The 47200-nt window shown below is 39.3% G+C and carries 32 protein-coding genes (1 of these 32 only partly in view); 14 read left to right on the forward strand and 18 right to left on the reverse strand.

The genetic code is table 11. The features are described 5' to 3' along the window. A protein-coding gene (lolA, locus tag AC2SLL_RS01355) for an outer membrane lipoprotein periplasmic chaperone LolA (protein ID WP_486529868.1) crosses the window boundary here: on the forward strand, positions 1-80 show its final stretch. Its footprint begins 643 nt before the window's first position; 80 of the gene's 723 nt are visible here — the last part of the coding sequence; its start codon lies beyond the left edge, outside the window; it ends in the stop codon at positions 78-80. Positions 81-519: 439 nt separating this feature from the next. Here lolA and queE read toward each other — a convergent pair whose 3' ends face one another. The 3 genes from queE to AC2SLL_RS01370 form a co-directional block, all read right to left on the reverse strand. Next, positions 520-1269 (reverse strand): 7-carboxy-7-deazaguanine synthase QueE, encoded by a 750-nt coding sequence (gene queE, locus AC2SLL_RS01360; RefSeq protein WP_486529869.1) that lies wholly within the window; start codon positions 1267-1269, stop codon positions 520-522. 184 nt (positions 1270-1453) lie between these two features. Further along, a complete protein-coding gene (gene dapD / locus AC2SLL_RS01365) occupies positions 1454-2275 on the reverse strand; it encodes a 2,3,4,5-tetrahydropyridine-2,6-dicarboxylate N-succinyltransferase (protein WP_486529870.1) in 822 nt (273 codons plus the stop codon). A gap of 218 nt (positions 2276-2493) precedes the next feature. Beyond that, positions 2494-3423 (reverse strand): alpha/beta fold hydrolase, encoded by a 930-nt coding sequence (locus AC2SLL_RS01370; RefSeq protein ID WP_486529871.1) that lies wholly within the window; start codon positions 3421-3423, stop codon positions 2494-2496. A gap of 392 nt (positions 3424-3815) precedes the next feature. Here AC2SLL_RS01370 and AC2SLL_RS01375 point away from each other — a divergent pair, with 392 nt between their 5' ends. From AC2SLL_RS01375 to AC2SLL_RS01385, 3 genes are read left to right on the forward strand one after another with little or no spacing between them, the layout of a single operon-like run. After that, positions 3816-4781 (forward strand): TAXI family TRAP transporter solute-binding subunit, encoded by a 966-nt coding sequence (locus AC2SLL_RS01375; RefSeq protein ID WP_486529914.1) that lies wholly within the window; start codon positions 3816-3818, stop codon positions 4779-4781. A gap of 15 nt (positions 4782-4796) precedes the next feature. Next, a complete protein-coding gene (locus AC2SLL_RS01380; protein ID WP_486529872.1) occupies positions 4797-5342 on the forward strand; it encodes a DUF1850 domain-containing protein in 546 nt (181 codons plus the stop codon). A 22-nt stretch (positions 5343-5364) separates the two neighbouring features. Then, complete coding sequence (locus tag AC2SLL_RS01385) at positions 5365-7374, forward strand: TRAP transporter permease (RefSeq protein WP_486529915.1); 2010 nt, start codon at positions 5365-5367, stop codon at positions 7372-7374. Positions 7375-7764: 390 nt separating this feature from the next. On the opposite strand, the gene lipA is transcribed toward AC2SLL_RS01385, so the two are convergent. After that, the gene (gene lipA, locus AC2SLL_RS01390; RefSeq protein ID WP_486529873.1) at positions 7765-8808 is read right to left on the reverse strand and encodes a lipoyl synthase; all 1044 of its coding nucleotides are present in this window, start codon (positions 8806-8808) and stop codon (positions 7765-7767) included. Between the two features lie 257 nt (positions 8809-9065). Further along, positions 9066-9464, reverse strand: a complete 399-nt coding sequence (locus tag AC2SLL_RS01395) for a carboxymuconolactone decarboxylase family protein (RefSeq protein WP_486529874.1) — start codon at positions 9462-9464, stop codon at positions 9066-9068. A gap of 419 nt (positions 9465-9883) precedes the next feature. On the opposite strand from AC2SLL_RS01395, the gene acnB reads away from it, so the two are divergent. Beyond that, positions 9884-12487 carry a bifunctional aconitate hydratase 2/2-methylisocitrate dehydratase gene (gene acnB, locus AC2SLL_RS01400; RefSeq protein ID WP_486529875.1) on the forward strand — a complete coding sequence of 868 codons (2604 nt, stop codon included), beginning with the start codon at positions 9884-9886 and terminating at the stop codon, positions 12485-12487. 260 nt (positions 12488-12747) lie between these two features. Here the strand turns inward: acnB and AC2SLL_RS01405 are convergent, their stop codons facing one another. Together AC2SLL_RS01405 and dnaB are read right to left on the reverse strand one after the other, a co-directional pair. Next, positions 12748-13554 (reverse strand): enoyl-CoA hydratase/isomerase family protein, encoded by an 807-nt coding sequence (locus AC2SLL_RS01405; RefSeq protein ID WP_486529876.1) that lies wholly within the window; start codon positions 13552-13554, stop codon positions 12748-12750. A 201-nt stretch (positions 13555-13755) separates the two neighbouring features. After that, a complete protein-coding gene (gene dnaB, locus AC2SLL_RS01410; RefSeq protein WP_486529877.1) occupies positions 13756-15192 on the reverse strand; it encodes a replicative DNA helicase in 1437 nt (478 codons plus the stop codon). A 743-nt stretch (positions 15193-15935) separates the two neighbouring features. Here dnaB and pdxA point away from each other — a divergent pair. From pdxA to AC2SLL_RS01425, 3 genes are all read left to right on the forward strand, one after another. After that, positions 15936-17078: a 4-hydroxythreonine-4-phosphate dehydrogenase PdxA gene (pdxA, locus tag AC2SLL_RS01415; protein ID WP_486529878.1), complete on the forward strand. Its 1143-nt coding sequence runs from the start codon at positions 15936-15938 to the stop codon at positions 17076-17078. Positions 17079-17410: 332 nt separating this feature from the next. Next, positions 17411-18265 carry a 16S rRNA (adenine(1518)-N(6)/adenine(1519)-N(6))-dimethyltransferase RsmA gene (gene rsmA, locus AC2SLL_RS01420; protein ID WP_486529879.1) on the forward strand — a complete coding sequence of 285 codons (855 nt, stop codon included), beginning with the start codon at positions 17411-17413 and terminating at the stop codon, positions 18263-18265. A 174-nt stretch (positions 18266-18439) separates the two neighbouring features. Beyond that, positions 18440-19276 (forward strand): symmetrical bis(5'-nucleosyl)-tetraphosphatase, encoded by an 837-nt coding sequence (locus AC2SLL_RS01425; protein WP_486529880.1) that lies wholly within the window; start codon positions 18440-18442, stop codon positions 19274-19276. Between the two features lie 92 nt (positions 19277-19368). On the opposite strand, the gene AC2SLL_RS01430 is transcribed toward AC2SLL_RS01425, so the two are convergent. From AC2SLL_RS01430 to ahcY, 6 genes are all read right to left on the reverse strand, one after another. Beyond that, on the reverse strand, positions 19369-21915 hold the full coding sequence (locus tag AC2SLL_RS01430) for a site-specific recombinase (protein ID WP_486529881.1): 2547 nt from the start codon (positions 21913-21915) through the stop codon (positions 19369-19371). Positions 21916-22216: 301 nt separating this feature from the next. Next, the gene (locus tag AC2SLL_RS01435) at positions 22217-24001 is read right to left on the reverse strand and encodes an acyl-CoA dehydrogenase C-terminal domain-containing protein (protein ID WP_486529882.1); all 1785 of its coding nucleotides are present in this window, start codon (positions 23999-24001) and stop codon (positions 22217-22219) included. A gap of 239 nt (positions 24002-24240) precedes the next feature. Further along, positions 24241-26034: an acyl-CoA dehydrogenase C-terminal domain-containing protein gene (locus AC2SLL_RS01440; protein ID WP_486529883.1), complete on the reverse strand. Its 1794-nt coding sequence runs from the start codon at positions 26032-26034 to the stop codon at positions 24241-24243. A gap of 735 nt (positions 26035-26769) precedes the next feature. Next, positions 26770-27699, reverse strand: a complete 930-nt coding sequence (locus AC2SLL_RS01445) for a 16S rRNA (uracil(1498)-N(3))-methyltransferase (protein ID WP_486529884.1) — start codon at positions 27697-27699, stop codon at positions 26770-26772. 4 nt (positions 27700-27703) lie between these two features. Next, positions 27704-28567, reverse strand: a complete 864-nt coding sequence (gene metF / locus AC2SLL_RS01450) for a methylenetetrahydrofolate reductase [NAD(P)H] (RefSeq protein ID WP_486529885.1) — start codon at positions 28565-28567, stop codon at positions 27704-27706. A gap of 210 nt (positions 28568-28777) precedes the next feature. Further along, positions 28778-30196, reverse strand: a complete 1419-nt coding sequence (gene ahcY / locus AC2SLL_RS01455) for an adenosylhomocysteinase (protein ID WP_486529886.1) — start codon at positions 30194-30196, stop codon at positions 28778-28780. 901 nt (positions 30197-31097) lie between these two features. Between ahcY and AC2SLL_RS01460 the strand changes: the two genes are divergently transcribed. After that, positions 31098-31925: a hypothetical protein gene (locus tag AC2SLL_RS01460; RefSeq protein ID WP_486529887.1), complete on the forward strand. Its 828-nt coding sequence runs from the start codon at positions 31098-31100 to the stop codon at positions 31923-31925. 192 nt (positions 31926-32117) lie between these two features. On the opposite strand, the gene AC2SLL_RS01465 is transcribed toward AC2SLL_RS01460, so the two are convergent. The 3 genes from AC2SLL_RS01465 to AC2SLL_RS01475 form a co-directional block, all read right to left on the reverse strand. Then, the gene (locus AC2SLL_RS01465; RefSeq protein WP_486529888.1) at positions 32118-32918 is read right to left on the reverse strand and encodes a 4'-phosphopantetheinyl transferase family protein; all 801 of its coding nucleotides are present in this window, start codon (positions 32916-32918) and stop codon (positions 32118-32120) included. A gap of 175 nt (positions 32919-33093) precedes the next feature. Continuing rightward, entirely contained in the window at positions 33094-33621 is a 528-nt protein-coding gene (gene pal / locus AC2SLL_RS01470) for a peptidoglycan-associated lipoprotein Pal (RefSeq protein ID WP_486529889.1), read from the reverse strand. A 224-nt stretch (positions 33622-33845) separates the two neighbouring features. Beyond that, complete coding sequence (locus AC2SLL_RS01475) at positions 33846-34493, reverse strand: DUF6231 family protein (RefSeq protein ID WP_486529890.1); 648 nt, start codon at positions 34491-34493, stop codon at positions 33846-33848. Between the two features lie 110 nt (positions 34494-34603). Here AC2SLL_RS01475 and pepN point away from each other — a divergent pair, with 110 nt between their 5' ends. Continuing rightward, on the forward strand, positions 34604-37204 hold the full coding sequence (pepN, locus tag AC2SLL_RS01480) for an aminopeptidase N (RefSeq protein ID WP_486529891.1): 2601 nt from the start codon (positions 34604-34606) through the stop codon (positions 37202-37204). Positions 37205-37439: 235 nt separating this feature from the next. Here pepN and AC2SLL_RS01485 read toward each other — a convergent pair whose 3' ends face one another. After that, entirely contained in the window at positions 37440-38525 is a 1086-nt protein-coding gene (locus AC2SLL_RS01485) for a 3-deoxy-7-phosphoheptulonate synthase (RefSeq protein ID WP_486529892.1), read from the reverse strand. A 430-nt stretch (positions 38526-38955) separates the two neighbouring features. On the opposite strand from AC2SLL_RS01485, the gene lpxB reads away from it, so the two are divergent. Continuing rightward, complete coding sequence (lpxB, locus tag AC2SLL_RS01490; RefSeq protein ID WP_486529893.1) at positions 38956-40215, forward strand: lipid-A-disaccharide synthase; 1260 nt, start codon at positions 38956-38958, stop codon at positions 40213-40215. A gap of 222 nt (positions 40216-40437) precedes the next feature. Next, positions 40438-41403 carry a ribonuclease HII gene (locus tag AC2SLL_RS01495; RefSeq protein WP_486529894.1) on the forward strand — a complete coding sequence of 322 codons (966 nt, stop codon included), beginning with the start codon at positions 40438-40440 and terminating at the stop codon, positions 41401-41403. Positions 41404-41550: 147 nt separating this feature from the next. Here the strand turns inward: AC2SLL_RS01495 and AC2SLL_RS01500 are convergent, their stop codons facing one another. Further along, a complete protein-coding gene (locus AC2SLL_RS01500; RefSeq protein ID WP_486529895.1) occupies positions 41551-43995 on the reverse strand; it encodes an esterase/lipase family protein in 2445 nt (814 codons plus the stop codon). A gap of 834 nt (positions 43996-44829) precedes the next feature. Between AC2SLL_RS01500 and AC2SLL_RS01505 the strand changes: the two genes are divergently transcribed. Both AC2SLL_RS01505 and AC2SLL_RS01510 read left to right on the forward strand, forming a co-directional pair. After that, entirely contained in the window at positions 44830-45777 is a 948-nt protein-coding gene (locus AC2SLL_RS01505) for an OmpA family protein (protein ID WP_486529896.1), read from the forward strand. A 58-nt stretch (positions 45778-45835) separates the two neighbouring features. Next, on the forward strand, positions 45836-47200 hold a 1365-nt coding region (locus AC2SLL_RS01510), incomplete at its 3' end, for an Ig-like domain-containing protein (protein WP_486529897.1).

Here is a 47200-nt window from a genome sequence, read left to right on the forward strand (position 1 = left end):
ATGTAAAGATGAACCCTTCAATTGCAAACAGTCAGTTCAACTTTAAAGCGCCAGCAGGTGTCGACGTGATTAACCAGTAATTGGCAACTATTGATTAGTCACTTAAATATTGGATTAGTAGGCTAAAATAACTAAAATAAAAAAGGGTATTACCCAACAATAGTGACCGTTACATTATTTGTTTTAAAATATAGTCAGCGAACTACTAAACGGTTACGGCGTTAACCTCGTTAAGCCTACTCCAGTAGTACTTGCACTCGGTTGCCTTGTAACCATTTTAGACTTCTTTGACTATAACTGTGCCGTCCTAAAAGAGATATTAAAAACGCCGAAGTAATTGCTTCGGCGTTTTTGATGGTTGTAATAATGAATGAATGGTTGTAATAATGATAAAGAAATAACGAGCAGGTAAAACACTAACAAGCAAAAGAACGAGTATAAGCATTACAATGACAAATTCTAGATAGTCTGAGATCAGCACCAATAAAACGTGCTGCTAATTTATTTTTTGCTAAGGTCTTATTTACCTTTGGCATCTGCCCAAATAATTTTGTGCAACTGTAGTTGTAATCTGACAGGCAATGCATCTTCTAAAATCCATTCAGCCAATTCCCGTGCTAACGTTGGTACTACCATATTAGACTTGAGATTCTCTACACTGTCAGTGCTATTGTCATAAACATTAAACATGGGTGAAAACCAAACTGTACCTACTTTTTTATCCAGTTCATACTCATTTAGTTTGCGCTTTGCCCAGTTATAGTCACTACGGTTCATAATCACAAATTTTAGTTGATCATGTTGAGTTAAGTAGTCTAGATTTGCCCATAAGTTTTTGCCCTGTTCACCGCTACTCGGCGTCTTGATATCCATGACTTTGCTGACTGTATTTGGCACTTTCTCCACCGATAAAGCCCCTGCAGTTTCTAGTGATATCTCATAACCTTCGTCTAATAGCTGGTTAATAAGGGCATGACAATTAGGCTGAGCCAAAGGTTCACCGCCTGTTACACAAACGCGTTTACAGGGATATTGCGAAATGTCTGCCATGATATTATCCAATGACATGCGATTGCCCCCAGTAAAAGAGTAGGTGGTATCACAATAGACACATCTCAGTGGACAGCCTGTTAATCTAACAAACACGGTCGGTAAACCAGAGGTTAGCGCTTCTCCTTGCAGGGAGTAAAATATCTCTGTTATCCGTAATCCAGATTCTGGATTGTTTACGGGAATATACTGGCTACGAAGCGGGCTGTTATTAGTCATGGTGCTCATACTTATTGAATGATAATGAGGGGTTTTTTCTGATCATAAGAGTCTAAAGAGCATACCTTAGAGATTAAAGCCTAAAGAGAAAGGTGCTTAGAATGATCTAAGCACCTTTTTTATCATTTTAGTTGCCACATTTAGTAATTCAATAATGATATTAGGTAGTAATTCAATAATGATATTAGGCCAAACGTAGCAAGTCATTGATGCTGGTTTTTGAACGAGTTTGTGCATCTACTTTTTTAACGATAACAGCACAATATAAGCTGTGCGTGCCATCTTTAGAGGGTAAGCTACCTGATACCACAACCGAACCAGCTGGAATACGGCCATAAGTAATTTCGCCAGTTTCACGGTCTAAAATTTTCGTTGATTGACCAATATAAACCCCCATTGAAATGACTGAACCTTCTTCAACAATCACGCCTTCTACAATTTCAGAGCGTGCACCGATGAAGCAATTGTCTTCTATGATAGTTGGGTTGGCTTGTAATGGTTCTAAGACACCGCCAATGCCGACACCACCTGACAAGTGTACGTTTTTACCTATTTGAGCACATGATCCTACCGTTGCCCAAGTATCAACCATTGTGCCTTCGTCAACATAGGCACCAATATTGGTGTAGCTAGGCATTAAGACAACACCTTTAGCTATAAATGAGCCACGACGTGCCACCGCAGGGGGGACCACTCGAACGCCCGCTTTAGCAAATTGAGTATCAGTCCAGTTTGCAAATTTAGTAGGAACTTTGTCATAAAACTGTAGGTGTTCGCCAGTTTGCATTGGGTAATTATCATTTAAACGGAATGACAGTAATACTGCTTTTTTAGCCCACTGATTAACAATCCATTCACCGTCTTTTTTCTCTGCGACACGAAGGCTACCATTATCAAGTTGTTCCAATACGCTGTTTACTGCATCTTTAACATCTTGGGGCATTGTGCTTGGGCTATATTCAGCACGTTTTTCAAAAGCTTGTTCAATAATTGTTTCTAATGACATACTGGTTTCCAAATTAATCAAATGGGTTGACTGGTAATGGTAGATGAAAGTCTGCCTATTACTGCTATATTGTCGCTAATTTAAATGGCTTTAGCAAATATTTGAACCTATTAATGCTTTAAACATCGGTATTTAACGGTATTTAACTTTTAGGTGTGGTTGAATTATTAATTAATTTTTTTAAAAATGGCTATAACAGTAGTTAAGATAAAATAGTACTACAGCGAAAAGTGACTGGTTTGCTCTATCCAGTTAAGCAGGTCATCATAAACCAATTGTTTATTTTTTTCATGGAGTGGCTCATGGCGCATCTCAGGATATAAACGCTGGTCAATGTGGGTAAATCCTTTTGTTTTTAAACGTTTTGTTAGCTTGCGAATACCTTTACCCATATTACCTAAAGGATCCTCTTCTCCACTAATAAAGAGCATAGGAAATTCAGGTTCAATCATCTCTGCCCAATCCTTTGCAAGGCCAATATTCATTAGATTAAATAATGCCCAATAACCATTGTTTGTAAAGTCAAATCCGCATAAAGCATCTGATTCATAGGCTTTTATGCTATCAACATTATGACATAACCAAGCAAATTTAGACGATGATGTCTTATCTTTGACTTTGCGGTTCATCATTTTATTAGTTGTAATGGCATAAAGCTTATTACGTTGTTTTGGCTTGATTTTATTTAAAGCTTTGGTAATGGGAAGCATCTGTTTAATCAATGGCTCAGTATCACTAGTACCCATCAGTATGGCACCTGCAAACTCACTATAATGAACCTGTAAAACATTGCGCACAATAAATGAACCCATAGAATGACCCATGATAAACTGCGGAAGGTTAGGGTATTTTTGCTTTAAGATATTGCTCATATGAACCACATCTCTTAATAACAATTGCATGGCATGTTTTTTTGCAAAATAACCCAGTTCGTCTGCATGGTTTATTGTTCGTCCATGACCCAGTTGATCATAAGTTAATACCGCAACGCCATGTTCCGCTAAAAAAGTCGCAAACTCATCATAGCGACCACTATGTTCAGCCATGCCATGAACGATCAATAATGATGCTTTTATATCATTTTTGGGCTCATAAATCGTGTGATGTAGCGTATGTAGCTCATCAGAGGAAAGAATTGTTTTAGCCATAACGATCCTATTTAAGCCATTTATTAATAATGTGAATAAACTTAGATAATAATTTTAAAGATAATTTTGACAATACTGTTTTTAATAATACTGACGCCTGTTATAACACTGTTGCTTTTAATAGTACTACCCCTTGTATTTATTGGTCAGGGTAGTTAACTGCCCTTGATAATAGTGGAGAGACAGCCTATATGGTTTGTATTGATTTTGTAAGTACTTTTAGGTATCTTGCTGTTAAGTAATATATTATTACAAAAGTGTAATAAATCATGTCATCATTATGCTGAGTACTTAATTTAACGAATTTTTGAAGGATCTTTATAATGTCTGTTAGCTTAAAATTTAACCCCTCTAGATCTAATCTAATCATCCCTATTTTGCTGAGTGCTACGATGGGTTTGAGTGCCTGTTCACAAAGTCCTGAAGAAACATCATCGGCCAGTAGTGAGGTAGATTCTCAAGCGGCAACCGCTGCTGATGCTTTAGAAACTAAGTTCGCTACATTAGCAACAGGCGGTGCGTCAGGCCCTTATAATATCATTGGAACGTCGTTAACAGAAGTATATAACCAGACTTATGGTGTGAACTCTAAAACACAAACCACAGGTGCCTCTGTCGAAAATATGAACTTGATTAATCAAGGCAAAGTAGAGATGGCTTTTGCTATGAGCGATGTGGTTAATGACGCTGTACTGGGTCAAAACAACTTCTCCGCACCCATTACAAAAGTTCAGCAAATTGCTGCGTTATATCCCAACTACGTGCAAATTGTCACTTCGAAGTCATCAGGGATTAAGAATTTTGAAGATTTAAAAGGTAAGCGTATTGCCGTGGGCGCTCAAAACTCTGGTGTTGAAGTGAATGCCCGTAACCTGTTGAAGGGTTTTGGTATGACCTACGATGACGTGAACGTTGACTATTTGGGTTATGCAGAAGCAGCGGATGCGCTTAAATCTGGTAAGCTTGATGCGGCATTTTTGACCAGTGGATTACCAAATTCATCTTTAATGGAGCTTGAACAAGGTTTTGATCTGCAACTGGTCAGTATCGATCCTGCTAAAGTAGCTGAAATCGCTAAAGATCAAACGTACTTTACTGCGAAAGAAATACCTGCTGGCACGTATGGCAATGAAGAAGCGATTCCTACTGCTGCCATTATGAATGCTTTTGTGGTTAGCTCTGATTTATCTGAAGATGATGTTTATAAATTAACCAAAACGTTTTTCGCTAGCTTGGATAAGCTCAAAACCGCGCATCAAGCAGCCGCAGGCATTAGTCTTGAAACTGCTCAGCAAGGTTTGGTAGCCCCAATTCACCCAGGTGCCAAAAAATATTATGACGAACAAGCTGCTAAATAACAGTGTCATTGCATAATGTCTAATATAAATAAAGATCAGCCAGAGCGTCAGCGCTCTACTGGTCTTTTTTTTGGTATTAGCATCGCTGTAGTGTTCATATTGATAGGGGCGGCTATTAAAGCGTTATTTTATACGCCCTATCCAGTTATTTTGGTGGAGTTTGCGCAAAAAAAATGTTTTATTGAACAAGGGTTTGATCTAAAGTGGCAACATTCGGTTGAAAAACAATGGTGGATTGAGTCTTATGAGATTGAGGGCGAACAATTGTTATTGACTGATGCTTATTTACAAACTTTTGGAGCAGGAACGCCTTCCACAGAAACGCTAAGCACGACCAGCCAAAAATATCCAAACTATGTGCACTATCGTATTAATTTACGTCTACCGCACTTAAATTGGATGATATCTCCCAGTATTAAAGCACAAATTATTACTAAAAAGCATCATCTACCTATTTACCAATGGGTAGAGGGTTATACCAATATTTATATTTCTGCAAATACGCAAAATTTTTGGACTATTTTACGACAGGATTCATGCAATGAGTACAGCCCACCCTAAGCCTAATGAGTTATCGTCGGTTATGTCAAAACCGCTAGAGACGGACATCCCCTCAGCTGAAAAACAACAGGAAATACTAGAGAAATTTGATCGTGAATCACTGACTCGAAAGTTAAAGAATAAGCATATAGGTTGGGTTATATCTGCTATTGCCATTGCGTATGCTATCTTTCATCTTTATATAACATTTAATCCCATGCCAGCTTTGTTGCAACGTGCTATTCACGTTGGGGTAGGGTTTGCACTCATATTTGTTATTTATCCCGCCACTAAAAAATCTGCTCGGTTTAAAGTAGCTTGGTACGACTGGATATGGTTTTTATTATCATTATCTGGTGTGGGTTATTTGATTTTGGAGTATCAAAACATTGTCACAGTGCGTGGCGGTATTCCTAATCAGCTCGATATTCTCTTCTCAGTTATTACAGTATTATGTGTTCTAGAAGGTACAAGGCGTATTACAGGCTTTATTCTCCCCTTATTTGCGCTTATGTTTCTTGCCTATCCTTTTGTTAGCCATTTAGGTTTTATGCCAGACAGGCTTTTGACCAGACCTTATGATATGGGTGATATCTTTGGACAATTATATCTAAAAACAGAAGGGCTATATTCAACAGCCATTGGTGCTTCCGTTACCTTTATCTTCCTATTTATTTTATTCGGCGCATTTTTATCACGCTCAGGTATGGGGCAGTTGTTCAATGATTTAGCGTTAGCTCTTGCAGGGCATAAACAGGGAGGTCCTGCTAAAGTTGCGGTTATATCTAGTGGTTTTATGGGCAGTATCAATGGGGCAGCAGTTGCTAACGTGGTTGGCACAGGTGCTTTTACCATTCCTCTTATGAAAAAAGTGGGCTATCACAAAAACTTTGCGGGAGCAGTTGAGGCAAGCGCGTCAGTAGGTGGACAGGTATTGCCGCCTATTATGGGGGCGAGTGCCTTTATCATGGCGGAAACGACAGGGGTTAAATATAGTACGATTGCTTTAGCAGCGTTACTGCCAGCGGTGCTCTATTATCTAGGTGTTATCGCCCAAGTCCATTTTAGAGCGGGTCGCCGTGATTTAAAAGGTATTGCAAAAGAGAGTCTACCTCGTTTAAAAGATGTGATGAAAGCACGTGGACACATGCTATTACCCATTGTATTTTTGGTATTTTTGTTAGCCAAATCAGTGCCAGTAGGTTTTGCAGCTGCTTATACCATTGGGTTTACTGTGGTTATGAGTATGCTTAAAAAAGAAACTCGTATGGACTTTAGAGATGTCCTTGGGGCTTTAGAGGATGGTACACGGCAGTCTTTAGCGGTTATGGCGGCTTGTGCGGTCGTCGGTATTATAATCGGGGTCGTCAGCTTAACCAGCTTTGGGACGGTAATGACATCTTCCATTGTGACCCTTGGCGCAGGGTCATTGTTCTTAACCTTGATTTTGACCATGCTGGCATCTATGGTATTGGGTATGGGTCTGCCATCTATTCCTGCTTATATTATCACGGCAACCATGGCAGCGCCTGCATTGGCTGGGTTTGATATTCCTATTTTATCGGCTCATATGTTTGTATTTTATTTTGGTATCTTTGCCAACATTACACCACCTGTGTGCTTGGCAGCGTTTGCTGGCGCAGGTATTGCGGGCGGTGATCCGATGAAAACTGGCTTTCAATCACTAAGATTGGCGCTGGCAGGCTTCATTGTGCCGTTTATGTTTATTTATAATCCAACCATGTTGATGATTGATCCAGTTGGGCTAGCGGTAACCGCAAAAGAGTTTCCATTACCACCTATAATTGAGATAGTGACGGTGGTATTTACTTCGGTAACAGGGGTAATTGGCTTAAGTGCGGCCGTAGAGGGGTATTTCAAAGGGCCTATGAATATGGTCACGAGAATTATACTGGCAGTCGGGGCTTTACTACTGATTTATCCTGAGGTAATGACGGATATTATTGGTGGTATTATTGTTGTGGGTATTGTTATCTTAAATATTAATGCCAACAAGGATAAGCGTAAACCCGTACAAGTAACGACTATATAGTCTAACCAAAACTAATAGTCTAACTAATATTAATAGTCTGAACAAAAGCAACCTAACCAAAACCTAGCTAATCCTGTATTCCCAAATCAAAAAAGAGGTCTAATTAATTTAGACCTCTTTTTTGTGGGTTACAATCTAATTTATAAGCTGTTTAAAACTTGCATTTGAACGTCAATGCTAAAAGCGGTTTAGCCTAGATTGAAGCGGATATACTTGGCAAAGAACTGAGCAGAGACGCTTGCTTTAATCCGTTCTCGCGAAGCAGGAACGGGATAATGCGTAGCGTATCGCTCAATACGTGCCAAGATAGTAGCGAAAAGCTAGATCAGCTACTAATAAAGCTTTACTAATACCTACTCATATAATCAGAAAAGCAGTTAGTTAACCAGCCTAGCACCCAAGCTTACCTTCTGCCTCTAACGCTCTTTTGCTACGAATTGGTGCAGGGCAGTCTTCGCCATAGAATTGACGGTCGGCAAAGTAGCTAGAGCGAACCATAGGCCCCGCCCAAATACTAAAGAAACCAATCTTTTTACCATAATCCATATAACGTTGGAATTCATCTGGATGTACATAGCGCTCAACAGGAGCATGGTCTTTGCTGGGCTGTAAGTACTGACCTATGGTAATCATATCGACATCGTGCGCTTTGAGGTCATCCAGTAATGTGTAGACTTCTTCTTCGGTTTCGCCAAGACCCACCATAAAGCCGCATTTAGTGGCTATATCAGGGCGACGGGCTTTATATTCTTTAAGAAGATTGAGAGAGTGCTGATAGTCTGATCCTGGGCGAAATGCTTTGTATAAACGGGCTACAGTTTCGATATTATGATTAAATACGTCTGGGGGCGTTTCGGTTAGTAAATCTAAGGCAACTTCCATACGTCCACGGAAGTCGGGAACTAAAATTTCAATTAAGCAATTGGGGCTTAGTGCTTTAGATTCATTAATCACATCAACAAAATGCTGAGCACCACCATCTTTTAAGTCATCACGATCTACTGAGGTGATAACCGCATATTTTAGACCTAAGCCTAAAATAGTTTCAGCGGTGTGACGTGGTTCGTCTTTATCGAGCTCATTGGGACGACCGTGTGCTACATCGCAAAATGGACAGCGGCGGGTGCATATATCACCCATAATCATAAAGGTGGCTGTTCCATCGCCAAAGCATTGTGGCAGGTTAGGGCAGGCCGCTTCTTCACAAACGGTATATAGTTTTTGTTTACGAAGCGTCTTTTTGATGCGGTCAACTTCAGACGGGGACGACATTTTAACCCGAATCCAATCCGGTTTCTTAGGGGCTTCTATCGTAGGGATAACCTTAATTGGGATACGTGCTACTTTGTCATAGCCACGAAGCTTCTCACCTTTAATTGCTTTTTTTGGTTTAGGCTTAGCCTCAGGCACAAAAGTTCTTACTGTAGTTGTCATAATTAGCTTCTATCCTAACCCTTGTGATAATAAGGGTTTATTGATTTATCGAATAATAAAAGTAGTGCACTTATTATATCAGATATTAGGTTAGGCGCGGATAATTCAACCTTATAAACTAAAGGCAAATAAACCCAACCTATTACTTGTTAGAAGAGCACTACCTAATGAGAGGGCTAGTACAATAAAATCGAAAAAGCACTAAGATTGAACAACGAGACTACTGAGCTAACAGCCTACTAAAATATAGCAAAAAATTACTCGCGGTCTAAATCGATACCCAACTCAGATAAGGCCTCTATTGCTGCTCGGAATGCTTCTTGTGTTGTAGGCGCTCCACAGTAAGGTAAGCTATGCATGAGCACTTCACGAATCTCTTCGACTGTGGCACCATTATTGATAGCACCTCTAATATGGCCTTTAAGCTCATTTGGGCTTTTTTGAGCAATGAGAAAGGCTAGGGTAATTAACGAGCGGTATTTGCGGGGTAATATTGAGTCATCTTGCCAAGTGCTTCCCCAAGCATGTTCAATTATCCAATCCTGTAAAGGCTGTGTAAATGAAGTCGCTGACTCTAAAGAGCGTTTTACATGAGCGTCGCCCATTACCTCAGTACGTATCTTAAGTCCATTTTGGTAGTTGGTATCATCATTCATTGGGTTATCCTAAAAAAATGTCACTAGTATGACGGGTTTAATAGTAAAAAACATCATCAGCAGTTTAATGTAAAAATATACACACAATTGCCATCATGTAAACTTAAGACCCTTAAAATACTATCTTATAAACCTATAATATATTGAATTAATTAGTATTTAATTTATAGTCAGCTTGACTCTGTAAATCTTTAATGATGTGAAAAATAGGGTCATTTTTTTAATAAATGTTGATTATGGCGATTAGAGAGCTCTCTATTACAGTTTTGTGATTAACTTTTTGTTCGTTTTAGGCTATATTACCAAAGGACTTTAAACCCATCAGCAAGGTATCGGCAGCCCCCACAGCTCTACTTATTTAAGAGTTTCCTCGTGAGTGCTACCCAACCTGTATAAAATAATTAAAGAGGACGCTTATTGTGTTAGACGCCTATCGTAAACATGTCGAAGAACGTGCCCAGCTTGGTACTGTACCCCTCCCTCTATCAGAACATCAAACTGCTGAATTAATTGCATTATTAAAAAACCCACCAGCAGGTAAAGAAGAGTTTTTAATGGATCTACTGGTTAACCGTGTTCCAGCGGGTGTTGACCAAGCCGCCTATGTAAAAGCTGCTTTTTTAGCAGCTATTGTTAAAGGAGAAGCGACATCCCCTCTAATAGGTAAGAACAAAGCAGTAGAGATTCTAGGTACGATGCAGGGGGGCTATAATGTACTGCCATTGGTAGACGCGTTAGATGATGCCGAATTGGCTGAAAACGCTGCGACAGCGCTTAAAAGAACGTTATTGGTATTCGATGCGTTTAATGACGTTACTGAAAAAGCGGAAGCGGGTAACGAGAAAGCGAAAGAAGTTATTAAATCTTGGGCAGATGCAGAATGGTTTTTAAACCGCCCAGAAGTACCGCAAAAAACGACTTATACCGCATTCAAAGTAACGGGTGAAACGAACACTGATGACTTGTCACCTGCACAAGATGCATGGAGCCGTCCTGATATCCCATTGCATTCATTAGCCATGCACAAAAACTCTCGTGACGGCATTCAAGCTGACGAAGAGGGTGTCCGTGGTCCAATGAAGCTCATTGATGAGCTAAAAGAAAAAGGATATCCTTTGGCTTATGTCGGTGATGTGGTTGGTACCGGTTCAAGTCGTAAGTCAGCCACTAACTCAGTACTTTGGTTAATGGGCGATGATATCCCTAACGTACCAAACAAACGTGCCGGTGGTCTAGTACTAGGCGGCAAAATTGCCCCTATCTTCTATAACACTATGGAAGACTCAGGCGCCTTGCCAATTGAAAATGTGCAAGTTGATAACATCAACATGGGCGATGTCTTTGACGTTTATCCCTATGAAGGCAAAATCACTAAGCATGATTCTGATGAAGTCTTATCAACCTTCAAGCTTAACTCAAACACCTTACTCGACGAAGTTCGTGCGGGTGGTCGTATTCCATTAATTGTTGGTCGTGCCTTAACCAATCGTGCCCGTGACTACTTAGGTCTTGAGCATTCAGATGTATTTGCAAAACCAGAACAACCTGCCGGCTCTGACAAAGGCTTTACTTTAGCTCAGAAAATGGTCGGTAAAGCTTGTGGTATGGAGGGCGTCCGCCCAGGTATGTACTGCGAGCCTAAGATGACTACTGTGGGTTCACAAGACACCACCGGTCCTATGACACGTGATGAGCTTAAAGACTTAGCTTGCCTTGGTTTCCAAGCAGACTTAGTCATGCAGTCTTTCTGTCACACGGCCGCTTATCCAAAGCCAGTTGACGTAGAAACTCAGCATACCCTTCCTGACTTTATCATGAACCGTGGTGGTGTTAGCTTACGTCCAGGTGACGGTATTATCCACAGTTGGTTAAACCGTATGTTACTCCCTGATACCGTTGGTACTGGTGGTGACTCACATACGCGTTTCCCAATGGGTATCTCATTCCCAGCCGGTTCAGGTTTGGTGGCATTCGCTGCCGCGACTGGCGTTATGCCACTAGATATGCCTGAATCTGTACGTGTTCGTTTCGTAGGTGAGCGTCAGCCAGGTATCACACTACGTGACCTAGTTCATGCTATTCCATTACAAGCGATTAAAGAAGGTTACTTAACCGTTGATAAAAAAGGTAAGATTAACGAATTTAACGGTCGTATCCTTGAGATTGAAGGCTTAGAAGACTTAACCGTTGAGCAAGCGTTTGAGCTATCAGATGCCTCAGCTGAGCGTAGCGCTGCTGGCTGTACTATTACCTTATCTGAAGAGTCAGTCACTGAGTATCTAAACTCAAATATTACCTTATTGAAGTGGATGATTTCTGAAGGGTATGGCGATGCGCGTACGTTAAGCCGTCGTATCGAAGCAATGCAAGAGTGGCTCAAAAACCCAAGCTTAATGCGTGCTGACGAAGATGCAGAATATGCCATTGATATGACTATTGATATGAGTCAAATCAAAGAGCCTGTACTATGCTGTCCAAACGATCCAGATGATGCCAAAACCTTATCTGACGTGGCAGGCGACAAGATTGACGAAGTATTCATCGGGTCATGTATGACGAACATTGGTCACTTCCGTGCCGCTGGTAAGTTACTTCAAGAAGTACCATCAGGTAGTCTAAAAACCCGTCTATGGATTGCACCACCGACTAAGATGGATGCACGCCAGTTGATGGAAGAAGGTTATTACAACGTCTACGCACAAGCGGGCGCTCGTACTGAGATGCCAGGCTGTTCACTGTGTATGGGTAACCAGGCTCGTATCGCGCCTAAGTCTACTGCGGTATCGACGTCTACCCGTAACTTCCCGAACCGTCTCGGTCAAGGTGCAAACGTTTATCTTGCGTCAGCAGAGCTTGCTGCGGTGGCTGCGGTACTTGGTAAACTGCCTACTAACGAAGAATATCAGCAATACGCTGGCATGCTAAACAGCATGGGCGATGAAGTATATCGCTATATGAACTTCGATAGAATGGATACTTACTCTGATGAAGCGGACAAGATTGATGTGGCACAATTATCATAAGTTGACCTGCTAAAGCTTAGCTTAAAAATAAGCCCCGTATTCGAGATACGGGGCTTTTTTATGGTAAGTCAACTTGATTTCGCAAACCAAACTCTAAGTTAGCAACCTCTAACAATTTATCAGGCAGCTATTCTCGCCTTACGCATGTATCAAAGTATGTGTATCAAAGTATGACAATAGTAGATTAAATGGAGTTAACAGCGTCACGATTTATAAGTTCGCCAACTATAAAAATAGCAGCACAGCCTTTAACCCACTAATTACTGATTATAAACAGGCTTACGTTTTTCAATAAATGAGGTAACGCCTTCAATAAAGTCATCACTTTGCGACATCCTAAACTGTTGTAGAACTTCCATATCTAACGCTTCATTCAGACCCGAATAGGCGTGTACATTAATCATGTGCTTCATTGTTTCAAGAGATTTTGCAGGTAGGGCACTCAGCCTTTCAGCCAGTGCTTGAGTCGTATGATCTAAATCGTCAACACTAACCACCTCATTGACTAAATTTAGACGACCCATATCTTGTGCGGTTAGTGTATCGCCTAACATAACCATTTCAGTAGTCTTAGCAGCGCCAACAAGTTGATTGAGTAGATAAATCCCACCCGCATCTGGAATAAGACCAATATTAACGAATGCTTGCACAAACTTTGCATTATCAGCTGCTATACGAAAGTCACAAGTCAACGCCAGATTCATCCCAGCACCGGCGACAGCGCCTTCAAGTTTAGCGATGATTGGTTTATGAATTTTACGAAGCATTAAACTGACCTCGCCCGCACCATTTACCATCGATTTAATCTTTGCCCCTAGCACCGCTTTATCTAAACCACCCTCTAACATCTCTCTAATATCACCACCACTAGAGAAGTTGCCCCCTGACCCTTGCAAAATAATGACTCGTACATCGTCATCCGCTTCAGCTTGACTCAGTGCGGATAACACACACTTTTTCATTGCTGTGTTAAAGGCATTGAGACTTTTTGGGTCATTTAGTGTCAGTCTAGCGATATGATTATCGACACTATAAATAACTAAATCTTGTGAGGAGGGCTGGCTCATATTGGTAGGTATCCTATTTGTGTTAATGTGGGTGTTAAGCGATAAGATTTATCTTCAAAGTTGATGGTTCTTTTTGTTAAGGTGTGTCATTACAGTTGTTTAGTGCACTAGCTGAGTTCAATAGCGTCGTTCGGTCACTGAATTCAATACAGAAAATAAGCAATAGTTTGCAGGGTTTATTGTATAAAGGGTATAGGCGTATCACTCATCAAACTGTCCTTCCATACTCATATACATCTCTGGGGTTAGGTTCACAAATCGAGTATATTGACCTTCAAACCCTAAGCGCACAGTACCAATTGGACCATTACGCTGTTTACCAATAATAATCTCAGCAACACCCTTATGATCAGAGTTCTCGTTGTATACCTCATCTCTATAAATAAAGGTAATTAAATCAGCATCCTGTTCAATGGCACCGGACTCACGTAAGTCAGACATAATAGGACGTTTATTTGGTCTGTTTTCTAAGCTTCGGTTCAACTGGGATAGCGCAACAACAGGACAGTTAAGCTCGCGAGCAAGGGCTTTAAGGCTTCGTGAAATTTCTGAAATCTCTTCAACTCGATTGCCACTTAAGTTAGGTACTTTCATCAACTGCAAATAATCGACAATAACCATGCCCATTTTACCATCATGATTTTTAGCAATTCTTCTACAGCGTGAGCGTAGCTCAGATGGGGGTAGAGCGGTACTGTCATCTATATACAGCTGTTTTTCCTGTAGATGGGTAATGGCACCCATCATTTTTACCCACTCATCTTCACTCATTTGACCAGAACGTAAATGGGTTTGGTTGATTTGACCCCAAGACGACAACAGTCGCATGACGATTGACTCAGCTGGCATCTCCATAGAGAAGACGACCACCGGCAGATTTTCGTGAAATAGCACACCCTCAGCAAGGTTCATAGCAAAGGTTGTTTTACCCATAGAGGGTCGAGCCGCCACGATGATTAAATCACCTGCTTGTAAACCTTGTGTTTTATTATTCAATTCGGTAAAGGGGGTTCTCAGACCAATCATGCCGTCAGGATTATGTTTTAGCTCTTCAATTTGTTCAACAACATTAACCAACACTGAATTGACGTCAACTGGTCCACGCTGCTCTGCACGGTTGTTATGTTGCTCATTAATGGCAAAAATCTTCGCCTCTACATTATCCAAAATATCGCTAACGGTTCTTTCTTTGGGGTCATAAGACAGGGCTAACATCTCGTTACCCACAGTAATCATCTGGCGTAGGGTAGAAAGCTCGCGCACACGTTGGGCATAAGCGGTTAAGTTAAAAAGAGTGCCTGGGCTTTGGGTCAAGATGTCGGCAAGGTAGCTTTCGCCACCAGCAGATTTTAGCAGTTTTTGCGTGCTCAACCAATCATGTACCATGACGGTATCATAGGGCTCACCGACTAAAGCCAAGTGAGCGATAGCAGCAAAAATATGCTGATGTCTGCCCGCATAAAAGTCATCTTTAGTGACAATGTCTGAAATCTTATCATAAGATTCTTCAATGCTCATCAAAGAGGCAATAAGGGCCTTTTCGATATCAATGTTATGGGGAGGTTGTTGACTGAGTAAATCTGCTAATCCAACATCATTATTATCTTTAGAGGTTGTTTTTTTCTTGTTATCTGCCATGGAGTTAAATTCTTGTGGGTCAGTATGTAGCTATTAAGTTTAGCCGTTAGGTTTATTTATTAAGTTTAGCTATTAAAATGGCATAATCAATTTAGATAAGAAACAAACTAAATATTGTGAAAGAGTATGACGACATAGGTAACATTTTACATGAGTTAAATAAGAGTAAAACCTTTAGATAAAATATAGTTTGTCTCAAATAAATCTGCTACGGTGTTAACTTTGTTTAATGTTCTACTTGTACTATCTTGGGTCGGTTGCCTTGTCTCGATGTTATTACGGGGTAACTATATATAGTGCGTGATATAGTGCGTGATTTTATGGTTATAAATGTTGTTACCATTCAATAATTTAAAATTAAAGTACGCCATTTTCAACTTTTATGTGTGTCAAAAAAGATAGAGTGGTTTAGCCCTGACATGAGCGGTATCCTACTGGTCTGGGCGGGCTGCGAGGACTTGGCTAGAGGGGGTGTCGAGGTAACAATAACGCATCTTGCCTTAGTCCTCGCCCCGCCTAGGCTAGTAGATACAAGCGGTTGGCAGGATTGGCTACAAACTCTAGGGGTTTTAAAGGTTAAGACTGTTATAGTAAAGTATATAATTATTTTACTTATAAGGTTTAAAAATATGAGTGATATGAATCAGTCTATCACATTGATAGAAGGGCAGAAAAGAATACAGTAGTAATACATCAATATGATGCTAATGATACGCCTATATAATTAGAAAACAGGATGCCGTATGACAGTTTCCGACGCTCAAAATAGACACGCTCAAAATAGACACGCTCAAAATAAAAAGACAGACACATTATTACCACTGGTCATAACTACTGGAGAGCCAGCAGGTATTGGTATGGATATTTTGCTACAACTCGCCGTTAGTAAGAAGCTGTCGCAGCTTAATAGAGCTGTGATTGTATTGGCTGATGAAAAGGCGTTGCACAGCCGCTATGTGCAAATATATGGTGATATGAATTCTAAAAGTCTGCTCTGGCGAAAAATAGCAGAAGCAGAGACCTTGCAAAATACAGATGACGTTATAAAAAATTTTGAGCATAATTTACAGCCTATAAACCCAGATCAACACACTGCTTTTTTACTCATTGACACCCCCTGTAGTAACCCAGTAATAGCTGGGAGTTTGGATAGCAATAATGCTCAAATGGTTATGACCCAATTAGAGCTTGCCCACAGCCTTGCTTTGAATAAAGATGTCTCTGCTATTGTGACTGGGCCACTGCAAAAGTCGGTACTTATTGAAGCGGGTTTAACGCTAACGGATGGTACGATGTTTACGGGTCATACTGAGTTTTTTATGCAGAAAAGTGGTTGTGACAAAGTAGTGATGATGCTGGCAAATCCTACGATGAAGGTGGCCTTAGTGACTACTCATTTACCCTTACGAGACGTTGCGGATGCGATTACCAAGGATAACCTTCGTAAAACGGTACAAATTGTATTGAATGATTTAAAACAGAAGTTTGGACTACCTCAGCCTAAAGTTTTAGTGTGCGGATTAAATCCTCATGCTGGAGAGGATGGACATTTGGGTATGGAGGAGATTGAGATAATAAATCCTGTTCTAAAAGAGTTTCAAGACAGTGGAGTGACTATCTCTTTGGCGATGCCCGCTGATACGTTGTTTACCAAACGCCATTTACAACACTGTGATGCGGTCATTGCCATGTATCATGACCAAGGGTTACCTGTACTGAAATCTCACGGTTTTGGTAATACGGTCAATTTTACGTTAGGGTTACCTTATATTCGTACTTCTGTAGATCATGGTACTGCTCTTGACTTAGCAGGAAGCGGCCAAGCAAATAGTAGCAGTTTATGGCAAGCTTTAAAAATGGCAGACGAAATGGCGTTGGAAGCTTAAGCCATAGACTGACAGTTTTGAATGTTTAAAGCCTAGTGTTCACTTAGTCTAAGACTTTTAGTACTGGAAGTAAGGGGATTAAGGGCAATAAGATTAAGAGCATTTGCTTTCTTGTATTGGTTTTAGAAGTACTGGTTATAGAGATTGATTATCGTAAAGCAGTTTCTAATACCCTTATTCGTCATTAAACCATTAAAAGATGCCTTCACTCCTTAGCTTAAGCGTTTAGAGCCACTAACTTGAGTAGATAGAGAAGGGTAGGGTTGAAAAATCCTTAAAATAGCTTTAATTATGCTAAACTTAACCTTCCAAAATCAAATAAAACTTCATTTATGACACGTTCTGCTAATCTTAAGTCTGTATCAAAAAAATCCTCGCATCAACCTAGAAAGCGCTTTGGCCAAAATTTTCTACATGATGACAGTATCATTGCACAAATCGTTGATTCGATTGGTTTGAATCGTGATGATAACCTCATTGAAATTGGCCCTGGTATGGGGGCATTGACTGAACCCTTGTTGGAGCAGGTAGAGGCAATGACGGCTATTGAGCTTGATCGTGATTTAGCGAGCAGTTTGAGGCTGCGCATAGGTGCAAATAGTCATCCAAGTTTTGATGTTATCTCAGCGAATGCGATGCAGTTTGATTATGCATCGCTATTTGATAGAGATAATAAGGCAAAAAAACTACGTATTGTCGGAAACCTACCCTATAACATATCAACACCGCTATTATTTAAGCTTCTTGAATACGCTAATATTATTGAAGATATGCATTTTATGCTGCAAAAAGAGGTCGTGGAGCGTATCACGGCAGATGTGGGTAGTAAAACGTACGGTCGACTGTCCGTGATTATGCAGTATTACTGTGAAGCTGATTATTTGCTTACCGTGCCTAGGGGAGCTTTTAATCCACCGCCTAAAGTAACGAGTGCTTTTTTTCGTTTGCGACCCCATGCCGTAAAACCAGTGCAAGCCGTGGATGAAGAAATGTTCTCGATTGTGGTACGTGAAACATTTAACCATAGACGTAAAACCTTACGTGCTATTTTCAAGAAGTCCTCATTAATGCCAACTCTAACAGATGAAGATTTAGCGACCATAGAAATTGAGGGTAATGCACGTCCAGAAACATTGGATGTCGCAGACTTTGTGGCATTAAGTAATTTAGTAGTCTCAAGACAATGACGCATTTAATTTATATTATGGAGCGACGTAATCCCAAATAACCTATAATTAGTCGAACCACTCTTAAAGTGTTACAGCGTTAAGCTCACTAAGCCGACAACTGTAGTACTTGCGCTCGCTTGCCTTGTACCACTTTTTTAGATGGATTAACTATAAAGAGATTAGAGTATATTTATGAGTTATCGAGCCGAATACGTTATCGGAGATTTACAAGGATGTTATGCTGCTTATGTAGATTTATTAGATGAGATTGAATTTGATCTCAATCAAGACAAATTGTGGTTTGTAGGCGACTTAGTGGCTCGGGGAGAAGACTCCTTATCTACGCTAAGACATGTAAAAATGCTTTGTGAAAAAGGGGCAGCTGCGACGGTTTTAGGCAATCATGATATTACTTTAATTGCCGCTTGGCGCGGTATTACGTCTGTTAGAAAGAAAGATAAAACAGCCCCCATCTTTGATGCGCCAGATTGTGATGACTTGTTAAATTGGTTACGCAGGCAACCGTTATTAGTGTGTCCCAGTGATGACACAGTTATGGTCCATGCTGGAATCCCACCCCACTGGAAAATTAGCGATGCAATGGCCTATGCGCGTGAAGTAGAAGTCCAATTATCAAGTAGCCTTTGGCAGTTAGATCGAATGTTACCGCACCTATATAGCAAACAGGCAGATGATTGGTCAGAGTCGTTAACTGGCTTTGCACGTCTTCGAGCGATTACTAACTACTTTACCCGTATGCGTTTGTGCAAACAGGATGGCACGCTAGAATTTAACTTCAAATCAAGTCTAGACGATGAGATGCCAGAAGGGTTTCTCCCGTGGTTTGAGTGGCCAGTACCCCGTCAACGTAAAGTTTTATTTGGCCATTGGGCTGCTTTAAAAGCTGAAATAGACTTGCCTCATGTAAGGGCGCTAGACGGCGGCTGTGTATGGGGTAATTGTTTGGTTGCTTATAGGCTGTCAGATGGCAAGACGTTTACCACATCAGCAAATTGTCCTAAAAACTGAACCAAACGCTGGCTCTAATAGCGCATCTTAATGACAATCCCTTCAAATCTCTATTATCTTTAAACCTTATGATATAAAAGTTTGCACCCAAACTACTCAGGAAGTTTGGGTGGGTTTTTAGGTTTTGGTAGTGGCGTTTTTGCATTTTTGGTTTGATCGTGTTTATTCGGCTGCATTTTATACGTTGAATCGTTAATTTGGCCTTTTTTACCTTTCACAGAGTTGTTTGGCACAGAGTTGTTTGGCACAGAGTTGTTTGGCACAGAGTTGTTTGGCACAGAGTTGTTTGGATTTCCGTCATGGTTATTTAGTATGGTAAAGTTGTCATTTGAAATCAGCTCATAATGTAAGTCGCTTAAGGACACTAACTTCTCATCTTCATATTTTTCAAAATCTGATATGTTTTGGGTAGCTACTGAGGTTGAAAGATTGTCCTCTTTAGCAGAAATATCACTGTCTTCAATGTTTACTTTATGGGCTTTACTTTCGATAGCCACGCCTTCTGGGGTCACTTTCACACCAGATAAACGGCGAACTGCAAAATGTTTGGGAAAGAGTTTGTTTTTTTGAGATTTATTCATATCTTCATAAATCATGTAGCCCTTACTGTCTATTTTTGCATATTTCATGGGTTCAGGACGAGGTAAGAAAAAATCTCTTGGCTGAGTGATCATATGAGTAAGCATAAGCTTACCTACGGTCTTCCATTCAGGTAGATGCACACCTTTCGAGCGCATGGCTACAATCATTGCCAATGAGAAACTTACTAATAAGTTAATGATACCAATCAAGGCAACGCCCAATAATGACATGAGAACAAGAGCAAGACTAAAGTCATCAGCTGCAATATTAAATAAGCCATGGGCAAAGTTAGCTGCTGAAAAGGCGATGTGGCGAATGTCTAACGGCATGCCAAATATATATCCAATAGTGGCTGTACTGCCTAGAAACACCCCAAACAAGAAGTTACTCATAATAGCGCCCAAGTTATTGTCAACGAATGTACCCAAACGTTCGACCCACGACTTAGGCATTACTTTTAATAAAAGTCTATGATTAGCAATACGCGCGCCAATATTATTGAATAGCGCTAAGTTATCGTAATAACCCGCTATTAACCCTGCTAAAAACAAATAGACACCTGCAATTGCTGCATGAAAAAGTGCTGGCGAGTGTATCGGGTCTAGATCCTGTAATAGATGCCCAGCTTTTTCAGTCGTTATCATTGCTACACCGCTATATTGAAACCAAGCAAATGAGATAGCAAGAGCCAATGGCATTGCGATAAGCACGTTGCCCATAATCGCAATAAACTGGGTACGCATTATATCTACCATGAGCTCAGATAGTTTTGCTAACTTATGTGATTTTTTACCCGAGCTATCTGATATGGTTGATGCAATGGCAGCGGCAGTCATCGCAGGTTGTTTGGTAGCGACTGTACCATGAATGATATGAATAAATACAAAGCCCAAGCCATAAATCATGCTATTAACAAAGGCTCGGCTCATGGGCGCCAAATCAAGATCATACGAAAGAATTTTCATAGTTGCCATGAAGGCAATAATAAAGCCACCGATAGCCGCTTTCTTGAACATTTTTATATAGCCCGATTTATCGGTACTAATATAGTGCTCGCCAACTCGGCCAGAGTTTTCAGTGATTTTGCGAGATAAGAGTTTGGTGTTGTTATTGATTAGGTAGCCAATGCTATAGCGTCTTTTAACACTCACAATGATTGCTTCAGCCAATTCAACCAATGCTTTGTCGCGGTTCTTCTGATTGTCAGCGAGTAATTCACTTAAAATTCGCATCCGCTTGATACTTTGCTCTAGGCGCAGCAACATATTGGTAAGGCGAATCGAAATCCCCGTTTTGTAGATGCGTTTTCGAACCGTATTTACAATACTGTCACACTGCTCTAGCATAACTAACAGGGGGGCAGGATCTATATCTTCGTGAGGTTTTACATCTCGATGTTTGTCAAGTTGATGAGCCTCTCGGTACTCATCTGCAAATAAAACGGCTTCTTGATTCTGGGCGACAAATGCTGCCGAATAATCCAGCATTTGTGGATAAGATTTCATTAAATCTGGATGAAGACCAACCCCACTAATGCGATAAGATAGTATAACCATCGCATTTAAAATATTGTTTTTAGCTGTCGCGACTAAATTTATATGGTCATCATCGACCACAAGAAGGTCAATAAGCTGATACCACAGAGTAGGGTCTATGCTATTTAGCCAATGCAAGTCATCTTTATTATCAAATAAAAAATCAACCAGATCGACAACCGCGTTATCCTCAGGTAGTAAAGGAGCAATGCGATGGCCAACAAGGCGCATCAGGCTATTAGAAAATCCTTCATCAGAGAAGATACCCGTATCGGTAAATGAGGCGATACAGTTGTGTTTATTTAGTAACGTAAAAATAAATACAGCCATTCCGTTTGCATATTCTGGATGTTTATTCAATAGCTTAATGAGTAAGCGAATATTTTCATTCGCTTTGTCAGGATTTGATCTGGATACTTGTTCAGGGACACGCAAATGCTCAATGAGATCTTTGAGAAGATGTGCCTCAGGCAGATCGCTCAATGCATTGATTTTATGTAGGATATTTTTTAGATCAGACATTTGCATTCCTCAATTAAGCAGCACAGAAATTTATATCATTTATCAATAAAACTCAATTATTATTGTGCTAATAACTTGCCTAATTTGTGCGTTACTGTAACCTTAGATATTACTTATCAGGTATTACTTATATATAAGGCTTTATTATTGATTGATATCTATTTATCTTTCTATTCATACTAGTGTTGTCAATGACAGTTATGATAATAAGGCTAAGTGGGAAAAGTAGATTAAAAAAATTAGGAATAAAAAAGACAGCTTTTAAAAGCTGTCTTTTTTTAAAAATTCTAATGAATATGATTTAACTAACATTCGCTGCGAAATAAGACAAATCAAAGTCCATTATAGGATCACTGCCTGTCTTAACCATTTCTGCGTGGGCGTGAAGACGAGGCAAAACACGGCCAACGTAATAACTGGCGAGTTTTAACTTATTAGCATAAAACTCACCTTCTTTATCATGCGCCGCTTCTACCATCATGGCGAACATGTAAGAAAAGCATAAGTAGCCCATGGCATGTAGGTAATCCACAGCACAGCCATTAATTTCACTCTTACGGTTTGCAATATTCGCAATAACAGTCTTCGTTAAAGTTTCTAAGGTATCTGCCGCATCTAGAGTCGCTTGTTTAATTTCGTGCTCAGCATGCATATTTGCAATAAAATCACGAATCTCGCCGACAAAGTTTTCAAGATATTTACCGTTGTTTCGTGCAATCTTGCGACCAAGTAAATCGAGTGCTTGAATACCATTAGTGCCTTCATAAATCTGGGCAATTCGAGTATCACGGACAATTTGCTCCATTCCCCATTCGCGAATATAACCGTGACCACCAAACACTTGCTGGCAGTCAACCGTTGCTTCAAACCCTTTATCAGTTAGGAAGGCTTTTGCAATGGGGGTCAATAGGGCAACACGAGCGGCAGCAGCTTGAGCATTGTCTGCATCAACGCTAAATTTAGATTCGTCTAATTGTTTAGCAACATACATAGCAAAGCAACGAGAAGCCTCAGAGGTTACACGAGCGTTTAAAAGCATTCGGCGTACATCGGCATGATGAATGATAGCGTCTGCTGGCTTTTCTGGGCTTTGAATTTGAGTGTCACTGCGACCTTGCCCACGCTCGTTAGCATATGCTGCTGCATTTTGATAGGCAAGCTCAGTGCCACCTAGCCCTTGTAGGCCCATAGTCACACGCTCATAGTTCATCATGATGAACATAGACGCCAAACCGGTATTTTCTTGACCGACCATCCAGCCTTTAGCATTATCAAAGTTCATAACACAAGTCGCTGAGCCTTTGATACCCATTTTGTGTTCAATTGAGCCAGCAGCTAAGGAATTTCTTTCTCCCAAGCTACCATCTTCATTGACTATAAATTTAGGGACAACAAAAAGTGAAATACCTTTTGAGCCTTCAGGCGCATTGGGTGTTTTTGCCAATACTAAGTGGATAATATTTTGTGATAAATCATGTTCACCTGCGGTTATAAAAATCTTTGTACCAGAGACTGCATAGCTGCCATCATCATTAGGAACGGCTTTGGTTTTAATAATACCCAAGTCTGTTCCAGCATGTGGCTCAGTTAAACACATGGTACCAGACCATTCGCCACTATAGAGCTTGTTTAAATAGGTTTGTTTTTGTTCCTCTGAGCCGGAAGCAAGTAAACAAAGTGTCGCACCTACGGTTAGATTCGGGTATAGAGCAAATGCTTGATTGGTAGTAAAAAGCATTTCTTCGGTTAGCATGGTTACCATTTTAGGAAAGCCTTGACCACCGTATTCGGGATCGCCACCAAGGCCAATCCAGCCTCCTTCAGCATATTGCTTATATGCGTCTTTAAAACCTTCAGGAGTAGTCACGACACCATCACCTTGATAGATCGCACCTTCTTCATCACCACTACGATTCAAGGGAAGTATCACATTTTTTGACAGCTTGGCCATTTCTTCCAAAATCATGTTGACGGTATCCATATCAACATGAGACAGATTTTCGTTGGCTTGCCAAAAGTCTTCAACTTTGAAGACGTCGTTTAGCATGAAACGCATATCGTCGAGAGGTGGGTTGTAAACTGACATAGTTTATCCTTTGATTTAATTTTGAGATGAGCAATAACTGGTTTGGTTTAAGCTTTTTTAACTAGGACTTTAAATATATCACGCTAAGTAGATATGTGGTTCTAAATAAGTATGTCTATAAGTAGGCTAAATAAATAGGCTAAGTTAACTTTGAATGCTATTAATTTTATGCATAAATGCTACTAACTTAAATAGTAGCATTTAATCTTTATGCTAAATAGTATTAAGAACGTTTGTTACTAAAACGCAAACTGGTCTACTCTCATACTCATATATGGCTCAGTACCAGTGTCAATACGGGCTACATAAGTGCGAGTGCGCGGTAATAATTTAGCAAAATAGAATTGTGCCGTTTTAATTTTAGCATCATAAAAATCTTTTTCAGTGGTATCACTCGCCAACGCTTTCTTAGAGACTGCTGCCATACGAGCCCATAAATAAGCTAAAGTAACATATCCGCTGAAATACATATAATCAACGGCTGCTGCGCCCACTGAATCAGGGTTCTCAGTCGCTTGCATGCCGATACGCGCTGTTATATCCCCCCATTCTTTATTTAACTTAGCCAATGGACGAACAAATTCGCCCATAGAGTCATCATCAGCTTGCTCTTGGCAGAATTTATGAATAACTTTAGTGAAATTAGCTAACATTTTACCTTGTGATCCCAACACTTTACGACCTAGCAAATCTAAAGATTGGATTTCAGTGGTACCTTCATATAGACAAGCGATACGAGTATCACGTACGTTCTGTTCCATACCCCATTCACGAATAAAACCATGACCACCAAATACTTGTATACCGTGGTTGGCTGCTTCATAACCCGTTTCAGTTAAGAATGCCTTAGCAATTGGGGTTAGTAAAGAAAGCATTTGATCTGCATATTGCTGCTCTTCGCCAATACCTTTATCCACTGTATCCGCAAACATAGATAAATAGTAAATTAGGGCACGTCCACCTTCTGCGAACGCCTTTTGAGTTAATAACATGTTTCTAACCGCAGGGTGTACTATGATGGGATCAGCTTCTTTATCAGGAGATTTGGCACCCGATAATGAGCGCATGGCCAACCGTTCTTTAGCATACTCAAGTGACCCTTGGAATGCTAATTCAGAAGCGGTTACACCTTGTACAGCAGTGCCAATACGGGCAACGTTCATAAACGTAAACATGCAATTTAGGCCACGATTTTCAGGACCAATTAAATAGCCTTTTGCGCTATCGAAGTTCATAACACAAGTAGCAGATGCTTTAATACCCATCTTATGTTCAATAGAACCACAAGTTACATGGTTCCGCTCACCTAAGCTACCATCTTCATTGATATTAAATTTGGGTACAATAAATAGTGAAATGCCTTTTGTACCTGCTGGTGCACCCGGTAGTCGAGCCAATACGATATGGATAATATTATCCGTCATATCATGCTCACCTGCTGAAATGAAGATCTTTTGACCAGTGATACTGTAAGTACCATCTTCATTAGGTTCTGCTTTAGTGCGTATTAATCCTAAGTCAGAACCTGCGTGCGCTTCTGTCAGACACATAGTACCTGACCATTCACCCGTAACCATTTTTTCAAGATAGGTCGCTTTTTGTTCATCGTTACCATGGTGTTCAAGGGTAGCGATAGCGCCATGAGATAAACCAGGATACATTGAAAATGACCAGTTTGCAGAACCAACAATCTCATTAACTACAGTACTTAATGAGAACGGCATGCCTTGACCACCAAACTTTTCTTCAGCAGCTAAAGCTGCAAATCCAAGTTCACTGTACTGTTTATAGGCTTCTTTAAAACCTTTAGGTGTCGTTACTTCGCCATTATTAAACTGACACCCTTCTTCATCACCACTACGGTTTAAAGGGGCTAGTTCATTTTCTGCAAAGCTAGCAGCGGCTTCAATATAGCTGTCTACAATGTCACTTTCCACTTCATTATATTGAGGTATGCTCTGATAATGTGATGTACTGTCTAATAGCTCATGTAAAACGAATTGCATATCACGAAAAGGGGCTTTATATTGCATGAGATTATCCTTAGTTAGTAAAATAGCGTTGGGTTGGATTAGCTTTTTTATTTAAAGTTGGGTAAATGATATTTTTGTACTCTCATTATTGGCTATTGGCCTAACAGGGTAAGCTGACCTAAACCAAAGCTCTGCTTATCAAATTAATGGCTAATAGGGTCTGTTGAATATCTACCATGTCATCATAGCAATGGTACAGGTTTGAGAGTAATTTTCTTATGAGGAGAAATATTCAACAGCCCCTAGTTATGTCTAATATGTCTAAAAAGTGGGTTAATGAGGTACACGAAAATGTAATCTTCTATAATTCGCATAGCCGCAAACTATATAAAATTTAACTGTAAGATTAGATTTATAAATAATTAAGGCAGACAAGAGCCGAAATAGAGTTGTCACTAATCCTCTTTTTAATTATGAAAAGATAGAGGGTCAGCCATTTTTTTACAAGCAACGGCAAAGACTTATGGGTCACAAAAAAAATATTGAATTAACCAGAATTTAATTGTTTGGTGCTAAGAACGAGGAGTTGGCAGAATAATAGGTCACTATTGATTGCAGTGTAAACTTATAGCATTTTAAAGTTAGAGTACTTTGCAGCCAGAGTCGTTTTAACTAACTTATTATTCAAAACAGGGTTAAAGTGAAATTGAATCGACTCTTTAACATGGCTATAAGAGAGAGCTAGTTAATAAGAGAAAGCTAGTTAATAAGAGAGAGCTAACATCGTAATCTATCTTATTTAGAGCTCATATATAGCAGAGTAGATAAGGCCACTACAGGTGCGGTTTCAGTGCGTAGTATTCGATTGCCAAGTTGCCATGGTAGATAGTTTGCTTGACGTGCTAACTGATATTCTGCATTCGACAAACCACCTTCTGCGCCAATTAAAACATCAAAACGAGGTATAAAGGCATGGGATTCATCTGCTCGAATCTTAAAATGCCTATTGATTGCGTCATCTGCATCTATTGTTAATAGCTCTTCTTGACTTGGTACGGCTAAAACAAGGGATAAAGCAGACTCTTGTAGGTAGGATTGATAAAAATCTGAATCCATTAAATAACACACACTGTCATGAGCCTTACCCACTTCTCCTTTTAGCCATGCTTCGATAGGCAGTGGCGATAAAACGACAGTAGGGCGGTTAAGTCCGCACTGCTCGCTCGCGGATAACGCGACTTGTTGCCAGTGATTGAGTTTTTTATCCAGCTGATTGGCTTTTAGTCTGACTTCACCATATTGACTGGTTAGAAGTTGAATAGCTGTTGCACCGAGCTCCGTAGATTTTTGGATAGCATAATCCATTTTATCTCCCCGACTCATCACAATGGCAATAGTGCTGTAGTATTCTGGAGAGTTATCAATATTATTATGGGCGATGATACGAGCAACGGCTGTTTTTTTATCGATTGTTTGTAGTTCGATGACACTCTGACCACCTAAACCATCAAACATAATACTTTGGTCGCCAGCTTTGGCACGAAGTACGCGGCACCAATGATGATATACCTCATCAGGTAGTGCGAAAGTAGTCTCTAAAGCCAAATCATTAAGTCGAGTCCATTTATACGTGCTATTCAATGACTCAGAGGGACAATAGGCTGCACCCGAACCCGAATGATCAGAGTATGAGTTTAAATTGGCATTATAGAAAAATCGGCGCATGACGTTAAATGCTTAAGTTAGTAGAAGTCAAATTTAATGATTCTACCAAGCGTTTATTAGGCTCAATACGATTCATGCTGTAAAAGTGCAACCCTGGAACGCCTTCTTCTATTAGAATCTCACATAAGCGATGGACAACCTCAAAACCAAACTGACGGATCGATTTGCGATCGTCACCGTAATCTGCCAATTGTTTACGTATATAACGTGGAATATCAGCGCCACAACTATCAGCAAAACGTATTAAGCTGGTAGCGTTAATAATCGGCATGATACCGGCAACGAGAGAGTGTTTGGTAGTATCAACACCACGTTTTTCTAACGAATCCCGTAGGTATAAATAGCTCTCCGCATTATAAAAGAATTGAGTAATAGCTGAGTTAGCACCTGCTTCAAATTTATTAATGAGATTTTGAACATCAAATTCAAAGCTTTTAGCTTGTGGGTGCATTTCAGGATACGCTGCCACTTCGATGTGAAAATGCTCTCCAGTTTGCTCTCGAATAAAGCGAACTAAATCTACGGCAAAAGGTAATTCCCCCATGCCTACTTGGCCAGATGGCAAATCTCCACGAAGCGCTACGATGCGACTGATACCAATCGATTTGTAATGCGCTAGTAGATTACTAATTTCGGACTTGTCATCGCCGATGCATGAAATGTGCGGTACTATCGGGGTGTCAGAGCGACCATGTAGTGCGTCAACAATTCCTAACGTACGTTGACGCGTAGTACCACCCGCCCCATACGTGACTGAGAAATAGCTAGGAGATAGCTCATTTAGAGAGTCAAAGGTGTGACACAGTTTCTCAACACCTTCATCCGTCTTAGTGGGAAAAAATTCAAATGAGAATTTTGGCTTATTCATTTTTTATCCTTGATGAGAATAATTGGTTAGCCTATTTTAGGGCAGGTCATTATAATTAAATGAAGACGTGATAATTAAATAATGACATGCCCTAGACCTTTAGTGATATGAACAACCGCCTTGACTGCCAACTTTAAGTTCGATATAAAAATAAAGTTTCTTAGTTAACAAGGCTGTTTAGGTACTGATTCTCTAGGCTGATATTGTCAGCTAGTATTTGTAGTCGTTAGGTTTAAAGGGCCCTTCAACCGGAACACCTAAATAGTCAGCTTGCTCAGGGGTCAGTTTTGTCATCACACCATTAAAGCCAGCAACCATCGCAGCAGCAACTTCTTCATCAAGTTTTTTTGGTAATACACGAACATATAGATTATCTGCTTGCTCATCAACAGGTAACTCAGAGAATTTTCTTTCATGCAAGTACATTTGTGCCAAAACTTGGTTAGCAAACGAGCCATCCATAATGCGGGAAGGGTGCCCTGTGGCATTGCCAAGATTGACCAGACGACCTTCGGATAATAAAATTAAGTAATCCTTTTTATCTCCAGAGCGATACACTTGGTGAACTTGTGGTTTAATTTCTACCCAATTCCAGTTGTCACGCATGAATTGAGTGTCAATCTCAGTATCAAAGTGACCAATATTACAAACAACAGCACCTGATTTTAGAGCAGCGAGCATGTGCTTATCACACACATGGTAGTTACCAGTAGTGGTTACAATAAGATCAGTGTCTTGCAATAAACGAGTATTGACACTATCAGCTGAATTGGTGTTGTTACCATTAATATAGGGAGATACAAGCTCAAAGCCATCCATGCAGGCCTGCATAGCACAGATGGGATCTATCTCAGAGACACGAACAATCATACCTTCTTGGCGTAGGCTTTGAGCAGACCCTTTACCAACATCGCCATAGCCGATGACTAAGGCACGGCGTCCCGCAAGTAGCATATCAGTACCACGTTTAATCGCATCATTTAAACTATGTCGACAACCGTATTTATTATCATTCTTAGATTTTGTGACTGCATCGTTAACATTAATAGCAGGTACTTTAAGGGTACCTTTGTTTAACATATCAATCAGACGATGTACCCCAGTAGTAGTCTCCTCAGAGATACCATTGATGGTCTTAAGCATCTGAGGATACTCATTATGAATAAGGGCAGTTAAGTCGCCCCCATCGTCTAATATTAAGTTAGCATCCCAAAGCTTGCCATTATCTTCACCACCCACAAAAAGCTGTTGGCGTAAGCACCATTCATACTCTTCTTCCGTCTCACCTTTCCAAGCAAATACAGAAACACCGCTGGCAGCAATAGCGGCGGCAGCGTGATCTTGAGTGGAGAAAATATTACAAGACGTCCAACGCACTTCAGCACCGAGTGCTATTAGTGTTTCGATAAGCACCGCCGTTTGAATGGTCATATGGATACAACCAAGAATTTTTGCACCTGCTAAAGGCTGTTCAACACTATAGCGCTTACGTAAACCCATAAGCGCCGGCATTTCAGCTTCAGCTAGTGAAATTTCATGGCGACCATATTCAGCTAAACTGATATCAGCAACTTTATAATCTGTAAAATGGGAAGGTTGTTTCGAATCGATATTAGACACTGCGTCCATCTCGAGCTCCTAGTTAATGATTAGAGTAAATTAAAATGAGGCGCAGGTGTCGTTGTTTGTTTGCTACTGATTTATCTTGATAAAGTTTTAACCCATAACTCACGTACCCTGTCTTAAGAGCTATGTCATAAGAAGCTAATCTATACTTACATAGATATCTTTAACAGGTAGAAATGTAAAAAGGATAACGGTATCATCGTCAAAATTGAGACTATAAGATTTTGGTTGATCGCAGTAGCATACCGAGCCTGACAGAACTGTTTTACCGATACATTAGAATTATAGCAGTAGACTAAAAAATCGCCTTTTGACTTCTAAAATGTACTGGCGAAACAAACTGGTGCAACACCTCTCGGTTATCTAACTATTCTAATAGATGTTAGCTATAAAGTCATCTAAGTAAAATAAGCTATGTAAGTAATCAAAGCTATACTCTCAATATAAGCCTATATTTATGAACATAGCAGCGCTTGAAATAAAATAATTAGTCCTAATATAGACACCCGTAGGAGATAAAATAATCTATAGATTTAAATTGAACTTTCTAGTTAACCGTAGGATTATGCGAGAATATATAAGGAATTTTTGTTTAAGTATAGTTTGTTGCAGACATTCCTTTATAATAAGAAAGTTTAAGAGAAATCTTGAGATTATCGCTGTAAACATTGCATTTTTAAGCATAAATTAGCCTAAAAGCATAAATTAGCCTAATTTTGCAAGGTTACTTACAAGATGTAAGCAAAAATTACAGAATACCAAATAAAAGGTCGCTTTAAGTCAGTGACATTTATTACAAAAAAGTGTTTAATACACTCAACAACTGGGCAACCATAAGTAAGTATCTGCTTTGTGCTTTTTTAATTACTTATGGTTATTATATATCTTAACTTTTGGAGTTATTATGAAACTTTTCAAATTAGCTGCAATTACTGCTGCAGTATTTGGTTCTTCAATGGCAATGGCTGCCACTTCTACTGATTCTTATCAGTATAATAAAGATGCTGGTGTTTTAGCCAACACTACTGGTGCTGTAACAGGTACTGCTAGAACTTTATTTGATACAGTAACTCATCCAGCGGCGGTTAGCGCTGAAATCGGTACTTTAGGGTATGGTGCTAATATTGCATGGGGTGTTAATGAGTCAACTGAGCTTCAAGCTGGTTGGACAGGGATGAAGTTTGATGGTGATGATGAATTTAATTCAAATGATTCATGGATTAACTATGAGAAGGCTTTAGGCGACGGCTATGAAGATTTTAAAGGTGACTTTAAGTACGACGTAGACTTTAGCAATCCATATATTGGCGTGCAAATGCGCCCATTTCAGAACTGGTTTACAGTTGCTGGTGGTGTGATGGTTCCTCGTAACTCTTTAGACGCTTCTATTACCGCTAAAGATAATGGTGAAGGATTTTCTCCAGTGACTATCGATGGTGAGAGATTTGAAATTCCTGATGATACTACTGTTGAGATGAAAGCTGAAAATAAAAACAAGCTTGCCCCATATGCAACCCTAGGTTTCCGTCCTAATATCAATGATAAATGGGGTGGTTTTATTGAAGCAGGCGCTGCTTATATGGGCGACCTTGATTCTGAAGTAACCGTTAAAGGTACTGAGATCGTTGGCGACAAAGGTAATAACTTTGAACAAAAAGCCGAACAAGAGATCAATGATAGTGATTTGGAATGGTATCCAATCGTTAAAGCTGGTGTAACTTACCGCTTCTAATCTATTTTAATTACACAAATGTTTAAGAAAAGCGGCCTTAGGGTCGCTTTTTTTGTATCTTAGTTATTATAAATGGGGGTTTAAACTCTACAAACAGTGGATTAAAAAAGTTGCAATGAGTAAAGGAGAGGGGTGGTTAGGCTTAAATTTAGATTTTTAAGGGGTTTAGATGGTTTGGTATAGATTCAAGTATTAGACAACCACCACAATTTCTGTATTTGACACGTTCAAATATAGGTATAAACCATATGCTGAATATAAATGTTGAAACGTTGATGCAGAATGTGGAGCGGGCAAATCGTCATTGTCGCCTGTATTTAAGCTAATTTGACTATTCAAAGTGTTTGTATTATTGGGAATTAATAACTGCTCAGCAGTTGTTTTTAAATCTTTTGTTAGACCCGTCATTAAATTTTTATCTATATCTCTTTTGATGGTGGCTTCTTTTAACATCCATAATAAATTTATGGCTGTTTGTTTACTATGATCCTCTAAGCTATTTATCCAATCAATCTCATTGGCACTGTAAAAGCGTTTTGCGATACTCAATGGCACGGGATTAAGTTCTATATCAATGCCTATAGATTTGTTACGACATAGGGCACAAGCAACCCGGTTTCTGCTATGCGAAAAGCTAACAAAATACCCATTCGGTTTTAATCGGTATGGGTACTTTGTCTCATCAAGCATGATATTGTCTATATCCGTGTTTAAACGAGCTGTCTTGATAATTTGATATAAAAGCTGGCGGACCGCTACTTGCTGATTCTTCAGCTGTTTAGATTTTCCGGTGTCATACGAGATAGTAACTGGATTAAAAGTGAGCGGGTTATTAATATCAAATTCTGCACTGGCTACCCAGATAAACGTATTTGAATCAAGGTAAGCGGATGCTTTACCTTGATTGCTAAACGCAAAGTATTCAATATTTTTTAGCCTGATACTATTTAAAGTAAAATCTAGTAAAGTCATATCTAGGTTATAAGGCAGCATACATGAGTCGTCCAAAAATAAACCCAGCGAGGGCTGGGTTTGATATAGTCATCACAATATTAAATTAATACAGTCTTATTACTCACTAGCGATACTATTGTATAGCCTGCGCTAGGACACCTTGTTGTAAGTTGAAATTGGTGTGACTATAATAAAGTTTTAAATAAGCTAAAACTTAATAAGAAAGTTCTGCACGTCGGTTTTGTGCATGAGAAGCTTCGTCAGTACCTAGTGTAGCAAGGCGCTCTTCACCATAGCTAATGGTTTGCACACGTACATCTTCAACCCCTTTACTTGCTAAATAATTCTTTACTGCCTGAGCACGACGCTCACCGAGTGCATGGTTATATTCACGGCTACCACGCTCATCTGTATGGCCCGCCACTAAGACATTGGCCGTCGGATTACTGAGTAAAAATGACACTTGATCATCAAGAATACTGGCGGCTTGCGCATCAATATCACTTCTATCAAATGCAAAGTAAACAATACCGCGTACATTTTCTGCAGCATTCTGGATCTGGCTTGAATTGTTAACTAATGAGCCGTTATCATAAATCGCATTACCTGGAACACCCATAGGAGCAACGACAACTTCAGATGTGTTAGAGCGTTTAGTGGCACAGCCTGTTGATACCGCAAGTGCAGCTGAAATTAGCGATAAGCTTGTTACTTTAATAACTGAATTGATAATTGAGTTCATTTCTAGTTTCCTTTTTATTTATACTCTAAATATGTGGTAGTTAATGAGTTGGACTATTTTGCCATCCTTTTGAGGTCAGCATTATAATTCATAAATAGTATCGCTTAAAAACTTATAAATGTATGCCTCATCGCTTTATTAAGACATAATTAATAAGCAATCATGGCAAAATTTGTGCGTATTAACAAGCACTAAGTTAATAAAAAACACTTTTTTCAGGGTAATTACCAACGATACTTGTCATAATTTTCGGGGTTTGCCCAATATCTTGAGTTTAGCCAGTCAGGCTTATGTTTATAATCAAATATATTAAACTGCCAACAGTCAATCTGAGTCTCAGAAAGCTGATCATTGCTGGACAGCATATAGCCTAACTCATTGAACACTATATCATTTTGGTAATGAGGCATGAATAAAACACTTTGCTGAGCAAATAAATCACGTAGGCGAGTTGCTATCATTCTGATGTTCTGCAAATTTTTTTCCGAACCATTCACTGAGTTTTTCAAAGGCACCGCAGAGGACATTAATAAGGGATGAATAAAAATACCTAAGTCATAGCGCATATCATAGGGTTTTAGTAAAAATACACTCGACGATATATGGGTAGTCTCAATTTGTATACCGCCTAAAACCTTCATATTGCTTAAGCTGTTCAGTGCATGATTCAGATTACTCGTTAATAGCTCAATATCAGCGATCATATCGTCGATCAAAAGGACTTTGACGGTTTTATTAAAATTCCTAGAATGACTTGTTCTGTCATATAAATGTGCAATTAATTTTGCCACGTATTTTACTAAATAATTCATGAACTGACTATGTTCAGATTTAGATTGGGTATCTGGTTGCGGATGCGATATAGGTAACATAATGATTCTTTTTGTGATGTGAGATAAATTGCTTGAAAATAAGCGTTTTATAACAATATATTAGATAGCCGAAAGCAATGCCTATAAATTTTAATAAAATCGAGAAAAATATGCCCAGTTTAACCCATAATGATAATACTGTTGAACAAAAAATATATCTCAAAGATTATACACCCCCAAGTTATCAGGTGGAGGACGTGTCATTAGATATCAAATTGTATGAAGACCATGCCATTGTTAACAGTGTTCTAAAAATGCAGCGTCAATACGAAGGTAATTTGGTATTGTTTGGTCAGGATATGACATTATTATCACTTAAAATGAATGATAAAGTCCTCTCTAATATTGAATATGACGTTAATGAGGAGCAACTGGTAATAGTTGATGCACCTGATGAAGTGATTTTAACCATTAGTGTGCGTCACGAACCTCAAAAAAATACAGAACTTGAAGGCTTATACATTGCAGGAGAGGGCAGTGATGCTATGTTTGTGACTCAGTGTGAGCCAGAGGGGTTTCGTAAGATAACTTATTATCCAGACCGTCCCGATGTCCTTGCTACATTCAGCACACGTTTGGAAGCAGATAAAAAATTCCCGACGCTACTTGCTAATGGCGACTTAGTCGAAACTGGAGAGCTTGAGGGCGATGCCAATCGCCATTATGCAATTTGGCGGGATCCAACTAAAAAACCTAGCTATTTATTTGCCTGTGTGTTTGCAGATTTAGACGTATTAGAAGATGCCTATACTACCATTGAAGGTCGTGACGTCAAGCTTGAGATATATGCAAAGTCCCACGACATTGATAAATGCCATGTCGCAATGCAAGCTTTAAAGGATGCCATGCATTGGGATGAAGAAAACTATGGACGGGCCTATGACTTAAATCGTTATATGATAGTAGCAGTAAGTCAGTTTAATATGGGTGCAATGGAGAACAAGGGGCTGAATATTTTTAATACCGCTTGTGTGCTTTCCAGTCCTGAAACTACGACTGATGCAAGTAGTTTTAATGTAAAATCGATTGTGGCGCATGAGTATTTTCATAACTGGACTGGCAACCGTATTACTTGTAGAGACTGGTTTCAGTTATGTTTAAAAGAGGGGCTAACCGTTTTTCGTGACCAATCATTTTCGGCGGATCAACAGTCGCCAGCCGTTCAACGTATTGATGATGTGTCCATATTACGAGCGTATCAGTTTAGTGAAGATGCTGGACCTTTAGCCCATCCTCCGCGTCCAGATCATTTTGTAGAGATTAATAATTTTTATACCACAACTGTGTATGAAAAAGGTGCAGAGATTGTCCGTATGCTAGCCAATATGTTGGGTGATAAATATCGGGCAGGTACGGATACTTATTTTGAGCGCTATGATGGGCAAGCCGTCACAGTTGAGGACTGGTTATCGGCATTAAGTGCGAATGGGGTGTCAGTTGAGCACTTTCTTGATTGGTATACACAGCCTGGAACACCAGTGGTATCAGGGCAGCAAGGGTTTGATAAGCAGACAGGAACGTTGACGGTTAGCCTTTCCCAGAATACCCGTCAGGTTTCAGGTTATGATAAGCCAAAAGTTTTACCCATACCAGTGGCATCTGCTGTATTTGATCGCCTCACTGGAGAGATGCTTGAAGAGCGCCTGCTTATACTTGATGAGGCCAGTAAAGACTTTGAATTTACTGCTCTTAAAACGGTGGACGGTGTCGAACCTGTCATTTCCCTACTGCGTAATTTCAGTGCCCCAGTTCAGCTAAAATATGACTATAGTAATGATGAACTGGCATTTTTACTGGCTCATGAAACTAGCGGTTTTAATCAATGGCAAAATGCGCAAGCATTGGTTAATAAAATTTTATTGCAAAACAGTAATGCAGAGGTTTACTTACAAGCAGTCAAAAAAGCATTTATTGATTTATCAGATACTGATGCCATGCTTGCTGCTAGATTATTGGACATTCCAGCAGAACGAGAGTTGGCCAGTGCCATAAATAAAGACTACACACCTGCTGATATGAAGCAAAAAAGAGAGAGTTTGAAGCTAAAATTAGCTGATACTTTAAAACCAGATTTGGGCTCCATTTATAATAGCTTGCCCATTGAACCGTATAAAGATACACCGGAAGCAAGAGGCGAACGCGCATTGCGAAATGTAGTGCTGGATATGGCGTTGACTGCAGGTATGGAAAACGCCCACGACTGGGCAAAAAGACAATATGTAGATGCTCAGTGCATGACCGAGCGCTTAGGTGCGCTACAGGCTATGGTTCGTCATCAGCATGTAGATAAAGAGGCTACACTTGCTGACTTTTACCAGCGTTTTGCTGATGATGCCCTTGTCATAGATTTATGGTTCAGTACTCAAGCATCTGATGACCATGCCACAATTGACCAAATACAAACCTTAGTCGACCATCCACAGTTTGATTGGGGAACACCAAACCGTATTAGAGCAGTTATCAGCAGTTTTGCATCGCAACCAACTAAATTATGGACTGAAGAAGGCCTAGCTTTATATACAAAAGTGGTTGCTAAACTGGATGAGACTAATCCAGTCTTGGCTTCACGGTTACTACAATCTCTATCTCGTTGGTATACGCTTGTAGAGCCTGTTCGTAGTACTGCTCAATCACACCTTGAAGACCTTAAGAGAGTAGTAAGTTCTAAAAACGTTAAGGAAAGCTTGCACAGTTTACTTGATGCAGGGTAGCTAATGTCAACCAACTATCTATAAATTATCCAAAAATTATTCGATTATAAAAAGTACACTTATGTCAAATTTGCTTAACACTCTGCTTTAGAATTTGTCACTATTTTCTCTATGAGACAATAAGAAGATGAGCTATCAAATTTAACTAGATCGTATCCTTTTATGGATATTGACAAAAAAGACGCCTAATTTATTTAGGCGTCTTTTTTGTTTGTTTTGACTTATTGTGCGCTGATTAACGATTTGGTAACACATCTTTAATGGTATTGCGTAAGTTGCGTAGAGCCGCTACTGTGCTATCCCAGTCTAAGCAGCCATCAGTGATTGATCTGCCGTATTCCAACTGAGTGATATCACTGGTTAGTTTTTGATTACCACCTTTAAGGTGGCTTTCTATCATCAGACCCATGATAGATTTATTGCCATTGCTAATTTGTTCTGCAACATTTTGAATTACCATTGGCTGTAGGTAGGGGTCTTTGCCTGAGTTGGCATGGCTTGAGTCAATCATAACCTTGACTTTAACATTCCCTTTTTCTAGGGCATTTTCGGCTTCTTCAACCGAAGATTGGTCATAATTTGGTTTACCATTACCACCACGTAATACAACATGAGCATAGGGGTTGCCCTTGGATTTAATAATGCAAACCTGACCATCACTTGATAATCCTAAAAAGTTGTGACCATACTTCACGGCATTCATTGCATTAACCGCCACGGTTAAACCTCCATCAGTTCCGTTTTTAAATCCAACCGGGCATGATAAACCTGAACTCATTTCGCGATGTGTTTGGCTCTCAGTTGTGCGTGCGCCAATAGCAGACCAACTTATGAGATCTTGCATATACTGAGGTGTATTAGGGTCAAGCGCCTCAGTTGCACACGGTAACCCTTTTTCATTTAAATCAAGTAACAGCTTTCGAGCCATACGCAAACCTTTTTCGATATCAAAACTATCATTCATATCAGGGTCATTGATAAGGCCTTTCCAGCCTACAGTCGTACGTGGTTTTTCAAAATAAACACGCATCACAATATAAATGGTATCTTTTAACTCCTCTGCTAGCTCAACTAACTTATCTGAGTATTCATGAGCAGCTTTGATATCATGAATAGAGCAGGGTCCTACAACCACTAATATGCGATGGTCTTTACCATCTAAAATATTTTGGATTGTCGTACGCCCTTGAAGAACGGTATCGTGAGCCTTTTTAGATAAAGGATATTCTGCTTTTAATTTATTTGGTGTTATTAAAGGTATAAATTTTTCAATATTCACATCGTCAATGTCTGCATTATGGGTAGTCGATATTGTATTCATAACCGTTCTGCCTAGTTTATGTTTTTATTAAAATAGTTTGAAATATTATAATAGTTGAGTTGTTCAGCTAATAAGTGTTCACTAAACTGTAGTATCAAATATGTCATGAAAAAATACAAGCTATTAAACAAACACTTAGCCTGTTAAATGTTTTTGAATAAAGCTGTCTAGTAAATAAGGTTTCAGTGCTCAGTTTACAACCCTACATAAATTGAAGCTGATAACAATAAGGAATAATTATATGAAACTATTACTTTATTATGAGGCGTTAGATACCGATTGACAAGGGCAAAGGCGCAATGAAAGCGTGATAAAAAGAATAGTCAAGCAAAATATTTGTTATACTTAATTCATGTTTAGTCTAAAAATTCTCTGTTAGTCACAAATTTCGGCATCATTCAAACCCATTATTATTAAAGTAGAGTTCGCCATGTCAGCTAGCCCTGCAATCCAATCGTACACAAATAACGGCTCACTTGTCATTGGTATTGTTGCCGGTGAAGCCTCTGGGGACAGTTTAGGCGCTGACTTTATGGCACAAATGAATGCTTTAAGCAGTGCAATAAAATGGGTTGGTGTGGGTGGACCAAAGATGAAGGCACAAGGCCTTAATTCGTTATTTCCCTTACAGCGCTTAGCAGTGATGGGATTGGTTGAAGTAGTCAAGCATTTACCCGACTTATTAAAAGCTCGCCGTGAGTTAATAAAAGCATTTGATGAGGAAAATATTGATTGGTTTATTGGTATAGATGCCCCAGATTTCAATATACGTGTCGCCAAAAAACTAAAGCCAAAAAACATCTATTGCGTTCAATATGTCAGTCCCTCTGTTTGGGCATGGCGAGAGTCACGTATTGAGTCAATCAAAGCAGCTACTCATCTGGTACTCTGTTTATTTCCATTTGAGTTAGACGTCTATAAACAACACCATCACCCTGCCATTTGTGTTGGTCACCCTTTGTTGCATAATTTACCTGATTCATTAGTCAATATTCCGACGTTAGAACATAGGCGTGAGCTTGTTTGGAATAACCCAGAGTTACAAGATTTTTTCTCTAAACGTCAAAAGGATATCAGCCAGATAATATGTCTGATGCCGGGTTCAAGGCGTTCAGAAATTACGTCTATTATGCCTTTAATGCTGGATGCTATTTCTAGATTATTGCTGGTGGATGAGCATTTATGCTTTGTCATTCCCACCATAGACAAAAATCATCAATATATCGTCCAAGAGTTGATTGAAAAGCGGGATGAGGCGTTACGTAGTTCAGTAGCAGTTGCTTATGATGACACCCAAACAAAAACACATTTTAGCCAGTCCATTATGGCAATGTCAGATTTAATTGTATTGGCTTCGGGTACGGCCACATTAGAGGCAATGCTATTAAGTAGACCAATGGTAGTGGTATACCAAATGAATAAGTTGACCTATGCCATTGCAAAACGATTAGTCAAAGTCCCTTATGTGTCTCTGCCTAATATTTTAGCGGGTAGGCAGATTGTACCTGAGCTTATTCAAGCTGAGGCAACTGGAGAAAATATTTGCCGTGCCGTAACACAGCTGTTAATGCCACGAGCCTATCAACAACATCAGTCAACATTGCGTGACACCGCCAAATGGTTAAAAGAGCAGAGCAATCAAACGCCTACTTCTGCAGTGATAAATACATGGCATGACCTGTTTAATTGATGTCATTAAGCAAACAATAAATTTAAGCTGTGTACTCTTAATCTAAACGATGATATGCCCTAATCAATCATACCCTAGCTGTTGTAAACCTTATGCTTTTATTTTATGTCTTATTTGACAGTCAGGTTTTTATCGGTATGTTTGTTTATCGGCATATACCTATATTTTTGCGTTTCAATCATACCCGTCGACAACACCTATTTTCATTATATAAGATATACAATGACCCAAATTAACCAATTTATTCACAGTATTCCTATATTGACTATTAACGAGCGCTTTAAAGAGCAATCCGATTTTTCTCCGGCAATAACCGATTTTTTTTTAAAACAGCCTATTAAAGTCACTGGAGAAATCTGTGATGAGGCGATTGCACAAGACATTCTACATAACGTGAGTGAGACTGCGATTGAAAGCGTAGATACAAACATACAACCGATCAAGTTTGACATTGGGGTAGATGAAGTAGGGCGTGGTCCTTTATATGGTAGTGTTGTCATATCGGCTGTCATATTACCGCATCAGTTATCTGGTCAAATTGAACAGTCATTGCTGAGTAATACTTCATTGGCTGCACTGACAGATTCTAAAAAACTTACTGAGATAAAACGTCAGCGATTATTTCCACTATTAAAACAAAGTGCGCTTGGTTATATTATTGTTGAGGTGCCTGCTGCGGTTATTGATGAGCTGAATATATTACAAGCAACATTAACCGGCATGCGAGTGGCTTGTGAGCATTTGATGGTCGAGTTTAAACACTCTATAAATAACTTAGTGTTGACTAATACTGTCAGTCTTGGAAAGACAGAAATTGAAACCTCAAATCAAAGCCATGTAGACTGGGTGCAATACAACCTGCTTATTGATGGCAATCAAATACCCCTATTTGATTGGGAGACGTTATCTAAGCAGGGTTTGGGTAAAAGCTTTGGCGACAAGATAGTGGCTGAGGCATGTGTCAAAGGTGACGCGCGACATACTGCTATTGCCGCAGCTAGCGTATTAGCAAAAGTAACACGGGATAAACAAATGATAGAAGATGGTCTATTGTATCAAGGATATGGCTTAGAGAAACACAAAGGCTATCCGACAAAAGCACACGTCAAAGCCATACAAGATCTAGGGGTGTTGCCTGAGCATAGGCGTAGCTTTAAACCAATTAAGCAACAACTGTTAGAGTTGTAATAAATTCAGGTGTGTACTTAGTTCTTTAGCTTGCCAAGTCTTTAGCCGAGTAAGTCTGTTACTTTGCCTCTTTTTCAATGCAATTTTATAGGGCAGACAGTTATTAATTAAAAGGTGGTTGTTAATTAAAAGGTTCAATAAAAGATATTAATGATGCTCCACTGGATGTTCTTTAAGTTGCTCATGTAATATTCTTCGTAGTGTGATAACTGCTTGAGGCGAAGCTTGGATACTATGAGTCCCAGATATAATGGTTTCACTAGCAGCCCCTTCTAAATGAGAGCTTTCGTATGGGACTATACCGTCAGATAGACTTTCAGAGAGCGTTTGTGAAAGCTCAGTAGAAATATTGACGGATGCAATCATAGGCACAGCCATCGGGTCATTAGACTCTTGTGTTTTATTAAAGGAGGCTTGACTTGGATTAACATCTGCTAATACCACTTGTTTCTTTGATAAATCTAACTGTGCATCTGACAAAGACTGTAATTGGGCTAGCCCTCTTGTAATGTCGTCATCTTGATTAGCAATAATCGAATGATAGGTCACACCATCGTAAATTTTTAAGTCGGAGGTAAGCGCCATAAAAGATGATTTATCGCTTAGCTGGCTTGCACCATTTTCAAAATAGAGTGCGCCCAAAGGGTTTGCGGCTAACTCTCCTTCAGATACCATACTTGTTAAATTTCCTTTAATGGTTTGCACAAATCCAAGAGGTAATTCAATAATACGCCGCAGTGCTAATGTGAACCATTGATCGGCATAGTCGGTGCCTCTAAAAGGAGCTGACATAAATACGGCTCTATCTACATTGCTCAGGGGATGCAATTGAAGCCTGTCCCTAATATTTTGCTCATCCAATTGTTTATTAATGAGATCATTTAAGCGTCTATGTTGTTCTACTTTATCCATTGTCTGAATTTTTGTTTCCAGATTTGCGTCAGCTAGCATCATCCGACTGATGACAGCACCCATACTATGTCCAATTAATACACTATGCTTGCTAGCAGGATGCTGACCTTGGGGGTCATTTATTTGATATGCAGTCTCGATTAATTTTTGAATTTGATAGCGGTTTTCAAGTATTGGAATGTTAGTGGGGTAAAAGACCTGCCAGACTTGATAATTATTGCGTAGTGTTTCATCATTAAAAATATCATTTGTAACCCTTACCCATGTTACTGGGCTTGATGCTAGGCCATGCAACATAATAATAATATGTTTATTTGGATTATACGGTTCAAGCATGAATAACTGAGGAAGTATTAAAGATTGTTGTTTTGATAACAGACTAAAGTATCCGACGTTATCTAAATTGTTTTCAGAAAGCCATACACCATAGCTGGCTGAAAAATTGCCCGTTAAATAATAAGGATTACCCAATATATTGATGGTATCTGTATGATGTGGGTTATAGAGTTCAATATTAAGACTATCTGTATTTAGAACCTGTTCAATAGTATTGCCTTTTGGTATAACCACGGCGCTAAGTATTAGATTACCAGTACGGTGAATACGTTTTACAGGATCCTTAACATTTAGCTCGCGTCCACCAGATTTTATTAGGTTTCTTACAGAGGTTGTTGTGCGATCGTTAAGTAAGGTCACGTAGCTAATACCGAGACCCTCACGCTGACTGATAAAGTTTAAACCAGAAAAGTTTAAGTCATGGCTGGCATAAATTTCACTGACATTGTGATCAACTTGTTTCATAGTTGATATATATTCAGGTTCGTTAGGAATAAACAAGTCAATAGAAGTCGATTTTTTATTATTTATGTTCTTATAGTTATTATCAATTTTGAAATTCAATAGTTTGACGATGTTATTGTTGTTATTAGCCGCAGTATTTGAATGTTTATTAGCTTTATTACTCGTCGATAAAGCTTCACTAAACGAGGAAATATGAATAGATTTATCTTTTTTAATTTGTTCAGAATAAAGCAGTTTTATTAGCGCATCGGCAGAAAATTCATAGATGTCTTGGGTTTGAATGTCTGAATCAGTTGGTAAGTACTTTGCTTTAGGCGTTGTAGAACCCGCAATGTTTGATTTATTAGCTTTGAGCCTATCATAAAATAAGTAGGCATAGCTGGTTTTTATGGCTTCTAATAAATGGTTGCGGTAATTTATCTGGCATTGCTTTATCTTATCCTCTAGTGCTTTTTTTTCTTTCTCAGGTAGTGGCGCATTTGCATAATATGGGTCGATGGGGGGTCTTAATAAATCTTCATTGCAAATCTCTATGTCTTTAAGCGACCTTGCTTTTGCTAAATGTAACTCCGCCAATAATGCCAATGACTGTTTGTTATTTTTATTGATTACATTTTTATTAAGTTGATTTAAGCAAATTTCAAACTGTTGAAGACAGGCTACATCGTCTATACCCGCAGATAACAAAGTTGACCGAGTATTGTCACTGAACTCATTCCTAGTAACTATATTCCCACGCTGTTTTTCGATGTTCTGAAGAGATGAATTTTGCTTTAGAGAGATTGTACTACAAGAAGTTATCAGAAATAGCCCTCCTAATAATGTTAATAGAGAGGTTTTATGAGTTATTCTCAAAGCTGTAACATCGTAAATTGACATAATAGTTTATTTTCAATGATTGAGTAGTGTGGAAGGTATTGCTAATATATCAGGGACTATAGGCTAATATCTTAGAAGTTATATCTTGTCTTTATGTCTGTTTCTCTATGTATTTAGAGAGATACGTGTAGAGTTGTGGGGATTGCGTTTGTTATTGATGAGCTTCCCAAACTATATCACACTCTGATTTATTTGATTCAGTCAACCTTGTCTGAAAGGGTTACATAATCGCATTGCAGTTATGATCAAACGCATTATACACACCAGTATTGTTGAACCAATTTATCCTTTTAAAGTTTGCCACTGCTATATCCTTTACATCTCTAAGACTTTAGAGTCTCTAGTTAACTATAAACTACTTTATAAAATATAAAGGTCTTAATAAAATCCAGTTATTTATTATTCAAATAACATAAGGGCTATTGTAATTTTTGTATAGCATTTGTGTAATATGATGCTAAGAATTTAATGATTTTTTCCATTATCTAGCTCGTCATTATTCTTTAGTATCTTGAATACATTCACTTTTAATTATAGACAGACCATATGTAGCCTATTTTATTCAGATTATCCTCGTATTAAACAAATGCTCACTGTTGTACTATAATGCCAATTACCGATTATCGGGTATTAATTACCTTACAGCTATAAAATTAACAATATTATGTATTTGGCACAATAATTGCTCATAAAGTAAACTAAATTACCTATAAATACTAAATTACCTATAAATACTAAATTACCTATATAAATACTATTGCGATTAACTCGATAAACTCACTACTTCTCATTGAATCTTTAATTTAAATCTTTGTTATCAGGGTCAATTAAAAAATGAAAAAAAACATATTAGCACTATCTTTAACCGCCCTAACTATTGGCTCAATGATTACACCTGCAAATGCCGTTAACATAGTTGACGAAGCGAATAGAAAAGCAGTAGGTCATGTAATGTGGCACAAACAAGAGGCAATTAAACCAGAAGATTTATTGAATAAACCAATACCTGAGCACAGTACCAGCCTGTTTTTTATTAGAGCAAAAGACAACGACCCTGAACAATCTAGCGCCAATATCGCCATCAACGACAGATATCAAGTCAGCCTACACCCTGGTAACTATACTCAAGTTTACTCCTGTGCCGGTATCAACCGTTTAAGTGGCGAAATAACCGGGTTAAAAACCAATGATTTACTATTAGCCACTCAGGATTACCAACTAGAAGAAAAAGGGGCCTACTTCTTTTTTATTGATATAGATGAGCAAGGACAATCTTCAATCAAACAAATTGAAGAAGAAAGCGCCTTAGAAGCCCTTAAAGACAAATACTATCAAGCCCATCAAATTACCCGAGTGGTACCAAACTGTCCTCCCATTATGAAAGCCCCTGTACTTGAAAAAGAAGTCAGTATTGAACTTGAAGTACTATTTGATACAGACAAAGCCATTATCAAACCAGAATTTGTAAACGAAGTGAAAGAAGTCGCTGACTTCATGACCCTCTACTCTAATACAACCGCCGTTATAGAGGGGCACACAGATAGTCGAGCAAGCGAACCTTATAACCAGAAACTATCTGAACGCCGTGCAGTCGCAGTCAAAGACATGCTAATTAATCGCTTTGGCATTGCTGCGGACCGCTTATCAGCGATTGGCTATGGCGAACTACGCCCAAGAGCCACTAACAGTACTAAAGAGGGTATGCAATTAAACCGCCGTACCATTGCCGTCATTAATGAACGAGTCCGCGTCGACCAAGACGGCAACCAAATACTTAACTAATACACCCAATCGCATACAGCATTATAAGCATATTAATAATATTTAAAGGTAACTATCCATGAAGAACATTATCGTAAAAACACATGACACAGCAAAAACAATTAATGAAATTAGCGTTATTACAAAAGATGGTCATATTGACATAATTAAAGCGGAAAAAGACGTTAACTATGAATTCTTTGATGAATCCATTGGCCGTGCCCCGAATCATATTATTACCAAACGTGTCGACAATGACTTACATGTATCGTTTGAGCGTGAAGGTAAGGACACAGACTTAATTATTGAAGGTTTTTACGATAATGATCAACAAGCCTTAATTGGTATCGCTGAAGATGATAGTTACTATCACTATATTCCAGATACCGGTGAAGTTTATGACTATGTTACCCAACTAGAGATGGGCGATGTTGAAGGTGCCGCTCTAGGGGGAGAAGAAATGTTAACCCCTTGGTGGATTACAGCACCGGCCGGTTTTCCATGGTGGTTAGGCCTTGGATTAGTCCCATTTTTATTTAATGATGATGACGATAAAGATCCACAAACAGCACCAACCGCCAATGACGACCTAAAAGAAGGCACTAGTGGAGAACCTGTTGTTATCGACGTAGTGGGTAACGATACTGACCCTGAAAACGATCTTGACCCAAGCACAGTAGTCATTAGTAAAGCACCAGACGGCAGCACCATCTCTGAAGATGGAAAGAGCGTAACCGTACCTGGCGAAGGGACATGGGAAGTTGACCCAGAAGGCAAAGTAACCTTCACACCAGAAGCTGGATTTACCAAAGATCCCACCCCAATTGAATATATTGTTTCTGATAAAACAGGCAAAGCATCTAACCCAGCGACTATCTCTGTGGATTATCCACAAACAGCACCAACCGCCAATGACGACCTAAAAGAAGGCACTAGTGGAGCACCTGTTGTTATCGACGTAGTAGGTAACGATACTGACCCTGAAAACGATCTTGACCCAAGCACAGTAGTCATTAGTAAAGCACCAGACGGCAGCACCATCTCTGAAGATGGAAAGAGCGTAACCGTACCTGGCGAAGGGACATGGGAAGTTGACCCAGAAGGCAAAGTAACCTTCACACCAGAAGCTGGATTTACCAAAGATCCCACCCCAATTGAATACATTGTTTCTGATAAAACAGGCAAGGCATCTAACCCAGCGACTATCTCTGTGGATTATCCACCTATAGTTAGTATTCAAGCCTTAGATGCTGAATCAGTTGAAGGTATTGATAATGTTTTAGTATTCCGTATTGCACAAGACCAACTCAGCACAAAAGACACAACAGTCGACGTTAAACTTGGCAGCGGAGTACCATTGAACCTGAAGACATTGTATCAATCAGCTACACTAAAGCCGATGGCACTCAAGTCACATTGGGCGACCAAGCTGCCATTGCAAACT

Source organism: Psychrobacter sp. CX97, assembly GCF_057396285.1.

Bases quoted from the DNA above. Each gene is read 5' to 3' on its own strand.
- AC2SLL_RS01430 (WP_486529881.1), bottom strand. From the start codon at position 21,915: ATGTCTGATCTAAAAAATATCCTACATAAAATCAATGCATTGAGCGAT.
- rsmA (WP_486529879.1), top strand. From the start codon at position 17,411: ATGACACGTTCTGCTAATCTTAAGTCTGTATCAAAAAAATCCTCGCAT.
- metF (WP_486529885.1), bottom strand. From the start codon at position 28,567: ATGAATAAGCCAAAATTCTCATTTGAATTTTTTCCCACTAAGACGGAT.
- AC2SLL_RS01370 (WP_486529871.1), bottom strand. From the start codon at position 3,423: ATGGCTAAAACAATTCTTTCCTCTGATGAGCTACATACGCTACATCAC.
- AC2SLL_RS01495 (WP_486529894.1), top strand. From the start codon at position 40,438: ATGACCCAAATTAACCAATTTATTCACAGTATTCCTATATTGACTATT.
- AC2SLL_RS01395 (WP_486529874.1), bottom strand. From the start codon at position 9,464: ATGAATGATGATACCAACTACCAAAATGGACTTAAGATACGTACTGAG.
- AC2SLL_RS01380 (WP_486529872.1), top strand. From the start codon at position 4,797: ATGTCTAATATAAATAAAGATCAGCCAGAGCGTCAGCGCTCTACTGGT.
- ahcY (WP_486529886.1), bottom strand. From the start codon at position 30,196: ATGGACGCAGTGTCTAATATCGATTCGAAACAACCTTCCCATTTTACA.
- AC2SLL_RS01465 (WP_486529888.1), bottom strand. From the start codon at position 32,918: ATGCTGCCTTATAACCTAGATATGACTTTACTAGATTTTACTTTAAAT.
- pepN (WP_486529891.1), top strand. From the start codon at position 34,604: ATGCCCAGTTTAACCCATAATGATAATACTGTTGAACAAAAAATATAT.
- AC2SLL_RS01385 (WP_486529915.1), top strand. From the start codon at position 5,365: ATGTCAAAACCGCTAGAGACGGACATCCCCTCAGCTGAAAAACAACAG.
- pdxA (WP_486529878.1), top strand. From the start codon at position 15,936: ATGACAGTTTCCGACGCTCAAAATAGACACGCTCAAAATAGACACGCT.
- AC2SLL_RS01505 (WP_486529896.1), top strand. From the start codon at position 44,830: ATGAAAAAAAACATATTAGCACTATCTTTAACCGCCCTAACTATTGGC.
- AC2SLL_RS01405 (WP_486529876.1), bottom strand. From the start codon at position 13,554: ATGAGCCAGCCCTCCTCACAAGATTTAGTTATTTATAGTGTCGATAAT.
- AC2SLL_RS01475 (WP_486529890.1), bottom strand. From the start codon at position 34,493: ATGTTACCTATATCGCATCCGCAACCAGATACCCAATCTAAATCTGAA.
- AC2SLL_RS01425 (WP_486529880.1), top strand. From the start codon at position 18,440: ATGAGTTATCGAGCCGAATACGTTATCGGAGATTTACAAGGATGTTAT.
- AC2SLL_RS01485 (WP_486529892.1), bottom strand. From the start codon at position 38,525: ATGAATACAATATCGACTACCCATAATGCAGACATTGACGATGTGAAT.
- lipA (WP_486529873.1), bottom strand. From the start codon at position 8,808: ATGACAACTACAGTAAGAACTTTTGTGCCTGAGGCTAAGCCTAAACCA.
- AC2SLL_RS01435 (WP_486529882.1), bottom strand. From the start codon at position 24,001: ATGTCAGTTTACAACCCACCTCTCGACGATATGCGTTTCATGCTAAAC.
- lpxB (WP_486529893.1), top strand. From the start codon at position 38,956: ATGTCAGCTAGCCCTGCAATCCAATCGTACACAAATAACGGCTCACTT.
- AC2SLL_RS01375 (WP_486529914.1), top strand. From the start codon at position 3,816: ATGGGTTTGAGTGCCTGTTCACAAAGTCCTGAAGAAACATCATCGGCC.
- queE (WP_486529869.1), bottom strand. From the start codon at position 1,269: ATGACTAATAACAGCCCGCTTCGTAGCCAGTATATTCCCGTAAACAAT.
- AC2SLL_RS01500 (WP_486529895.1), bottom strand. From the start codon at position 43,995: ATGTCAATTTACGATGTTACAGCTTTGAGAATAACTCATAAAACCTCT.
- pal (WP_486529889.1), bottom strand. From the start codon at position 33,621: ATGAACTCAATTATCAATTCAGTTATTAAAGTAACAAGCTTATCGCTA.
- AC2SLL_RS01460 (WP_486529887.1), top strand. From the start codon at position 31,098: ATGAAACTTTTCAAATTAGCTGCAATTACTGCTGCAGTATTTGGTTCT.
- dapD (WP_486529870.1), bottom strand. From the start codon at position 2,275: ATGTCATTAGAAACAATTATTGAACAAGCTTTTGAAAAACGTGCTGAA.
- AC2SLL_RS01440 (WP_486529883.1), bottom strand. From the start codon at position 26,034: ATGCAATATAAAGCCCCTTTTCGTGATATGCAATTCGTTTTACATGAG.
- AC2SLL_RS01445 (WP_486529884.1), bottom strand. From the start codon at position 27,699: ATGCGCCGATTTTTCTATAATGCCAATTTAAACTCATACTCTGATCAT.
- dnaB (WP_486529877.1), bottom strand. From the start codon at position 15,192: ATGGCAGATAACAAGAAAAAAACAACCTCTAAAGATAATAATGATGTT.